The 57,671-nt window shown below is 63.5% G+C and carries 48 protein-coding genes and 1 tRNA gene (1 of these 49 running past the window's edge); 26 read left to right on the top strand and 23 right to left on the bottom strand.

Annotation, left to right across the window (positions count from 1 at the left end; translation table 11 throughout):
* Both Q2941_RS28425 and Q2941_RS28430 read right to left on the bottom strand, forming a co-directional pair.
* On the bottom strand, positions 1-362 hold a 362-nt coding region (locus Q2941_RS28425), incomplete at its 3' end, for a MarR family winged helix-turn-helix transcriptional regulator (RefSeq protein WP_458194417.1).
* Positions 363-432: 70 nt separating this feature from the next.
* Positions 433-1,092, bottom strand: a complete 660-nt coding sequence (locus Q2941_RS28430) for a TetR/AcrR family transcriptional regulator (RefSeq protein ID WP_458194418.1) — start codon at positions 1,090-1,092, stop codon at positions 433-435.
* Between the two features lie 90 nt (positions 1,093-1,182).
* Between Q2941_RS28430 and Q2941_RS28435 the strand changes: the two genes are divergently transcribed.
* The 3 genes from Q2941_RS28435 to Q2941_RS28445 all read left to right on the top strand — a co-directional run bounded on the left by Q2941_RS28435 (position 1,183) and on the right by Q2941_RS28445 (position 5,616).
* Positions 1,183-2,451, top strand: a complete 1,269-nt coding sequence (locus Q2941_RS28435; RefSeq protein ID WP_458194419.1) for an HlyD family secretion protein — start codon at positions 1,183-1,185, stop codon at positions 2,449-2,451.
* Positions 2,393-3,784, top strand: coding sequence for a DHA2 family efflux MFS transporter permease subunit (locus Q2941_RS28440; protein WP_458194420.1), 1,392 nt, complete (start codon positions 2,393-2,395; stop codon positions 3,782-3,784). Before Q2941_RS28435 ends, Q2941_RS28440 begins: the two co-directional genes overlap by 59 nt.
* 107 nt (positions 3,785-3,891) lie before the next feature.
* Positions 3,892-5,616, top strand: a complete 1,725-nt coding sequence (locus Q2941_RS28445; protein ID WP_458194421.1) for an ATP-dependent Clp protease adaptor ClpS — start codon at positions 3,892-3,894, stop codon at positions 5,614-5,616.
* A 125-nt stretch (positions 5,617-5,741) separates the two neighbouring features.
* On the opposite strand, the gene Q2941_RS28450 is transcribed toward Q2941_RS28445, so the two are convergent.
* Positions 5,742-6,191, bottom strand: coding sequence for a host attachment protein (locus Q2941_RS28450; RefSeq protein ID WP_027520757.1), 450 nt, complete (start codon positions 6,189-6,191; stop codon positions 5,742-5,744).
* Positions 6,192-6,444: 253 nt separating this feature from the next.
* On the opposite strand from Q2941_RS28450, the gene Q2941_RS28455 reads away from it, so the two are divergent.
* Positions 6,445-6,972, top strand: a complete 528-nt coding sequence (locus tag Q2941_RS28455; RefSeq protein ID WP_458194422.1) for an Hsp20/alpha crystallin family protein — start codon at positions 6,445-6,447, stop codon at positions 6,970-6,972.
* A gap of 68 nt (positions 6,973-7,040) precedes the next feature.
* On the opposite strand, the gene Q2941_RS28460 is transcribed toward Q2941_RS28455, so the two are convergent.
* The 8 genes from Q2941_RS28460 to Q2941_RS28495 form a co-directional block, all read right to left on the bottom strand.
* Positions 7,041-8,657, bottom strand: a complete 1,617-nt coding sequence (locus Q2941_RS28460) for a tannase/feruloyl esterase family alpha/beta hydrolase (RefSeq protein ID WP_458194450.1) — start codon at positions 8,655-8,657, stop codon at positions 7,041-7,043.
* Between the two features lie 144 nt (positions 8,658-8,801).
* Positions 8,802-10,256 carry a GntP family permease gene (locus tag Q2941_RS28465; protein WP_027520760.1) on the bottom strand — a complete coding sequence of 485 codons (1,455 nt, stop codon included), beginning with the start codon at positions 10,254-10,256 and terminating at the stop codon, positions 8,802-8,804.
* 3 nt (positions 10,257-10,259) lie between these two features.
* Positions 10,260-11,276, bottom strand: a complete 1,017-nt coding sequence (locus tag Q2941_RS28470) for a patatin-like phospholipase family protein (RefSeq protein WP_027520761.1) — start codon at positions 11,274-11,276, stop codon at positions 10,260-10,262.
* A 193-nt stretch (positions 11,277-11,469) separates the two neighbouring features.
* Complete coding sequence (serA, locus tag Q2941_RS28475) at positions 11,470-12,714, bottom strand: phosphoglycerate dehydrogenase (protein ID WP_027520762.1); 1,245 nt, start codon at positions 12,712-12,714, stop codon at positions 11,470-11,472.
* Between the two features lie 126 nt (positions 12,715-12,840).
* Positions 12,841-14,073 (bottom strand): rhodanese-like domain-containing protein, encoded by a 1,233-nt coding sequence (locus tag Q2941_RS28480; RefSeq protein WP_458194423.1) that lies wholly within the window; start codon positions 14,071-14,073, stop codon positions 12,841-12,843.
* 71 nt (positions 14,074-14,144) lie between these two features.
* A complete protein-coding gene (locus Q2941_RS28485) occupies positions 14,145-14,510 on the bottom strand; it encodes a hypothetical protein (protein ID WP_458194424.1) in 366 nt (121 codons plus the stop codon).
* Between the two features lie 28 nt (positions 14,511-14,538).
* The gene (locus tag Q2941_RS28490) at positions 14,539-15,222 is read right to left on the bottom strand and encodes a response regulator transcription factor (protein WP_027520765.1); all 684 of its coding nucleotides are present in this window, start codon (positions 15,220-15,222) and stop codon (positions 14,539-14,541) included.
* The gene (locus Q2941_RS28495; RefSeq protein ID WP_458194425.1) at positions 15,197-17,767 is read right to left on the bottom strand and encodes an ATP-binding protein; all 2,571 of its coding nucleotides are present in this window, start codon (positions 17,765-17,767) and stop codon (positions 15,197-15,199) included. Before Q2941_RS28495 ends, Q2941_RS28490 begins: the two co-directional genes overlap by 26 nt.
* 359 nt (positions 17,768-18,126) lie before the next feature.
* Here Q2941_RS28495 and Q2941_RS28500 point away from each other — a divergent pair, with 359 nt between their 5' ends.
* Both Q2941_RS28500 and Q2941_RS28505 read left to right on the top strand, forming a co-directional pair.
* Positions 18,127-19,056, top strand: a complete 930-nt coding sequence (locus tag Q2941_RS28500) for a hypothetical protein (RefSeq protein WP_458194426.1) — start codon at positions 18,127-18,129, stop codon at positions 19,054-19,056.
* A 134-nt stretch (positions 19,057-19,190) separates the two neighbouring features.
* Entirely contained in the window at positions 19,191-19,922 is a 732-nt protein-coding gene (locus Q2941_RS28505) for an outer membrane protein (protein ID WP_458194427.1), read from the top strand.
* Positions 19,923-20,037: 115 nt separating this feature from the next.
* On the opposite strand, the gene Q2941_RS28510 is transcribed toward Q2941_RS28505, so the two are convergent.
* On the bottom strand, positions 20,038-20,946 hold the full coding sequence (locus Q2941_RS28510; RefSeq protein ID WP_458194428.1) for an alpha/beta fold hydrolase: 909 nt from the start codon (positions 20,944-20,946) through the stop codon (positions 20,038-20,040).
* 164 nt (positions 20,947-21,110) lie between these two features.
* Here Q2941_RS28510 and Q2941_RS28515 point away from each other — a divergent pair, with 164 nt between their 5' ends.
* Positions 21,111-21,977 (top strand): LysR family transcriptional regulator, encoded by an 867-nt coding sequence (locus Q2941_RS28515; protein ID WP_458194429.1) that lies wholly within the window; start codon positions 21,111-21,113, stop codon positions 21,975-21,977.
* 15 nt (positions 21,978-21,992) lie between these two features.
* On the opposite strand, the gene Q2941_RS28520 is transcribed toward Q2941_RS28515, so the two are convergent.
* The gene (locus tag Q2941_RS28520) at positions 21,993-22,877 is read right to left on the bottom strand and encodes a dihydrodipicolinate synthase family protein (protein WP_458194430.1); all 885 of its coding nucleotides are present in this window, start codon (positions 22,875-22,877) and stop codon (positions 21,993-21,995) included.
* A gap of 208 nt (positions 22,878-23,085) precedes the next feature.
* On the opposite strand from Q2941_RS28520, the gene Q2941_RS28525 reads away from it, so the two are divergent.
* From Q2941_RS28525 to Q2941_RS28580, 12 genes are all read left to right on the top strand, one after another.
* On the top strand, positions 23,086-24,498 hold the full coding sequence (locus Q2941_RS28525; protein WP_458194451.1) for an FAD-binding oxidoreductase: 1,413 nt from the start codon (positions 23,086-23,088) through the stop codon (positions 24,496-24,498).
* 6 nt (positions 24,499-24,504) lie between these two features.
* Positions 24,505-25,170, top strand: coding sequence for a GntR family transcriptional regulator (locus Q2941_RS28530; RefSeq protein WP_458194431.1), 666 nt, complete (start codon positions 24,505-24,507; stop codon positions 25,168-25,170).
* Positions 25,171-25,272: 102 nt separating this feature from the next.
* Positions 25,273-26,628: an ABC transporter substrate-binding protein gene (locus tag Q2941_RS28535; protein WP_458194452.1), complete on the top strand. Its 1,356-nt coding sequence runs from the start codon at positions 25,273-25,275 to the stop codon at positions 26,626-26,628.
* 247 nt (positions 26,629-26,875) lie between these two features.
* A complete protein-coding gene (locus Q2941_RS28540; RefSeq protein WP_458194432.1) occupies positions 26,876-28,906 on the top strand; it encodes a YgiQ family radical SAM protein in 2,031 nt (676 codons plus the stop codon).
* Positions 28,907-29,030: 124 nt separating this feature from the next.
* On the top strand, positions 29,031-29,726 hold the full coding sequence (locus Q2941_RS28545; RefSeq protein ID WP_458194433.1) for a DUF2270 domain-containing protein: 696 nt from the start codon (positions 29,031-29,033) through the stop codon (positions 29,724-29,726).
* 212 nt (positions 29,727-29,938) lie between these two features.
* The gene (locus Q2941_RS28550; RefSeq protein WP_027520775.1) at positions 29,939-30,409 is read left to right on the top strand and encodes an aminoacyl-tRNA deacylase; all 471 of its coding nucleotides are present in this window, start codon (positions 29,939-29,941) and stop codon (positions 30,407-30,409) included.
* A gap of 117 nt (positions 30,410-30,526) precedes the next feature.
* Positions 30,527-30,949, top strand: a complete 423-nt coding sequence (locus tag Q2941_RS28555; protein ID WP_027520776.1) for a CBS domain-containing protein — start codon at positions 30,527-30,529, stop codon at positions 30,947-30,949.
* A gap of 69 nt (positions 30,950-31,018) precedes the next feature.
* A complete protein-coding gene (locus Q2941_RS28560; protein ID WP_458194434.1) occupies positions 31,019-35,833 on the top strand; it encodes an NAD-glutamate dehydrogenase in 4,815 nt (1,604 codons plus the stop codon).
* A gap of 24 nt (positions 35,834-35,857) precedes the next feature.
* A complete protein-coding gene (locus tag Q2941_RS28565; RefSeq protein WP_027520778.1) occupies positions 35,858-36,199 on the top strand; it encodes a hypothetical protein in 342 nt (113 codons plus the stop codon).
* A gap of 114 nt (positions 36,200-36,313) precedes the next feature.
* Positions 36,314-37,333 carry an alpha/beta hydrolase gene (locus Q2941_RS28570; RefSeq protein ID WP_458194435.1) on the top strand — a complete coding sequence of 340 codons (1,020 nt, stop codon included), beginning with the start codon at positions 36,314-36,316 and terminating at the stop codon, positions 37,331-37,333.
* A 145-nt stretch (positions 37,334-37,478) separates the two neighbouring features.
* Positions 37,479-38,042: a glycine-rich domain-containing protein gene (locus tag Q2941_RS28575; protein WP_254110069.1), complete on the top strand. Its 564-nt coding sequence runs from the start codon at positions 37,479-37,481 to the stop codon at positions 38,040-38,042.
* Positions 38,039-38,860 carry a TIGR04222 domain-containing membrane protein gene (locus tag Q2941_RS28580; protein WP_458194436.1) on the top strand — a complete coding sequence of 274 codons (822 nt, stop codon included), beginning with the start codon at positions 38,039-38,041 and terminating at the stop codon, positions 38,858-38,860. The genes Q2941_RS28575 and Q2941_RS28580 overlap by 4 nt, the downstream gene beginning before the upstream one ends.
* A gap of 15 nt (positions 38,861-38,875) precedes the next feature.
* Here Q2941_RS28580 and Q2941_RS28585 read toward each other — a convergent pair whose 3' ends face one another.
* On the bottom strand, positions 38,876-40,207 hold the full coding sequence (locus Q2941_RS28585; RefSeq protein WP_458194437.1) for a DUF3047 domain-containing protein: 1,332 nt from the start codon (positions 40,205-40,207) through the stop codon (positions 38,876-38,878).
* Between the two features lie 18 nt (positions 40,208-40,225).
* Between Q2941_RS28585 and Q2941_RS28590 the strand changes: the two genes are divergently transcribed.
* The gene (locus Q2941_RS28590) at positions 40,226-41,266 is read left to right on the top strand and encodes a helix-turn-helix domain-containing protein (protein ID WP_458194438.1); all 1,041 of its coding nucleotides are present in this window, start codon (positions 40,226-40,228) and stop codon (positions 41,264-41,266) included.
* A gap of 144 nt (positions 41,267-41,410) precedes the next feature.
* The gene (locus tag Q2941_RS28595; protein WP_458194439.1) at positions 41,411-42,172 is read left to right on the top strand and encodes a pentapeptide repeat-containing protein; all 762 of its coding nucleotides are present in this window, start codon (positions 41,411-41,413) and stop codon (positions 42,170-42,172) included.
* Between the two features lie 143 nt (positions 42,173-42,315).
* Here the strand turns inward: Q2941_RS28595 and Q2941_RS28600 are convergent, their stop codons facing one another.
* From Q2941_RS28600 to Q2941_RS28625, 6 genes are read right to left on the bottom strand one after another with little or no spacing between them, the layout of a single operon-like run.
* Positions 42,316-43,359, bottom strand: a complete 1,044-nt coding sequence (locus Q2941_RS28600) for an MBL fold metallo-hydrolase (protein WP_458194440.1) — start codon at positions 43,357-43,359, stop codon at positions 42,316-42,318.
* Between the two features lie 46 nt (positions 43,360-43,405).
* Positions 43,406-43,798: a RidA family protein gene (locus tag Q2941_RS28605; protein WP_027520785.1), complete on the bottom strand. Its 393-nt coding sequence runs from the start codon at positions 43,796-43,798 to the stop codon at positions 43,406-43,408.
* 43 nt (positions 43,799-43,841) lie between these two features.
* Complete coding sequence (locus Q2941_RS28610) at positions 43,842-45,155, bottom strand: MFS transporter (RefSeq protein ID WP_254110063.1); 1,314 nt, start codon at positions 45,153-45,155, stop codon at positions 43,842-43,844.
* Between the two features lie 44 nt (positions 45,156-45,199).
* Positions 45,200-45,988, bottom strand: coding sequence for an SDR family oxidoreductase (locus Q2941_RS28615; RefSeq protein WP_027520786.1), 789 nt, complete (start codon positions 45,986-45,988; stop codon positions 45,200-45,202).
* On the bottom strand, positions 45,985-46,977 hold the full coding sequence (locus Q2941_RS28620; RefSeq protein WP_458194441.1) for a D-2-hydroxyacid dehydrogenase family protein: 993 nt from the start codon (positions 46,975-46,977) through the stop codon (positions 45,985-45,987). The genes Q2941_RS28615 and Q2941_RS28620 overlap by 4 nt, the downstream gene beginning before the upstream one ends.
* Positions 46,978-46,992: 15 nt before the next feature.
* Positions 46,993-47,739 (bottom strand): RraA family protein, encoded by a 747-nt coding sequence (locus Q2941_RS28625; RefSeq protein ID WP_458194442.1) that lies wholly within the window; start codon positions 47,737-47,739, stop codon positions 46,993-46,995.
* Positions 47,740-47,855: 116 nt separating this feature from the next.
* Here Q2941_RS28625 and Q2941_RS28630 point away from each other — a divergent pair, with 116 nt between their 5' ends.
* The 3 genes from Q2941_RS28630 (at position 47,856) to mctP (ending at position 50,939) form a co-directional block, all read left to right on the top strand.
* Complete coding sequence (locus Q2941_RS28630; RefSeq protein WP_458194443.1) at positions 47,856-48,791, top strand: LysR family transcriptional regulator; 936 nt, start codon at positions 47,856-47,858, stop codon at positions 48,789-48,791.
* 277 nt (positions 48,792-49,068) lie between these two features.
* Complete coding sequence (locus tag Q2941_RS28635) at positions 49,069-49,320, top strand: DUF3311 domain-containing protein (protein ID WP_458194444.1); 252 nt, start codon at positions 49,069-49,071, stop codon at positions 49,318-49,320.
* 65 nt (positions 49,321-49,385) lie between these two features.
* Positions 49,386-50,939: a monocarboxylate uptake permease MctP gene (mctP, locus tag Q2941_RS28640; protein ID WP_458194445.1), complete on the top strand. Its 1,554-nt coding sequence runs from the start codon at positions 49,386-49,388 to the stop codon at positions 50,937-50,939.
* Between the two features lie 421 nt (positions 50,940-51,360).
* Here the strand turns inward: mctP and Q2941_RS28645 are convergent, their stop codons facing one another.
* Both Q2941_RS28645 and Q2941_RS28650 read right to left on the bottom strand, forming a co-directional pair.
* The gene (locus Q2941_RS28645) at positions 51,361-52,506 is read right to left on the bottom strand and encodes an alpha-hydroxy acid oxidase (protein WP_458194446.1); all 1,146 of its coding nucleotides are present in this window, start codon (positions 52,504-52,506) and stop codon (positions 51,361-51,363) included.
* Between the two features lie 880 nt (positions 52,507-53,386).
* Positions 53,387-53,456: transfer RNA gene (locus Q2941_RS28650), tRNA-Ser, on the bottom strand.
* A gap of 156 nt (positions 53,457-53,612) precedes the next feature.
* Here Q2941_RS28650 and Q2941_RS28655 point away from each other — a divergent pair.
* Positions 53,613-54,914, top strand: a complete 1,302-nt coding sequence (locus Q2941_RS28655) for an integrase arm-type DNA-binding domain-containing protein (RefSeq protein ID WP_458194447.1) — start codon at positions 53,613-53,615, stop codon at positions 54,912-54,914.
* A gap of 285 nt (positions 54,915-55,199) precedes the next feature.
* Here Q2941_RS28655 and Q2941_RS28660 read toward each other — a convergent pair whose 3' ends face one another.
* Positions 55,200-56,498, bottom strand: coding sequence for a DUF1254 domain-containing protein (locus Q2941_RS28660; protein ID WP_458194448.1), 1,299 nt, complete (start codon positions 56,496-56,498; stop codon positions 55,200-55,202).
* Between the two features lie 682 nt (positions 56,499-57,180).
* Here Q2941_RS28660 and Q2941_RS28665 point away from each other — a divergent pair.
* Positions 57,181-57,671, top strand: partial view of an FAD-dependent monooxygenase gene (locus Q2941_RS28665; protein ID WP_458194449.1) — the 5' portion only. The gene runs 697 nt beyond the window's last position; the window shows 491 of its 1,188 coding nt (coding positions 1-491); it begins with the start codon at positions 57,181-57,183; the stop codon falls past the right edge of the window.

The raw sequence follows: 57,671 nt of genomic DNA on the forward strand, positions 1-57,671 counted from the left end.
GAAAATCCGTCTGTCAGCGCGGCGTTGATTTCCGCCGCCGCGGCCTTCGCCCGCACCTCGACCGCACGGCCTTTGGGGGTGAGCCAGACGCGCCAGGCGCGGCCATCCTCGCGATCGGCCCGCCGCTCGACCAGCCTTGCCGCGGCCATCCGGTCGACGAGGCCGGAGATGCCCGCCGGCCCAAGATCGAGCGCGGCCCCCGCCTCACCCATCAAGGCGCCGTCCTGCCGGCCGAGGATGAAGAGGAGTCCTGCCTGGGATGGCGTCACCTCGCTCTCCGGCTGCGCCGCCATGAAGCGCTGCAGCCGGCGCTGCGCGACGTTCAGGAGGTAGATCAGCCGGGGGTGCCTTGCCGAGGTCATGCGCGGCTCGATTTATTTCGCATGCGAAATATATAGTCCGGCAAAACGAGCCTGTAAAGCGGCGTGGGCGTCACGCCGTTGCGGCGCGACATCCGTCCAGGAAAAGAGCCGCGGCGGCGCGGACGCGGCGCTCGATCTCGTTGCGCGATGGCAGCGGCACGCCGCCATAGATCGTGGCGCGCTGCGGGGCCGAGACGGCCATCCCGATCAGCATGCCCGCGGCCTCCTCGACATTATCGAGCGCGAGGCGCTCCGCCTTCACCTGGACGCGCAGCCAGCGCGCCAGCGCGGCCGCCGTGCGCGCAATGCCATTGCGATAGAACGCTACGGCAAGATCCGGAAACGCCGCCGATTCCTGGAGCACGATGCGCTGCAGGGCGACGACCTCGGGATCAAGCGCGAGGTTGGCGCAGGCGAGCAACGCGGTGGATAGGGCCTCCGCAATATCGGTGTGATCGATGCCCTTGAGCTGGACGTCGGAGAGCTGCCGGTCGAGCCGGTCGGCGACCATGGCCTCGAACAGCGCCGCCTTGGCCGGAAACAACCGATAGAGCGTCTTGGTCGAAATGCCGGCGCGGCGCGCCAGCTCCTCGGTGCTGGTCGCCGCGTAGCCGTTCTCGGCAAAAGCGTGCCGCGCGGCGTCGAAGATGATCTGACGCGTCTCGCCGTCGTCGCGCAGTGGCGGCCGTCCACGGGGGCGGTATTCACTGGAAGATTTTTCCTGAGCCATGCTTTTACATGATGCCTGTCATTCTATTGACAGTTTTCAAGCTAGTCCTATTTTGGAAACCGTCAAGTTTCCTAATTCAGGGAGCCGGCCATGACCGTCCACACCAGCCCATCCAAGATCGAAACCACAGGGATTCCGGCCAGCGTTCCGGAGAGCCTGCTGCCCGTGGAAACGCCGTCCGCCCCGCCCAGAAAGCTCAACTTTCGCAAGCTGTTGTTGGCGGGTGTCGCGGCCGCGGCGCTAGCCGGTGCGAGTTGGTATGGCTGGGACTACTGGACGGTCGGCCGCTTCCTCGTCTCCACCGATAACGCCTATGTGAAGGCCGACAACACCACCATCGCACCGAAGGTCAGCGGCTACCTGGTCCAGGTGCAGGTTGCCGATAACGAGCAAGTGAAGGCTGGCCAGGTGCTGGCCCGGATCGACGACCGCGACTTCAAGGTCGCACTCGACCAGGCCCGGGCCGACGTTGCGGCCGCGAGCGCCACCATCACGAGCAAGGAGGCGCAGCTCGAGGTTCAGCAGGCGGTGATCGCGGCGGCCAGGGCGACGATCGACGTCGACACTGCAGCCAAGACCTTCGCGAGCCAGGAGAACAAGCGCTACACGGACCTCGCTGCGTCGGGCTTCGGCAGCGTGCAGAATGCGCAGCAGGCGCAGGCGCGCGATGCCGGTGCGAACGCCGCGATTCAGCGCGACACCGCCAATCTCGCCTCCGCCCTCAAGCAGGTCGACCTGTTGAAAGCCGAGATCGTGCAGGCCATGGCCGCCCTCGCCCGCGCGGAAGCCGTGCAGCACCAGGCCGAGCTCAATCTTGGCTACACGAAAATCGTCTCTCCGATCGACGGCGTGGTCGGCAACCGCACGCTTCGCGTCGGCCAGTTCGTCCAGGCCGGCACGCAGTTGATGTCGATCGTGCCGGCCGACGGCGCCTATGTGGTCGCCAATTTCAAGGAGACCCAGCTCACCAACGTGCATGCCGGCCAGACCGTCGACATCGAGGTCGACATGTTCCCGGGCCATGTCGTGCACGGCCATGTCGATTCCATCGCGCCCGCGAGCGGCCAGGAGTTCGCACTGCTGCCGCCGGACAACGCCACCGGCAACTTCACCAAGGTGGTTCAGCGGATCCCCGTCAGGATCGCGCTCGATGCCGAGAACGCGCCGTCGATCGCGCTGCGTCCGGGCATGTCCGTGATCCCGACGATTGCGACGCGTTCCAGCGCGCCCGCCGCGCTGGCAGTGACTTCACCCAAGGCAAACCAGACCAAGGCAAACCAGACCTCCGGAGGGTCGCGCCATGTCCAACAGCCTCACAATCCTAGCGCCCGCACGCTTGATTCCGGCCGCGACGCCTGATCGCGCCAGCGCCGATCCGAACCGCGCCAGCGCCACGATCTGGATCGCCGTGTTCGCTGCGATGATCGGCGCCTTCATGGCGATCCTGAACATCCAGATCACCAACGCCTCGCTGCTCAATATCGAGGGCGGCATCGGCACCGGAGTCGACAATGGCTCCTGGATCTCGACGTCATACCTGATCGGCGAGATCATCGTGATCCCGCTCACCGACTATTTGTCGCGGGTCTTCTCGTTCCGTAATATCATCCTGAGCTTCGCGACGCTGTTTGCGGCATTCTCCGTCGCCTGCGCCTTCACCCACGACCTGCCCTCGATGATCGCGATGCGCGGCTTGCAGGGCTTCTTCGGCGGCGTGCTGATCCCGATGGCCTTCACGCTCGTGTTCACCAAGCTGCCCAAGGGCCAGCAGCCGATTGGCCTTGCGATGTTCTCGCTGGCGGTGACCTTTGCGCCAGCGATCGGCCCGACGATCGGTGGCTATCTCACCGAGAATTACGGCTGGCAGACCATCTTCTTCGTCAACGTCGTGCCGACCGCGATCATGGTCACCACGCTGTTCTTCGCGCTGGAGCGCCAGCCGCTTCAGCTCGGCTTGCTGCGCGACGGCGACTGGTTCGGCATCGTGACCATGGCGATTGGCCTGGCATCCCTCCAGGCGGTGCTCGAGGAGGGCAACAAGGACGACTGGTTCGGCTCGCCCTTCATCGTGCGGCTTGCCGTTACCGCTGCGATCAGCCTCTCGCTGTTCATCTATATCGAGCTGGTCGTCGAGAAGCCGCTGTTGCGCCTGCGGCTACTGACGCAGTGGAATTTCGGCGTCGGCACGATCGCCGCGGTCTTCCTCGGCTTCGCCCTGTTCGGCTCGGTCTACCTCCTGCCCGCTTATCTCGGTCAGGTGCAGGGCTACAATGCCGAGCAGATCGGCAACGTGCTGGCCTGGACCTGTCTCTTATACACATGCGCCGCCTCCGGCATCTCCAATATGATGCGCAACGTCGGCGGCGCGATCGGCACCGCGGTACTCGCGACCATCATCACCAAGCGCGAGCAGTTTCACTCCAACGTCATCGGCCAGTCGGTGACGCTCGGCCGCGAAGAGGTCCGCGGACGCATCGCGCAGCTCACGAACTATTTCATGGCCCACGGCGTGCCCGACCCGAACGCCGCGCATGAGCAGGCCGTCATCGCCCTTGGCAAGCTGGTCAAGCGCCAGGCGCTGGTGATGGGCTTTTCCGACACTTTTGCCGTGATCGGGGTGGTGCTGGTACTGGCCGCGATCGCCGTGCTGCTGACGCGGCAGGTCAAGGCGGCGGGCGGGCCGGCGCACTAGGCTTCAATCATCCGGTTTTTTTGAGCGGCCGTCACGCTTGACGGCCGCTACTTTTTGTGTTCTTTCTTTGTTCCATTCAAGCACAGGTTGTAGCACGAGTTAATTTCATGATGAGTGATATGCACAGCGATAGCGGGCCGGCCCAGCTCGTGATTCACGATGACGAAGATACGCCGGAAGAATTTGTGATCGAGTTGCTGCGCCGGGTTTTCGGCAAGTCGGAGCGTGAGGCGCTCGCGCTGATGACCCGGATCGAGCAAGAGGACAAAGCCGGTTGCGGCCCTTACCCGCGGTCCGTCGCCGATGCTCTGCTGAAATCCGCGCTCCAGCACATTCAATTTGCAGGTCATGGTCTGCGGATCACGCTCGAACCGGTCAAGACGACTTGCGAGCTTTGCGGCAAGCCCGAGGCGCAGACCGACGTGCGCCTCGGGAGCCGTACGATCTGGCTGTGCAGCGAGTGCATGCGTGCGGCAGGCAACACCGGCAATAGGCCGGAAGAAGAGGAGTTCGGATATGCCTGCGAGGTTCTGGACCGGCATTTTGCCGGCGTTCCGCGCAGCAAGCTCGTGACCACGGTCCGCCAGTTTCCCGGTCACATGCGCGCAGACGTTCAGGCGGCCATCGACCGGCTGTTCGCCTCCGCAATCCGGCTGTTCGGCATCAACGACGAGCAACGCTACGGGACGCTGTCGATTGCAAGGCTTCTGCGTGACGGGCGCCATGCGCAGGCGATTGCGCCGCTCCAGTATTTCGATGTCGACATTGGCGAGAAGAACCCGGTCAAGTGCCTCGGCAACGGGCTGTGGCTGTGCGCGCAGGGCGATCTCCGCTACGCCGTGCTGCTCTGTGCGCATCGCGAGTTCAGCCGCGAGCCTGGCATCCGGATCGAAATCGCCGTACCATCGGGCGCCGCGGGCGCAGCCCTCGTCCAACGATGCTTCGGCGAGCTGGAGCAGGCCGTGCAGGCCGCGCGCACCTATCGTGGCAAGATCCTCTCGCTCGACGCCGACAGCGATTATCGCGGCCGCTCGCGCGGCATCACCGTACATCGCCTGCCGCCGGTCGCACGCGACGAGGTGATCCTGCCGGAGCAGACCTTGCGGCTGCTTGATCGCAATGTCCTGAGATTCGTCGGCACGCGCGATCAGTTGCGCCGGCTCGGCCAGTCGACGCGCAAAGGCGTTTTGCTGTACGGCCCCCCGGGCACCGGCAAGACCCACACCATCCGCTATCTCGGGACGCACCTGCCCGGGCATACGACCCTGATCATCACCGCCGAGCAAATGGGCCTTCTCGGCGCTTATATGAGCCTGGCGCGGCTCCTTCAGCCCTCGATGGTGGTGATCGAGGATGTCGATCTCATCGCCCGCGATCGCGATGACATGGGGCCGTGCGAGGAATCCCTTCTGAACAGATTGCTCAACGAGATGGACGGGCTGAAGGAGGACGCAGACATCCTGTTCGTCCTGACCACCAACCGGCCGGAGGACCTCGAAGGTGCGCTAGCCGGCCGGCCCGGCCGCATCGACCAGGCCATCGAAGTGCCTCTCCCCGACGAGATCGGCCGCCGCAAGCTGGTACGGCTCTACGGCAAGGGGCTGCCGCTCGATGACGCCATCGTCACCGAAGCGGCGCAGCGCAGTGCGGGCACGAGCTGCGCCTTCATCAAGGAATTGATGCGGCGGCTGGCACAGGCGAGCCTGGCCCGCGACGGCGGCAATTCCGTCATCTCCGCCGACATCGATGAGGCGCTGGACGACATGCTGTTCTCCGGCGGTCGCCTCAATGCGCAGCTACTCGGCGGCGCGCAGGCGATGGCGGCGGGATGATGACCGTTCTCGCCGCTGGAGCATGATCCGGAAAAGTGTAAAGCGGTTTTCCGAAAGATCATGCTCAAACAAGAGCCTAAAGCGCGATGACGATTCATCCCAATCTCATCGCGCTTTAGAGTGGTCTAGTACTCCGCCGCGAGATGACGGGCGATGTCGCCGACCGGAAGCCGCGTCAGGTCCTTGGGCAGTTCGCCGACGATGCGTGCCTTGACGTCCGCGTGAAACGCGTCGCGCAGGTCCGCCAGTGCGCGCGGCGGTGCAATGACGACGAGCGCCTTCACGTCGCGCTCGCGGACGAGCTGCTCCATCGCGGCTGCGACCCGCCGCGCGAAACGATGCTCCTCGATATCGTGCCAGTCGGTCGGCTCGACGGCCGCCCTTTGCCCTGTCGGCTTGTTGAGACGGCCGGGACGATCGGTCCCCTGCTCGCGCGTCGGCGGATTCTCATCCGCGAACACGTCCTCGGTTTTCAGGTTCGGCTGCGCGGGATTGCCTTCGTTGCGCAGGAACAGCGCCTTGCAGCCGTCGCCGATGAAGACGAAGGCACCGTGGGGGATCACCAGGCCGCTCATGTCGACGCTCCAGCTTTCGCTTCGACATTCAACCGTTCACCCGCCAGCGGGTTGATTCAAATCAACGCGAGCCTGCGGCGGCAAGATGCGTGTGCTGTGCTTACCAATGTGTAAGCACGGGAACTTGCCCGCGACGTCCGGCGCGGTGTCCAGCGAATTTGAGAGAAATCAACGACTGGTCGCGAGAACAGGTGGACGTTTGATCATCGAATGAACTCTAGTCTCTCAAGGGAAGAGATGAAGGAGAGAAATCATGGCCGACGAAACCAAGCTTCCGGTGACCAAGAAGACCAACGAACCGGTGTTCTCCGGCGGAACGTGGAACCCGTTCGAGACGCTCCGCGGCGAGGTCGACCGCCTATTCGAGGATTTTGGTCGCGACGATTTCTGGCGCCGGCCGTTCCGCTCGCTCACCGGGCTCGAGCGCAGTCTCGCGCAGAAGCTCGTGAGCGCACCGGCCGTCGATGTCGCCGAGACCGACAAGGCTTATGAGATCACGGCCGAGCTGCCCGGCATGGACGAGAAGGACATCGAGGTGAACCTCGCCAATGGCGGTCTCACCATCAAGGGCGAGAAGAAGGTCGAGAAAGAGGAGAAGCAGAAGGACTATTACGTCTCCGAGCGCCGCTATGGTTCCTTCGAGCGCACGTTCGCTCTGCCGGAGGATGTCGAGGCCGACAAGATCGAAGCTTCGTTCAGGAGCGGCGTGCTCAAGGTGACGCTGCCCAAGACCGCGGAGGCGCAGAAGCCTGCCAAGAAGATCGAGGTCAAGGCGGCCTGACGATCGGTTCACGCGAGGCTGGCGGTCCCGGCAGCCTCGCACCAGCTATCCGCGTCCGGCGTGCTCCGTCACTGCGCGCAGAAGAAGCTTGCCGAGTCCGTCACCGGCCCCGCCTTGTAATGCGGCCAGGCTGGCCAGCGGCACAGCGGCAGCGCGCGCACAACAGAAAACGCCGGCGCCTCGACCTTCTGCTCGGTGACCTCGAGATCGCCGGGCGCCTTGTCCTTCTCGACCCAGTCGAGCAGCACGCTCAGCATATCGACATTGGCCGGCGCACCGGAGCCGACATGGTCGACGCCGGGCGCCGTGTAGAGCCTTGCGAACAAGTCCGTCGTCGCCGAGCCCATCAGGCGCTCGACGTTCTCGAAATAGCGGATGCCGGCATAGGGGCTCTGCGCATAGTCGGCCATATGCTCGAGCACGATCAGGCGGCCGCCATGAGCGCGAAAACGGCTGAGATCGGGATTGGTCGAATCCATCAGTTGGGAGATTTCGAGCAGCCGCGCCTTGTGGTCTTCGGGCTTGTAGGTGGTGACGTCGAGCTTGGGATCGCGGGCGAAGACATACTGAATGGTGCCGGCGCCGTAGATCCAGGCGATCCCGTTGTTCGGTGCCGGCGGCTGCGCAGGCGGTGCCGTGCCGAGCCACCACGCTGTCCATCCGCCGGTCGGGCCGACGGACGGCGTGTCCTCGCCCGACACGCCCCAGCCCGGGTAATCATCGAGGCCGTTGGCAAGCGGGAACGGGAATTTGTAAGCACCATGCAGCGTGTCGATCGCCTTGATCTGCGGGTCGGTGAGGCATTGATCGCCATTCCGCTCGCTCGCGCAGCGCAGCTTCTGTGGCTTGAAGGTCGATTTGCAATCGACGGGATCCTGCACCAGCGCATCGTCGGAGCCGTCGGCCTTGTCGCAGGCGGCGCGCACAGCGTCACCCACGAGCTTCACCTGGGCCGGCCTAATCCAGGCGTCGCCCATGGTCACCAGCCCCGACCGGGTGCCGGCATGCTGCAAGCCGACCCAGTTGATGACGGGCACGCGCGAAAAAATGCCGTCGAAATCCTCGGGATAGCGCTGCGCCATGGTCAGCCCTTCGCGGCCGCCCTCGGACGAGCCCATGAAGTACATCTTCTGCGGTCTTTTGCCGTAGGCGCGCTCCATCAGCGCGACGGCGGCATCGCGCACCTTCTTGTAGGCGCGGTGCGCAAAATTCTCGAACGCTTCGTCGTTGAGCGCGAAGGCCTGGGGCGGCTCGCCTGGCTTGGTCCCATGGCCGGAATCGGTGCCGTAGGTGACGAAGCCGCGCGCCAGCGGCGAGGGCTTGTCGAAGGGATAGGCCGGCGGCAGCGCAAGGCCCGTGATCAGGACACCATTGAATCCGTCGCCGCCATATTGCAGCGAGCGCTCGTTCCATTCGACCGGCAAATTGACCTGAAACCTGATCGGCGGCGCTTTTGGATCTGTCGGCTCAATGTGACCGAGCACCTTGCAGAAAGCAGGATTGGCCGGCGTGACACGTCCCGACGACGTCGGTCCGCGTTCAGCGACGGCGAGCGGCGACGGCGCCTGGAGCGTCGCGGAGTCGATCTTGACGGCGCCGGCGTCCGAAGCAAGGCCCTTGCAGACGGTGTCTGCATCCTCGGCCAGCGTCAGCGCTGACGCGCCGTCGACATGAGCCATGGCCATCAGCAGGCTTGCGAAACACACGGTTACGCTGATCCGAGAACGCGTCATCGTTTCCACCCGCGTTTTCTTGTTATCAACGACAAGCGGGCGCATTCAACGCAACGTTCGGCCGTCCGTCAATTGCCAGCGCCGGATTGCCCGCCGTCAGAACGAACCCACGACACTGCCGAGCGCGATGACGATGACCAGCGCCAGCAGGGACGCGACGATGCCGACCATCACGATATCCCGGTAGCTGTCGCGGTGGGTCAGTCCGCAGATCGCAAGCAGGCTGACCACCGCGCCGTTGTGCGGCAGGATATCAAGCGTGCCCGAACCGATCACCGCAACGCGGTGCATCAGCGCGAGGTCGACGCCGGTTCGCGCGGCGATCTCCACATAGGTCTGACCGAGCGCATCGAGCGCGATCGTGAGGCCGCCGGATGCCGAGCCGGTCAGCGCGGCCAAAATGTTGGTCGCGACCGCGAGCGACACCAGCGGTCCCCCCTCGATCGCGAGCACCCAGTCACGCACCATCTCGAAGGCCGGCAGTGCGGCGATGACGGCACCGAATCCGACCAGGCTTGCAACACTCATCGCCGGGAGCACGGAGGCATTGGCGCCGGCATCCATCGTCTGCCGCAGCGACGGCAGCCGGCTCCAGTTGAGCACAATGGTTGTGGCAATTGCAGTGGCGAGCGCGACGACAACAGACCAAACGCCTGCAACCGCGGCAAGCGACGTGCCGCCGAAACGCTGCTCGCTCAGATATGAGACATCGAGCCGCGGCAACACGAGGAGCGACATCACGAGATTGACGGCTACGACGACAACCAGCGGCGCGATGGCGTTCACCACCGGCGAAGGCGCTTCGCTGCGGCGCCCGTGCCGGATTTCCGCCGGGTCGAACTCGCGCGCCGTCGTCGCGCGTTCGCGCAACAGCTCGTCATCCGCCGCAGCTTCGGCTGTACCCTGCGCCTCCTCGCCATAGCCTTCACCCGCCTGACGTGCCTTCGCCTCCGCCCGTTGCAGCCACCACAATCCCGTGCCGAGCATGATGAGGGAAGCGATGATGCCAAGACCCGGCGCGGCAAACGGCGTCGTGCCGAAAAACGGCATCGGGATCGCGTTCTGGATCGACGGCGTGCCCGGCAAAGCCGACATCGTGAAACTCGAGGTGCCCAGCACGATCGTCGCCGGAATCAAACGGCGCGGGATGGCGGCCGCGCGGAACAACGACTGTGCCATCGGAACGATGACGAAGAAGGCGACGAACAGGCTGACGCCGCCATAGGTCACCAGCGCCCCCGCCAGGACGACTGCGAGAATCACGCGCCTTTCGCCGAGTCGCTTCGCCATGAAGGCGGCGACCGCCGTCACCGCGCCGCTGTCGTCCATCAGCTTGCCGAAGACGGCACCGAGCAGGAAGATCGGAAAGAATTGCGCCAAAAAGCCCGCGGCGCTCGCCATGAATATTTGCGTCAGGTTGGCGAGCAGCGGCTCGCCGCCGAACGCTGCGGCAACGAGCGCCGCGAACGGGGCGAGCAGCAGGACGCTCCAGCCGCGGAAGGCCAGTACCACGAGCAGGCCGAGCCCGACGAGAATGCCAAGAAGCCCCACGTCTCAGCACTCCGCCAGGAGAACGTCGAGATCGGCCGTCGAGCGCCGGCCGAGGTCATCGCCGTGACGTTCGAGGAATTCGCTCGCGGCCAGCCGGCCCTCGGCACGGAGCATCGAAACAAACTGCCATTCCGCGTTCAGCTTGGAGGAGGCGCCGAACGTCGTCAAAATATCGCTCTTGATCCGGTGCGTCCTCATCCGCGCCCAGCGCGCGCCCTCGCCGCTTCCTGGATCGGCCGCCTGACGGAGCAGCGCGATCATGCGCAGCTCCTTCATCAGCGGCGAGTTGAACGAAATCTCGTTGAGCCGGTTGAGGATCTCCGCCGCGCTGCGCGGGTCTTCCGGCCGCTCCGTCGGATTGATCTGCACCAGGATGGTATCATAGGCGTCGCTTTCGCGGACCAGCGGCGTGATCGTCGGATTGCCGGCGAAGCCGCCGTCCCAATAGGGCTCGCCGTCGATCTCGATGGCGCGGAACATGGTCGGGAGGCACGCCGAGGCAAGGAGAACGTCGGCCGTGATCTCTGCGTTGCGAAAGATCCGGCCGCGGCCGGTGCGCACCCGCGTCGCGGTGATGAACAGCTTGATCTCGGAGCCGGCGAGGCGCTCGAAATCGATGCTCTCGGCGAGCACCTTGCGCAACGGATTGTAATCGACCGGGAGATCGTAGGGCGAGAACAGCCGCGACATCAGGTCGGTGAAGACGTAGGCCGGCGAGGTGTCGAGCGTCCAGCGACCCATCAGGCGATCGAGCGGCGAGCGCTGCAGCGGGCTGAACGCCGCGGCGCGCGAAACGCGGCGCCAGTACTGGTCCAGCGCCTCACGCGCGCCTTTGGCGCCGCCCGCCGTCCATCCGTCGGCCAGCACCGCGGCGTTCATCGCCCCGGCGGAAGTTCCGGAGATGGCGACGATATCAAGCCATGCCTCTTCGAGCAGACGATCGAGCACGCCCCACGTGAACGCGCCGTGCGAGCCTCCGCCTTGAAGTGCAAGGTCGATCGGTATGCGGTCTCGGGCCATCGTGTCCGCACTCACGAAACTTAAGCTCAACTTCGATGAGACTTATTAGACGAGACTTGTTAGACGAGACTTGCCTTCAGCACCCCGGTAACCACAGGTAGTCTAAAAAGCGGAAGGCGGGCCACGCAACAGCGCAGCCCGCCCGGACACGTCACAGCGTCGTGATGCAAAAAGCCGTCAGCCCATTCGCGCGTCAGTGCTCGAACACCAGGCGCGCGCCGATCGTACCGTCGAGCGCGCGGATCTGCTGGAGCAGCTCGTTCGAATCCTGGCCGCCAAGATCGGCGTCGAGCACGACGTAGCCGAGCTCGCCATGCGTCTCCAGGTATTGGGCGGCGATGTTGACGTCACGCTGCAAGAACACCTCGTTCAACCGGCGCAGCATGCCCGGCACGTTGCGGTGGACATGGCTGAAGCGGGCGCCTGTGGGACGGAGGTGGAGCTGCACCTCCGGGAAATTGACGGCGCCCATGGTCGAGCCGGTGACGTAATAGTCGACGAGCTTCCGCGCCACCTCGCCGCCGATCCGCTCCTGCGCCTCTTCCGTGGAACCGCCGATATGCGGGGTGAGGATCACGTTGCTCAGACCCTGCAGCGGGCTCTTGAAGCGATCGGCGTTCGAGGACGGCTCGACCGGGAAGACGTCGACGGCGGCGCCGGCGATGTGCTCGTCGCGCAAGGCACGCGCCAGTGCATCGAGATCGACGACGGTGCCGCGGCTGTTGTTGATCAGGAACGAACCCGGCTTCATCAGCCGCAGCTCGCGCTCGCCGATCATGCCCGCGGTCTCCGGCGTTTCCGGCACATGCAGGCTGACCACGTCGCTCTGGGCCAGGAGGTCCTCGAGCTTCTCGACCGGCTCGGTATTGCCGTGACGCAGCTTGTCGGTGCGGTCGAAGAAGATCACCCGCATGCCCATGGCTTCCGCGAGGGTGGAGAGCTGCGAGCCGATATTGCCATAGCCGATGATGCCGAGCGTGCGGCCGCGCACCTCGCGGCTGCCGGTCGCCGACTTGTCCCAGCCGCCGTCATGCGCCGCGACCGAGCGCGGAAAGATCTGCCGCAGCAGCATCACGATCTCGCCGATGACGAGCTCGGCAACGCTGCGCGTATTGGAGAACGGCGCATTGAAGACGGGAATGCCGCGCTTGCGGGCCGCGAGCAGATCGACCTGATTGGTGCCGACGCTGAAGCAGCCGACCGCAAGAAGCTGGTCGGCGGAGGCGAGCACGTCCTCGGTGAGCTGGGTGCGGGAGCGGATGCCGAGCAGCGATACACCCTTCACCGCCAGCCGCAGCGCCTCGCCGTCGAGCGCCTTGGTCAACCGCTCTACATTGGTGAAGCGGGCGCTCTTGAACAGGTCCACTGCGCTGTCATTGACGCCCTCGAGCAGCAGCGCTTTCGCGGTTCTCTGAGGGGTCTGGCCTGTGGCTGACATGGGATCTCCGTGAGTATCGCCTTTGCGCGCGGCTTAGTCGCCGGCGGGGCGGAAGACAATATGATTTTCACGTGGACACAAGATGGCGGGCCATCTCGATCTTCCGCCGGGCCTGCCTGCGCACGTTCAGATCACGTAAAATCCGTGCGTCGCGTCGCGGCGGAGCTGCTCGACGAGGCCGTATTCCCAGTCGAGATAGGCCTGCATCGCACTTTCTGCGACGTCGGTGCCCTCGTAGGGACGCCGGTACCGGTGCGCGGGATCTGGCTTGGGCAGCACTTGCGGCGGCCCCATTTCCAGCGCGCCGTCATAACCGCCTTCGAGCACGTAGACCTCCCAGCCCATCTGCGCAAGCCAGGACGCAGTCATGTCGGCGCGCACGCTCCTGTCGTCGGTCAGCAGGATGCGCGCGCCGCGCACCGGCGCCGCCATGTCGATCTCCTGGACGAGCTGGCCGCCCGCGTAGTGGCGGAAGCCGGCGAGGTGACCCGCCGCATATTCCTCGGCGTCGCGCACATCGAAGCGATAAAGCGTTCGCGAGGTTTGGGCAGCGAGTGCCGCCGCCTCGCCCGGGCCGATGTGGCGAACCCCGGCACGATAGGCGACGTCGCGGGCACTGGCCGCAGCGCCCTCAAACGACCCGATCGCACCGCGCCGCCCGGCGCCATGCTCGAGCGTGTGCTTGGCAAGAGTCCAGCCGATCGTGCCGTTGCGCAGCGCGTGCACTTTGTTGGGGACCCCCGCATTGATCAGCGACTGAGTGCCGATGATCGAACGCGTGCGGCCGGCACAATTGACGATGATGGTGGTGTCGGGATCGGGTGCCGCGCAGCCGGCGCGCAGCACGAGCTCGGCGCCGGGTACGCTGACCGAGCCCGGGATATTCATGGTCGCGTATTCGTCGAAGCGGCGAACATCGAGGATCGCAACATTGGCCTTGTCGGCAATCAGGCTTGCGACCTCGTCGGCGCTGAGCGAGGGCGTGTGACGGCGCGCCTCGACAAGCTCGCCAAAGGCCTTGGCATAGGAGTTGACGTCCTCGAACACTTCGTAGCCGGCCGCGCGCCATGCATTGAGGCCGCCGTCGAGCGCGCGGACATTTGTGCAGCCGAGCGCCCGCAGCCGTTCGGCGCTTGTCCCAACCAGACCTTCGCCGTCATCATAGATGACAATCGGCACGTCCTTGCGCGGCAGCCGCGCCTCAGCCTCAACCGCGATCCGATCCGCCGCCATGTTGGCGGCGAACAGGGGATGGCCGGTGGCAAACGCCGCCTCGTGCCTGAGATCGAGCAGCGCGATTTCCTCGCGCAGTAGCAGCGCACGACGGATGTCAGCGGGGGTGACGGTGGAAAGCTTCATGGGACGGAGGCCTTGCGGAATGAGCCTCGCGCTTTTGGACCATTGTCGCGCCCTTGGCTAGCCTCGCGCGCTCATTGCTTCGGGCCGACCGTCCCGGTTGCCTTCAGCCGCGCCGATCTGACCCAGCCTGACACGGCATTTCCGGTTCTGGGGTTGGTGTACATCACCGATGACCAGCCGTCTTTGGTCTGGGCATAGGCGATCAGCTCGTCCTTGGGGATGACGAACACGCCGTTCATGGCGCAGGCGGGGTTCGGAGCCGAATAGAATTGCAACCGTCCCGTTCCTGTCACGACATCGGCCTCCGGCGGCGACAGCATCGGAACCTGCTTCGAGCCCGGTTCCGGCTCCTTGCAACGCGTGTCTGCAAGGGCAGCAAAGGAGCCGAGGAGCGCTGCGCTGAAGACGACACCGACGAGCCATTTGGCCAACGACATACTGAACTCCCTGAGCCGAAACGCCGCCTCAAGCGGCCGGCTGCGCCGGCACCAGCGCATAGCCGACGCCGCGGACGGTCACAATCGGCGCAATCGCGCCTTCATACTGCATCTTGCGACGCAGCCGCACGATCAGATTGTCGACGGTGTGCCCGCTGATGTCCCGGGGATCTCGATTCGAAATGACGTCGAGCAGGAAATCGCGGCTGAGCGGCTGCGTCATCCTGGAGGCAAGTGCGGCCAGGATATTGAACTCGCCCGTGGTGAGCTCGACCATCCTGCCGTCGGGGCGAAACAGCTCGCGCCTGACGGGATCCAGGATCCAGCCGTCGAAGGTGATCACCGATTCCCTGGTGCGGCGCAGGACGCTGCGGATGCGGGCCAACAGCGTGCGCAGATTGACCGGCTTGGAAACGTAGTCGTCGCCGCCCGCCTCCAGTCCGGAGAGAACATCCTCATCGGAATCCCGGCTGGTGACGAAGATCAATCCGCATTGCTCGCCAAGGCGCAATTCGCGCGCGAGCGCAATGCCGTCGGAATCCGGCAGGTTGATGTCGAGCAGGACAATATCGGGCTTGAACGCGGCGAGCTTGGCGCGCAGCTCGGCGGCGGTCGCCACACCGTGCGCCACCATGCCCTGCTCATTGAGGAATGACGTCAGCATGACCCGGCTCTCCGGGGCATCCTCAACCACGAGTACGGTCGTCGACATGAGCCTCTTCGCGTTCAGTGGTGATGGGTTTGGGAAGTCCGAAGGCAGATACCGGGTCCGCCTGCTGGTCCTGCAGGACGACGTCGATCTGCCGACGCAGGGCGGCGACGGCCCGATCGCGAGCCCCGAGGCTCGTGGCCACGGCCTTCGCTGCCGCGAGCGCATCGTCGGCGCGCGCGGCAAGCTCCGGCATGCGCAGGTTTGCCGCGCTTCCCTTGATGCGATGCGCGATGCTCGCAAGCTCCTCCGGCGCGAGATCGCGGCGCCCGATCCTGCGATCGAGCTCGGACAGGCTCTCGGCGAACAGACCGCGCAGCTCGTCGATCCGCGCACGAGCGAACACGTCTTCGAGCTCGAACGATCCCTCCATCTGCTGTGGTGCGAGGAACGCCTGGAGCCTCCATGCGACGTCGTCCGGCGACAGCGGCGTGGCGAGCACCAGGTCGGCTCCCTCCTCAAGCAGACGCTGCGCCTCATCCTCGTCCGCCGGCGCGGCGATGACGAACAGTCCCCTGCCATCGTGTGCAGCATCTTCGCGCCAGGCGCGCAGCGAACCGGGAGGGGGCGCGACCGCGACCAGCCCCGAAAATTCCCGCGCCGACAACATCGTCCTGGCGGACTCGAACGACACGGTCGGAAACGCGCGGAAACCAAGGCGCGCGAGCGGGCCATGCATTGCCTTGCCGGGATCACCTACGACGAGGACATCGCCGCCCCCATTCAAGGCCGCGCCGGTGCCTGACGGTTGCCGTCCGCGTCGTGCCAGCGCCTCGTCCAGCGTCCTGTGCAGGACCGCGGCGTCGATCGGTTTGGCCAGATGACCGTCCATGCCGGCGGCAAGACACGCCTTCACGTCCGTCGCCATGACGTTGGCGGTCAGCGCCACGATCGGGACCTGGCTCAGTGGCTCCGCAAGCGCGCGGATGCGCCGCGTTGCCTCCAGCCCGTCCATGTCGGGCATCTGCATGTCCATCAAAACGGCGTCGAAACGTGCGCTCTGCATGAGCTCGATCGCCTGCTCGCCGGACGATGCCACCGCAACGCGGTGGCCCGCCTTGCCCAGAATTCCGCGCGCGACGATGGCATTGACGAACAGATCCTCGACCAGGAGCAGGTTCAATGGCGCGACGCGCACAGCCGCGGCCCCGACACGACCGCGCTCGCCGGGCAGCTCGACGGCGGGCAGCGGCAGGGAGAAATGAAAGCGGCTGCCGTGCCCCGGCGTGCTCGTCACCCCGATTTCGCCCTTCATGCCTTCGACCAGCCGCTTGCAGATCGCAAGCCCGAGGCCAGTACCGCCGAAGCGGCGGCGGATCGAGGCGTCGGCCTGCTCGAAAGGCTCGAACAGGTGCGCCTGCTGCCCTGCAGTGACGCCGATCCCGGTGTCCGAAACGCAGAACGCAATCACAGCATCGTCCGTCGATCCGGCAGATACCACCTCCACGGTAACGCCGCCGCTGCTCGTGAACTTCAGCGCATTGCCGATCAGATTGAACAGCACCTGCCGCACGCGCGACAGATCCCCGAGCACCAATTCGGGGACGACGGGCGACAGCATCAGTTGCAGTGTCAGCCCCTTTTCATGCGCGCGCGGCGTCATCAGATTGACGATCTCGCGCACGGCCTGCCCGAGGTCGAACGGCGCTCGCTCGTAGACGTCGGCGCGGGTTTCGAGCTTCGAGATGTCCAGGATGTCGTCGAGGATCTTCAACAACCCCTCCGCCGACGATTTGATGACCGACAGCCGCTTGCGTTGCGCCGGCGGCAGTGGATCATCCAGCGCCAATTGCGCCATGCCCAGAATTCCGTTCATGGGGGTGCGGATCTCGTGGCTCATCACCGCGAGGAAGTCGGTTTTCACGCGGGCCGCTGCTTCCGCAGCGTCCTTGGCTTCGGAGAGGTCGAGATTGATCCGCCGCTCGCGCGCGATGCGCAAGTACTCCTCGCGCCGCAGCCGGTTGAACTGGGCGCGGGCGACCGCGCCGACACCATAGCCGACCATCACCACCAGCAGGATGATGGCGAGATCGAGCGGGCTTTCCGGATCCGGCCGCAGCACCGCCCAGAACAACAGGCTGATGATGGGCGCATAGGCGCTGGTCAGCGCGACCAGCCGGAAGCGGCCGGGCAGGCACAGGTTCAGCGCAATCGCGATCAGCGGCAGCAGCAGCCCGCCATGCCGCGTCAGACTCGGATGATTGAAGACCAGCGCGTTGAGCGTGAAGAACGTGAACTGATGGACATAGGTAATCGCGACGATGCGATTGAAGCTGGCTGCACGCAGCAAGGCCAGCAGCGCCGCGATGGCCGCAAGCGCGATCAGCAGCCGGATCTCCAGAAAGAAGACCAGACGCGAGGCCGGCAGCGTCAGAAAATCCAGCGGAACGAAGGCCAGGCTCGCGGCCGTCTCGGCCAGGACGCAGAGCAGCGCCATTGCACGCGCCGGCCGCGCAATGCCCGCACAGAACTCCGCCTCCGTCGCCTCGTTGCGAAATTCGCCGGTCCAACCGACGAGATCAGGAAGGTTAGATTCTACCTCCGGCACTCGGCCGATCCCCACGCACGCCCATCAACTTGCGCCTTTCTTTGCAGGAGTGTCGCGCCTTCGTCCAGCCCTGCGCACGCGACCGGTCAGGCATGGCCTGCGATCAGCAGCCGGCGTTTGCGCCACGGATGTCCCGAACTCGCCAACATCAATGGCGGTTGATGAATGAGCGGGCGCCCAGCATGGCAGCGCATCTCGCAAGCCGCTAAACGCGAAGCGGTGATCTCTTCTGTGCCTTGTCGTCTCTCTCCGACGCCCAAGCAAAGTGCACCAGTCGTTTCGTTTCGAGGTTTGTCGTGTCACGTGCTCCACGTTTTCTCCACTCGGCTCCCATGATCTGCGGAGCAGTCGCAGCAGCCTTGATCTCCAGTACCCAGTTCTCCAGTGCCCAGGCAGGAGACATCACGACCTCGCCGGTCGTCGTTCCGGCGGTCGACGGCGTCAATGCCAAGGCCGAAGCCTATGGCGGCTTACTGGCCGGCAAATCGCTCGGCGGTGCCGCAGGCGCGATCTCGATGCCGCTCGGCAGCAATTACGGCTTGCAGATCGATTCCGCGGCCGGTGCCTTCGACGGCAGCCGTTTCGGCAACGTCGCGGGCCATGCCTTCTGGCGCGACTCCAGCGGCCTGGTCGGCCTCTACACCAGCCACACCTGGTGGGACCGCAATGGCGGCGTCTATCTCGGCCAGGTCGCGGGCGAAGGCGAGATCTATCTCGGCCGCTTCACGCTACAGGGCATCGCCGGTGTCGAATTCGGCAACACCGCGCAGGTGATCTCGACGAGCACGAGCACGGTTGCGCCGGGCCTCCCCGATCCCCTCTTGGGTGGCGCCCCGGGCGTCACGACCACGACGATGATGCTCGACAGCTACGCGGTGAAGACGCGGTTCTTCGACCAGGTCAATTTCAAATATTACCTCAGCGATCAGTGGTCGGGCTATGTCGGGCACCGCTATCTCGGCGGCAGGAACGCGCTCGCGCTCGGTAGCGAGGTGGCGCTGCCGCTCGGGCACGGCGTGCTCGCCTCGGCCTTCATCGAGGGCCGCGCGGGCGAAGCCAACATGCAGGGCATCTGGGGCGGCGTAAAATTCTACTTCGGCGGCAAGGACAAGTCGCTGCTCGCCCGCCATCGCCAGGACGATCCTAACATATGGAGCACCGATACGCTCTATAGTCTCGCAAATTCGCACAGTTCGTCGAGCTCCTCGACGAGCACGCAATTCTGCGCCAGCGGCACGACCATGGTCGACGGCGTCTGCTATCCCGACGGCCCGCGCGGATGGGACTGATCGAGCGCGCGGCGAAATGTTCAATGCGGGTTGATGCTGCTGGGATTTACGGGCGCGACTTCACGCGCAAGGAACTGTGTCGACGGAGCCGCCGCGGGGCGCGGCCAACCACCTTCCATTCATTGAGGCTCTTCATGCGTCGTCTATCCCTTCTTGTTGCCACGTCGCTGGCCGCCGTACCTGCATCAGCGGCCGATTTGATCGCGCGCAAGGCGCCCCTTCAGGAGACTCAGGTTTTCAGCTGGACCGGGTTCTACGCCGGTGCGCATCTTGGCGGCGGATCGGTCTACGAGACGCAGACTTTCCTCGGCACGACGGGCTTCGCCATCGATCCCGTCGGGACGAGCTACACCACCAATCGCTCGAGCGTGCTGGGCGGCATCAATGCGGGTTACATCTACCAGGTCGGCCATGTCGTACTCGGCGTGGCCGGCGATGTCTCCTGGACCCGCGCCAATGGCTCGAGCGTCACCCCCGCAATCAACGTACCTGGCTTCGTGCTGACGAGCAATGGCAGGACGGATTGGTATGCGACGCTGACCGGCCGTCTCGGCGTGACCTTCGATCAGGTGCTGCTTTACGGCAAGGGCGGCGTCGCCTGGTCGCGGCAGGTCTATGACGGACGGGCCGACGGTTTTGCCTCGGTGATCTACAGCCCGTTCTCTGACATCAGGACCGGCTACGTCGTCGGCGCCGGCGCCGAATGGGCGGCCACCAGAAACATCTCGATGTTCGCCGAATACAACTACCTGAATTTCAGCACGAAGACTTACAACGTCACGGACACTACCGGTGCCGTGACAACGACATACTCCGCCAAAACTTCCGCCAATCTGGCGAAGCTCGGCGTCAACTATCATTTCTGACGATCGTTTCTCGCACTCCGCCATCGCGTGCGCGCCTGCGACCCGCTGCAGGCAGTATGAGGTGGCGGGGCTTTTTTTGCTCGCCCGCCGGTTCCAGCGCGGCCGATGCGACGCCTCAGCCGGCAGCGGCCACCTGCTGTTCGATGATGCTTGCAACACGCACAGGGGTTTCCAGCATCGTGTAGTGGCCGGCATCGTCGATGGTCTCGAACGTCACGCGCGGGTAGGCAGCTGCGAACGCGTTATGCGAGGGCTCGCCGCGATAGAAGGCGATGTCGAGCGCGCCGTTCACAACGTGCAGCGGCGCCGTGAGACGTTGCGAATCCTCGGTAATCGATGAGGTCGTGAACATCTTCAGATAGCCGCGCATCGCCTCGACCGTACCGGCCTCGCGCGCGATGGTCAGCTTGCGCTTCAGCCAGCCGGCGCCATAGCGGCTCGAGGTCCTTGCCGTGATGGCCCGCGCAGCCGCCTCGTCCTGGTCGATCACGGCGTTCAGCGCCTTGAGCGCAGCCTCGTCGGCGCGGAAGCCCGTCGGCGGCACCGGCGAGAACAGCGTGACGCTCTGGATCCGCGAGGCGGCCTGGAGCGCAATCTTCTGCGCCACGAGGCCCGACATCGAGTGTCCGACCAGATGGAAACGCGTGAGCGCGAGCTGATCGGCCGTGCGCAGGACGTCCGCGGCGGCTTCATCCAGCGTGTAGCTGCCGGCCAAGGCGCGTGACCAGCCGTAGCCGCGCAGGTCCATGACGATGAGCGTGTGGCGGGTGGGATCGACATGGGGCAGCACCGGCTCCCAGTTGACGTGATCGCCGAGCCATTCATGCAGCACCACGCAGACCGCCGGGCCATTGCCGACGCGGCAATGGCCGAGCCGGTCCACCGTCGCCAGTTGCGGCGCCGGCCAGGGCGAGGATGATGCAATCTGTGCCGATTGCACCGGCTGCCGGTTCTGAGCGACCGCCGACGTGGTGGCCACGGCGGCAGTGAGGCCGAGGCCCTTCAGAAGATTGCGACGCTGCATTTGCTCTCCGTGCCAACCCGGATTCGTCCTGATCCAGAATTCGAAGCACGGACAAATAGCCGGCAGGCGTCGCAATCGAGAAATTGATTTCCGCAATCACCTTATTGATAACTCTCATCTGGACCCGCGCGCTGTCAGCGGGCTCATCTTCGGGAGCTGCCCCCATGCCGACGACCCTCGATATCGACACGCTCCGCTCCCTCATCGCCATCGTCGAGCTGAAGAGCTTTTCGCGCGCAGCCGAACGGGTCGGACGTTCGCAATCCGCGATCAGCCTACAGATCGCCCGCCTCGAAGGCCTGGTCGGCCATCCCCTGCTCGAGCGGGTGCGCGGTCGCGTGATCGGCGTGACCGAGCGGGGCGCCGAGTTCGTCGCGCATGCGCGCGAGATCGTCGCGCTCAACGAACGCGCCGTCGCCGCCATGCGCCGGCCGGCCGCCAGCGAGCGAATCCGGCTTGGCATACCGGCGGATTTTCTGGAGCGCGATTTTTCCTCGACCCTCTCCGAGATCCGCGCGCGCTGTCCCGACGCAAGGCTTTCGCTGCGCACCGACCTGTCGGCGCGGCTGGCCGAGGATGTCGGCCAGGGCCGGCTCGATCTTGCCTTCTTCAAGCGCGCGCCGTCGAACGAAGCGGGTGCCGCGATCACGTTCGAATCCATGTCCTGGTTCGGAGACGCTACCTCGGCGCCTGCCGGGCGTGATGATGCAGTGCCGCTGGTGGCGTTCGCGGAAGGATGCGCCTATCGCGAGGAGGCGCTCCGCAGCCTGCGCCTGACAGGCCGAGACTGGATCATCGCCTGCGAGGCACGCAGCCTGTCAGCGCTGCTGGCCGCCGTTCGCGCCGGCCTCGGCTATGCTGCGCTCCCGGCAAGGCTCGCCGCGCGCAAATCGCTGAAGCACGCCCACAGACGCGCCGAGCTGCCCGACCTCAATCCGGTCGAGCTTGCGCTCGGCATTGCCGAAGGCCGCAACATGGCTTTCGCCCGGACCATCGGCGGCATCATCGCGGAGCGTTGCTCGCTGGCCTGATGCCCTGCGCGGACGTCACGCGATCGCGGGACTCACCAGCGCGTCGATCTTCGCCTTCAGCGCCTTGCCGTCCGAGAGGCCACGAAGCGGCGGACGCACGCGCAGCCAGCCGGGATCGGCGTTCTGTGCTGCGAGAATGGCTTTCAGCGTCGCGGCGAACGAAGGCGTGTTGACGACGATATCGATCGCCGCCTGCATGCGTGCTCCGACGTCCTTGCCATCGACCATGCCCTTGACGAGCTCGGGCACGATGTTGGCCATGCCGCAGATGGTGCCGGCGCCGCCCGCCGCGATGGCGCGGGTGATGTCGGCTTCGTTGCCGACGGTGATGGCGAGCTCGGGCGCCGCGGCACGGAATGCCTGGAATTGCTTGAACTCGCCGCTAGAGTCCTTGAGGCCGGCAACGAGCTTGCCATAGCGCTTGCGCAAGCTGGCCGCGACTTGCGTCGGGATGGCGACGCCGGAGACCTGCGGGATGTGATAGAGATAGGCGCGCAGGCGATCGTCGGTCACGTCATCGAAGATCGCCGCGAACGCGTCCTCGATTCCTTCAGGCGTGACGCTGCGATCGAAATAGGGCGGCAGGTACAGCACCTGGTTCACGCCGAGGCTCAGCACCGAACGCGTCAGGGCGATGCTGTCGCTGATCGCGGCAAAGCCGCCGCCAACGCCGATGCGATCAGCGGCGAGGCCGGCCTTGAGCAAGGCCTCCACGGTCGCGATCCGCTCTGCAACGTTGAACGAGGTGCCTTCGCCGGTGGTGCCGAACACCACGACGCCGTTGACGCCCTTCTTGAAGAGCCGAAGCGCATGGTCCGCCAGCCGGGCGGGATCCACGGCTCCCTCGGCCGTCAGCGGCGTCGGCGTCGCGACCCAGAACCCGCGAATTGCGTCCGTCATGACCTGTCCTCTGTTAGAGAGCTATCGTTCTAAACCATTGATCAGGCTTGCCCTTTTAGAAAAGCGCGAAACCTGCTTGGCGTTCCCATTTACTTCTTGTACCTTACATACAACATCACCGCAATTCTAGGTGACGCGGGGTCGCGCCGTCAAAAATGCATGGGCCGGCGCTGACCCGGTAAAGCACCAGACAAAAAAAGAGGCTCCGATCGACATGACGACGATGCTCGAACGCCCTGAGGACATGCTGCGCGATCTGCGCGACCGGCTTGGCCCGCAAGCCGTGCTGATCGGCAACGAGGTGCCCGCGCGCAATTGCAACGACTGGAGCGCGAGCCTGCCGCAAACGCCGCTCGCGGTGATCCGCCCGGTCGATGCGGCCGGCGTTGCCGCGGCCATTGCGACATGCCGCACGGCAAGCCTGCCGTTCGTGCCGCAGGGCGGCTTGACCGGCCTGTGCCGCGGTGCCTCGCCCGAGCCCGGCTGGGTCGCGATCTCGCTGGAGCGCATGACCGGCATCGAGGAGATCGATCGGGCATCCGCGACCATGACGGTGAAGGCCGGCACGCCGCTGGAGACGATCCAGAAGGCGGCCGATGAGGCCGGCTTCTTCTTTCCGCTCGATCTGGGATCGCGCGGCTCCTGCGCGATCGGCGGCAATCTCTCCACCAATGCCGGCGGCAACCGCGTGATCCGCTACGGCATGACGCGCGAGCTGGTGCTCGGGCTCGAGGTCGTGCTGCCGGACGGCACTGTCATCACCAATCTCAACAAGCTGATCAAGAATAATGCCGGCTACGATCTGAAGCATCTCTTCATCGGTTCGGAAGGCACGCTCGGCATCATCACGCGCGTGGTGCTCCGGCTGTTTCCAAAGCCGCGCTCGACCATGGCCGCGCTGTGCGCGCTGAAGGATTATGCCGCCGTGGTCGCGCTGCTCGATGCCGCACGCTCCGGCCTCGGCCCGCTGCTGTCGGCCTTCGAGGTGATGTGGCCGGATTATTGGGAGGTGATCACGGCGCGCGCGGGCGCCAAGCCGCCGGTCGCGGCAGGCCACGGGCTTTATGTGCTGGTCGAAGCGCAAGGCACCGATGAAAGCCTCGATGCACCGCGTTTCCAGAGCTGGCTCGAGGATCTGATGGAGCGCGGACTTCTGGCGGATGCTGCCGTCGCGCAATCGCTGGCGCAGACGCAGAAATTCTGGGCGGTGCGCGACATCTGTTCCGAGTTCGGCCAGGTGCTGGGGCCGCACCTCTCCTACGACATCGGACTTGCGGTCAAGCGGATGGACGAGTTCGCCACGCGCTGCAAGGCCGCGCTCGCAGACAGCATCAAGGGCTGCGAGAGCGTCTATTACGGCCATATCGGCGACGGCAATCTGCATCTCGTTTCCTGGGTGACGGGCCTGCCGACCGAACGCCAGCCGAAGGCCGAGATGGACGCGATCATCTATGGCCTGGTGCGCGAGATGGGCGGCAGCGTCTCGGCCGAGCACGGCATCGGCACGCTGAAGAAGCAGTGGCTGGGCCACGCCCGCAGCGAAGCCGAGATCGCGCTGATGCGTACGCTGAAGGCCGCGCTCGATCCCGATCATCTCCTCAATCCCGGCAAGGTCATCTGAGGACCGATGAAGTCGCTGAAGCTCGACCCGCCGAAATCGCTGGCACAGCGCGTGATGCTGCGGCTGCGCCAGGGCATCATCGACGGCGAGTTCGCGCTCGGCGCGGCCATTTCCGAGGAGATGGTCGCGCAGTCCTTCGGCGTCAGCCGCACCCCCGTGCGCGAGGCGATGGGCCAGTTGCAGGCGCAGGGCCTCGTGGTGATCCGGCCGCAGGTCGGCAGCTTCGTCTTTACCCCGAGCGCGGGGGACATCACGGCGCTCTGCACGTTCCGGATCGTGATCGAGCCCAAGGCCGCCGAGCTGGCCTGTGTCCACGACCGCGCCGGCGCGATCGCGGCGATGGAGGCCGCAATTGCCGGGATGGAGCAGGCGGTCGCGGCAAAGGACAACGTCGCCTATGGGCGCGGAGACACCGCGATGCATGAAGCGCTGTTCGCCCACTGCGGCAATCGCTACCTCCAGGAATCCTATCAGCTGGTCTCCGGGCGCATCGCGACGCTGCGCACCAATCTGAGCTCGCCGATCGACGTGCGAACGCCCGAGTCCTTCGAGCAGCACCGTACGCTGCTGCGCCTGTTCGAGCGCGGCGACTTCACCGCTTTCGAGAAGCTGATGACCACGCACATCACCAATTCGGGCAAGACCTATGCGAGGGCATTGCAAATCGCTTGAGCCACCCGTGGCGGATGAGTGACGAGATCAATCACAACCAAAGAGAGGAAACGAGAAGTGTTGAGTGGTTACAGGAAGGCGATCAGGACCTGCGCCGTGTCGATGTCGGTGCTTCTGGGCGCGGCATGGACGACGCAAACGACCGCAAGCGCTGAGGAGAAGCTCGTCGTCTGGTGGAACAAGGGCTACTACAAGGCCGAGGAAGACGCGCTGCTCGACGTCATCAAGAAGTTCGAGGCCAAGACCGGCGTGAAGGTCGAGCTGTCGCAATATGCGACGCAGGACATGATCCCGAAGCTGGTGGCGGCGCTCGATTCCGGCAATCCGCCCGACGTGACCTATGCGGACACCTACAATTTCCAGGGCGTCGGCAAGTGGGCCTCCGAAGGCAAGCTCGTGGATCTCGGCTCCATCCTCGATCCGATCAAGGGAGAGTTCGCTCCGCATCCGCTCGAAACGGTCATGCTGTACAACGAGAAGACCAAGGCGAAGGCCTACTACGCCTTCCCGGTCAAGCAGGCGACGCTGCATCTCCACTTTTGGAAGGACATGCTCGAGGAGGCAGGTCTCAAGGAAACGGACATCCCGAAGGACTGGAAGGGCTTCTGGTCGTTCTGGTGCGACACGGCGCAGCCGGCCGTGCGCAAAGCGACCGGCAAGCGCATCTACGGCATCGGCCATCCCATGGGCGTCGACGCCACCGACAGCTTCATTTCGTTCCTGGTTTTCATGGACGCCTATAACGTGGTGCTGGTCGACGACAACGGCAAGCTCCTGGTCGACGATCCCAAGGTAAAGGCGGGTCTCGTCGCCGCGATGAAGGACTATGTCGAGATCGCCGCGAAGGGCTGCACGCCACAATCGGCGACGAGCTGGAAGGATCCCGACAACAACGTCGCCTTCCACAACAAGACGACGATCATGACGCACAATTCGACCATCTCCGTTCCCGGCAAGTGGCTGGACGATGCCAGCAACGAGACGCTGACCGCCGAGCAACGCGAGGAAGCGAAGAAGAATTATTATGACCGCATCCGCACCATCGTCTGGCCGAACAAGCCGGACGGCACGCCGGTCCACACCCGTGCGTCGGTGACGGTCGGCATGATCTTCGAGCAGGCGAAGAACAAGGAGCGCGCCAAGGAGTTCGTGTCGTTCCTGCTGCGCGACGAGAACCTGCAGCCTTACGTCGAGGGCGCGCTCGGCCGCTGGTTCCCGGTCAAGACCGTCGCCCAGAAGTCTCCCTTCTGGGACACCGACGTGCATCGCCGCGCCGAGCGTGATCAGTTTGCCGCCGGCGTCGGCGGTTACGAGATGAGCAAGAACTACAAGTTCACCGTGCTCAACAACGAGAACGTCTGGATCAAGGCGGTGAACGCCATCGTCACCAACAAGGTGCCGGTGGAGCAGGCGGTCGACCAGATGATCGCGCGCATCAAGGAAGTGGCCGGCAATTGAAGCCTCACCTCAAGCGCGGGCGTTGCAGGCGGGTTCGCCCCGCTCATGCGCCCGCGCCAGGCGCCGGTGCCTGCGCCGCGACAGATAGAGCGAAAGCTCGGCGCGAAAACATCGTTCGAGCTGGCGGATGGGAGATCGGGGTCTTGCCCGTTCGAAGTGCGCGACGGCCGCCATTGTGATGACGGCACGCGGAAATTGATGTTCCGCTCGATTGAATTGCGGCGCGCCCGGCTTATGCGTGGGCGCCATGGATACCATCGCCAACGCCGCAAAACGCCTGAGTTCCTGGCCCCGCCACCGGGCCCATCCCGGGAAGGCGGCGCCGTTCCTCCCCATGAGCCGCGCCGAGATGACGGCGCTCGGCTGGGATGCCTGCGACATCGTGCTGGTGACGGGTGACGCCTATGTCGACCATCCGAGCTTCGGCATGGCGATCATCGGCCGGCTGCTGGAGGCCCAGGGCTTTCGGGTCGGCATCATCGCGCAGCCGGACTGGCACTCGGCCGAGCCGTTCAAGGCGCTGGGCAAGCCGAGGGTCTTCTTTGGCGTCACCGGCGGCAACATGGACTCGATGGTCAACCGCTACACGGCAGACCGGCGCCTGCGCCACGACGACGCCTATACGCCCGGCGGCGAAGGCGGAAAGCGGCCGGACCGCTGCACCATCGTCTACGCCCAGCGCTGCCGCGAGGCGTTCAAGGACGTGCCGATCGTGCTCGGCGGCATCGAGGCCTCGCTGCGCCGGATTGCGCATTACGACTACTGGTCCGACAAGGTGCGCCGCTCGGTGCTGGCCGACGCCAAGGCGGATCTTCTGCTCTACGGCAACGCGGAACGTGCCGTGGTCGAGGTGGCGCACCGGCTCGCCGAAGGCACGGCGCCCCGCGATCTCGATTCCATCAGGGGCACCGCGTTGTTCCGCCGCGCGCCGGAGGACTACACCGAACTGCACGCGGACGATCTGGACTCCGCCGACGAGGGTGCGGCGCGCCATCCCGGCGACACCGTGATCCGGCTGCCCGCGCTAGAGCAAGTCGAGCAGGACCGCGAGGCCTATGCGCGCGCGTCACGCGTGCTGCACCGGGAGAGCAATCCTGGCAATGCGCGGCCACTGGTCCAGCGTCATGGCGATCGCGACCTCTGGCTGAACCCGCCGCCGATCCCGCTCTCCACCGAAGAGATGGACGCGGTCTACGACCTTCCCTACGCCCGCGCGCCGCATCCTTCCTATGGCGATGCCAGGATCCCGGCCTGGGAAATGATAAAATTCTCGGTGACGATCATGCGCGGCTGCTTCGGCGGCTGCACCTTCTGTTCGATCACCGAGCACGAGGGCCGCATCATCCAGAACCGCTCGGAAGACTCGATCCTGCGCGAGATCGAGCGCATCCGCGACAAGACGCCGGGTTTCACCGGCGTGATCTCCGACATCGGCGGTCCCACCGCCAACATGTACCGAATGGCGTGCAAGGATCCGAAGGTCGAAGCGGCATGCCGGCGGCCGTCCTGCGTCTTCCCCGAGATCTGCCCGAACCTCAACACCTCGCATGACGACCTGATCCGGCTCTATCGCAAGGTGCGCGAGACCAAGGGCATCAAGAAGGTGATGGTCGCCTCCGGCGTGCGCTACGACCTCGCGGTGGAGAGCCCGGAATATGTCAAGGAGCTCGTCACCCATCACGTCGGCGGCTATTTGAAGATCGCGCCAGAGCATACCGAGCGCGGTCCGCTCGACAAGATGATGAAGCCGGGCATCGGCGCCTATAACCGCTTCAAGCGGATGTTCGATGCAGCGGCAGAACAGGCCGGCAAGAAATATTACCTGATCCCCTATTTCATCGCGGCGCATCCGGGCACGACCGACGAGGACATGATGAACCTCGCGCTCTGGCTCAAGAGGAACCGCTATCGCGCCGACCAGGTGCAGACCTTCCTGCCCTCGCCGATGGCGACCGCAACCGCGATGTACCACACCGGCGTCAATCCGCTGCGCGGCGTGCGCCGCGGCGGCAGCGACAAGGTCGAGGCGATCAAGGGCCTTCGTCAGCGCCGGCTGCACAAGGCGTTCCTGCGCTATCACGACCCCGACAACTGGCCCGTGCTGCGCGAGGCGCTGAAGGAGATGGGCCGCGCCGATTTGATCGGCTCCCGCCCCGACCAGTTAGTCCCAGCGCACCAGCCACCCGGCACCGGCAAGGCCGCCGGCACAAGGCGGCCCGTGCGCCCGGGCGGCCGGACGCAGCGCTTCACGACGAAGGGCGTGCGGGTGATGAAGTGAACCGCTAAGCCGTTGCGGGTTAAGGGCGGTCGGCCCATCGCGGGCTTGTCCAAACGAAGCGGAATTGTGGTAGTATCATCGGGTCGCCGCTGAAAGCACGACCTGAACATTTCACTGGTCTTAGGTGGTTCGCGCCATGCTCAGGCCTGCAGAAGACACACGTGAAATCCGAGAGCTGAACCCGGCTGAATTGGGTGCGATTGCCCATCTCTATCGCGGCGAGATCTATCGCAGCACCATCTGGCGAACACGCCTCGACAACACGACCAACTGGTCGATCGTGACCTTGGGCATCGCCCTGTCGTCGACGTTCTCGTCTAAAGAGGCATCGGCGCTACCGCTCATTCTGATTGGCATGCTGCTCGCGGTCTTTCTCGGACTCGAAGCGCGCCGCTATCGCTATTTCAACGTTTGGCGCGCGCGGGCGCGCTTCCTCGAAACGCATTGGTACGTTCCGATCTTGAGCGGCAAACGCGAAGATGACGACGCCGGTTGGCGGAACATCCTCGCGGAAGACTACCTGCATCCGCGTCATCATATCAGCTTCGTTCGCGCCGCCGGGCGCCGTGTTCGCCGCACATACATCTGGATCATCGTGATCCAGACATCCGCCTATATCGGCAAACTCGCGATTCATCCTGAAATGGCGGCGCACCTCAACGAGTTCATGGAGCGCGCAGCAATCGGCCCGATCCCGGGCTGGGTGGTGATTTGCTGCGGCCTTGTCTACAATCTCTGCTGGGTCGTACTTGCCGTCGCGACGTATTGGCTTGATCGCCGTGCGCATGGCACACGACCCTCCGCAGGCGGAATGGGTTGACCGAAGAGGCGGCGCGGTCCCCGCGGTTCGCAGATAGGTCGGCCATACTGACTAACCCCGCAGCGGTTGGCGTGGAATCGTGTCGTTGCGCAATGACGAATTGCGGCAGCCGACCGCAGCGCCTATGTTGAGAACCCGACAAATCAGGCGGCCGCCTATCGTGCGGCGGGGACTCACGGTGGACGGCTTGCATACCCATCGGAGGGCACGCCATGTCCATTGCTCCGACGCTGCACCGATATCTTGCTGCCGAGAACATCCAATATGCCGAGATCCCGCACGATCTCACCATGTCATCCACGCGCACGGCGCAGGCCTGCCACGTCTCGGGCGATCGTCTCGCCAAGGCCGTCGTGTTGCGGCATGACGGCGGCTACATGCTTGCGGTCGTGCCGGCATCGCACCATCTCAACCTGCCGGACCTGAAGCAGAGGCTCGGCGAGGATCTCGTGATGGCCAACGAGACCGAGATCAATCGGATCTTCGCCGACTGCGCGCACGGAGCCGTCCCGGCCGTCGGCAGGTGCTACGGGCTCGATCTCATCGTCGATGACACCATCCAGGCCCAGCCCGAGGTCTATATCGAAGCCGGCGATCACGCGACGCTGCTCCAGCTGACGCACGCGCAGTTCGCGCGCCTGACGGCCAATGCGCCGCATGGACGCTTCAGCGTGCACGACTGACGCGGCACGACGGCGACATGCTCCACCGGCACGCCCTCGTCGCGGTGAAGCGTGCGGTCGTGCCCGGTTCGTTGTATAGTCACGTAACGGGGGCAGCGTTCGCAACGGAGGTCCTCCATGAAAGTCAAGGACGTGATGCACAAGGGCGTCGATTGGGTCAGCCCCGACACCCCGATCACCGAGATCGCGAAGTTGATGCAAGGGCACGACGTCGGTTGCATTCCGATCGGTGAAGGCGACCATTTGATCGGGATGGTGACGGATCGCGATATCGTCTGCAAAGGCCTTGCGAGCAAGGATTTCAACGCCGCGCGCATGACGGCGCGGGACGTGATGACCGAAGGCATCCATTGTTGCCGCGAGGACGACGATCTGGCGAAAGCCGTGCATCACATGGAGACGCTGAAGATCCGGAGGCTGCCCGTCATCAACAAGAGCAAGCGGATGGTCGGCATGATCAGCCTGGGTGATGTCGGCCAGTCCGCCACCGCCGATCTGTTGACCCAATGCGTGAAGGGTGTCTCGGCCCATCATCATTGAGGCAACGCCGGCTCGACCTTGGTACGTCAATGGCTCCGTGCCCGGACGGCACGGGCAAGGGAGGACATGATGGCGTGGCGCGACGACAAGGCCCGGGCAACCCTCATCCGCGACGCGGCAGGAAGCGTCCAGCCGGGCAAGAGCCCCCGGGCCTTTGCCGAGCTTCTGTTCGGCTACACCAATCTCGAGGACCTCGCCAACCACGATTCCTCCTCGCTGGCTCTCCTCGCAGAGCAAGCCTGGGAGCATGTGCAGCGACGCACGGCAGGCAGTGCCGACATCCGCGTCGTCAATCCGACGATGCCCGACGGGCGCGAGATTTCCGTGCTCGAAATTCTCAACGACAACATGCCTTTCCTGTTCGACTCCACCATGGCGGAGCTCACCGAACAGGGCATCGAGGTCACCCTCGTCGCCCACCCGATCATCGCGGTGGAGCGCGATGACCAGGGCAAGCTGCTGCGCTTCTACGGCGAGGCATTGCCGGAAGGGGCAAGCGGCGCGCGGGAGAGCATGATCCACCTCCACATCACCCGCCTGGACGCCGAGGCCGACCAGCAGAAGCTGATCGTCGGCCTCACCAAGACGCTGAGCGACGTACGCGCCTGCGTCACCGACTGGCGAGCCATGCGGGACCGGGTCGAGCAGGCGATCAAGACGTTCACGTCCAACCCGCCGCCGCTCCCGATCGACGAGGTCGCCGAGGCCAACCAGTTCCTGCAATGGCTGTGCGCCGACAATTTCACCTTTCTGGGCGTGCGCGAATATCGCTTCTCGCCCGACAGCGATGCGTCGGACAACATCACGACCGGCGAAGGCCTCGGCATCCTGCGCGACCCGGATGCGAAGGTCCTGCGCCGCGGCAACGAAATGGTGGTGATGACATCGGAGATTCGCGAATTCATGCGCGAGCCCACCCTGCTCATCGTCATCAAGGCCAATGTCAACAGCCGTGTCCATCGCCGCATCCGGATGGACTATGTCGGCATCAAGCTCTACACGCCCGACGGCCGGCTCGAGGGCGAATTGCGCGTCGTCGGCCTGTTCACCTCGGGCGCCTATACGCGCTCGGTCCGGCAGATCCCCTATGTCCGCCACAAGGTGTCACGGGTGCTCCAGCGCGCGGGCTTCGACCCGAGTGGCCATTCGGGCAAGGCGTTCATGCATATTCTCGAAGAATATCCGCGTGACGAACTGTTCCAGATCGACGTTGACACGCTCTACGATTTCGTCATGGAGATCCTGATCCTCTATGAGCGCCCCCGCGTCCGGGCGCTGGCGCGGGTCGACAAGTTCGATCGCTTCGTCTCGATCCTCGTCTTCATTCCGCGCGACAAATACGACACCGACGTGCGTACGCGCGTCGCCAACTTCCTGGCGCAGGCCTTCCGTGGGACGCTGTCGGCCTCGTACGTGTCCTTCCCCGAAGGCGCATTGGCGCGCGTCCACTACATCATCGGGCGCTATGAAGGTAAGACTCCCGCCGTCGAACGCGCCACGCTGGAAGCCGGCATCAGCGCCATTGCCGCAACCTGGGCCGACAAGCTGAAGGCCGCATTGACTGCGTCGACCGATGGCATGCGGGCGCGCATGCTGGCCAATCGCTATGCCCAGGCCTTTAGCGGCGGCTATACCGAGGTTTTCACGGCGGAACAGGCGGTTGCCGACATCGCGACCGTCGAAAAGCTGACGACAGCCCGCCCGGTGACGATTTCGGTTCACCGCTTCGAGAGCAACGACGATCCCAGACGCTTCGGTCTGAAGGTCTTCTCGGACGCAGCGCCGCTGTCGCTGTCCTATCGCGTGCCGGTGATCGAAAATCACGGCCTGCGCGTGGTCAACGAACGCACCTATCAGATCGTGCCCGGTAACAGGCCTGAGCCGGTCTGGCTGCACGACATGACGATCGAGACCAGCGACGGCAAGCCGATCGAGATCAGCCCGGAATTGAGTCATCGCCTGGAAGCATCGATCATGGCAGTTGTCACCGATCGCGCTGAATCCGACGGATACAATGCCCTGATCCTGCGCACGGCCCTGGGCTGGCGGGAAGTCTCGAGCATCCGGGCGCTGTCCCGCTATTTGCACCAGATCCGCGCTCCGTTCAGCCAGGACTATATGTGGGAGACCTTGCGCAAGAACGCCGCGATCACCGCCAAGCTCGTCGCGCTGTTCCAGGCCCGCCTCGATCCGCGCCTCGCCCTTACCGAGGCCGAGCGTCTGGCGCGCGAGACGGCCCTCCTTGCCGAGATCGAGGAGCAGCTCAAATCCGTCGCCTCGCTCGATGAAGACCGCATCCTGCGCCGTTTCACCAATCTGGTGCAGTCGACCATCCGGACCAATCTGTGGCAGGTCGGCCAGGATGGACATCCGCGCCCGGTAATCTCCTTCAAGTTTGACGCCCGCGGGATCGAGGACCTGCCTGCGCCGCGACCGCTGTACGAGATTTTCGTCCACTCACCCCGTGTCGAAGGCATTCACCTGCGCTTCGGCAAGGTTGCGCGCGGCGGCCTGCGCTGGTCCGACCGGCCGCAGGATTTCCGCACCGAGATCCTGGGCCTCGTGAAGGCGCAACAGGTCAAGAACGCGGTGATCGTACCGGTCGGCGCCAAAGGCGGCTTCGTGCCCAAGCGCCTGCCGTCCCCTTCCAATCGCGACCACTTCATGGCGGAAGGTACCGAGGCCTATCGCATCTTCGTTCGCTCGCTGCTCGAACTCACCGACAATCTCGACGGCGACGACATCGTGCCGCCCGACTCCACGGTGCGGCATGACGGCGACGATCCGTACCTCGTCGTCGCTGCCGACAAGGGCACCGCCACCTTCTCCGACGTCGCCAACGCGATCTCGGCCGAGAAGAACCATTGGCTCGGCGACGCGTTCGCCTCCGGCGGCAGCCAGGGCTACGACCACAAGAAGATGGGGATCACGGCGCGCGGCGCCTGGGAGGCGGTCAAGCGCCACTTCCGCGAGCTCGGCACCGACATACAGACCATGCCGTTCACCGTTGCCGGCGTCGGCGACATGTCCGGCGATGTCTTCGGCAATGGCATGCTGCTCTCGCCGGCGACGAAGCTCGTCGCGGCTTTCGATCACCGGGACATCTTCATCGACCCCTCGCCCGATCCGGCGACCAGTTTGGCCGAGCGCCGGCGCCTGTTCGACCTGCCGCGATCGAGCTGGCAGGACTACGACAAGTCGCTGATCTCGCAAGGCGGCGGCGTGTTCTCGCGCTCGCTCAAGGCCATCCCGCTCGCACCGGAGGTGCGCGCCCTGCTCGATCTCGACAAGCCGCAGGCGACGCCCTTCGAAGTGATGACGGCGATCCTGAAAGCGCGTACGGACCTGCTGTGGTTTGGCGGCATCGGCACCTATATCCGCGCGTCCGCGGAGAGCGACGATCAGGCCGGCGACCGCGCCAACGATCCCATCCGCATCACCGGCACTGAGGTCCGCGCCAGGGTGATCGGCGAAGGCGCCAATCTCGGCGTCACCCAGCGCGGCCGCATCGAAGCGGCGCAGAAGGGCGTCAAGCTCAACACCGACGCCATCGACAATTCGGCCGGCGTGAACACCTCCGACGTCGAGGTCAACATCAAGATCGCGCTGGCCCGCCCCGAGCGCGAGGGGCGACTTACCCCCGCCGACCGCAACAGCCTGCTCGCTGCGATGACAGACGAGGTCGGCGCGCTGGTGCTGCGCAACAACTATCTGCAGACGCTGGCGCTCTCTCTCGCCGAACGCAAGGGCGTGGCCGAGACCGGTTTCCTCACCCGCCTGATGCAATCGCTCGAGCAGCGTGGTCTGCTCAGTCGCGCCGTGGAGTTCCTGCCGGATGACGCCGCGATCACCGATCGCACCAGGCGCGGGCAGTCCCTGACGCGGCCCGAACTTGCCGTGCTACTCGCCTACGCCAAGCTGACGCTCTACGATGACCTGCTCGTCACCAGCGTGCCTGACGATCCCTATCTTGCCCGCGAACTGTCCCAGTATTTCCCGAGCGAGGTCCAGGACAAATTCCCGACAGCGGTCGAATTCCATCGCCTGCGACGGGAGATCATCGCGACCAGTCTCGCCAATGCCGTCATCAACCGCGGCGGCCCAGCGTGTATCGTGCGCCTGATCGACGAGACGGATGCCGACATCCCCACCATCGTCATGGCCTATGTGGCGGTGGATGAATCCTACGGGCTCAAATGGCTGAATGACGGGATCGATAGACTCGACGCCTGCATCGACGGGCAATTGCAGCTGTCGCTCTATGCGGCAATCCAGGACCTTCTGCTGTCCCGCATGGTCTGGTACGTGCGCAATGTCGATTTCAAGGACGGCCTCGAGGCAGTGATCGCGCGCTTCGGCCCGGGTATCCGCGAGGTCACAGCCTCCCTCGACAACTCCTTGCCACCGGACTTGCAGGCCGTGCGCAGCAAACGCCGGCAGGAGCTCACCGAGGCCGGTGTTCCGGCCGGCCTTGCCGGCGAGCTCGCCGATCTCGAAGCGCTGATCGCGGCACCCGATATCGTGACGGTCGCCGAGCGCACCTCCCGCACCATCGGCGATGCCGCTGCGACCTTCTTCGCCGCGGAAGCCAATTTCCGTCTCGACCGCATCATCGCCGCGGCCCGCAGCGTGCCGGCCAACGACTATTTCGAACGCCTCGCCATCGATCGCGCCGTCGACCAGATCGCAGCCGCCGAAAGACGACTGGCTGCGGATATGCTTGCAACCGGCCGGTCCGGCCAGCAAGCCGTCGAGACCTGGCTCGCGACTCACCCCGAGGCAACGCGGATTCGCCGCTCGGTCGAGGACATCGCTGCCAGCGGCCTGACGCTCGCCAAGCTGACGGTGGCGGCGAACCTGCTGGGGGATCTGGTCAAGGGCTGACGCGCGCCCGCAACGGAGGGACCAATGATCCACGCGACTTGCCATACCGCAGACAACGTCGTCTGCCTCGAGTTCGATGCGACACCGTGGTTCAACGAGGCCGACGCTCCGAGCATTATCGATCTGGCCAAACGAGAATGGACGAGCGCAGCAATCGCGGAGTCGCTCGAGCGCAGGCAAGGATATGAACGCCTGCATAACCTCATGGAGTATGCGGCGAAGCGACTTCAAGAGGAGTCCCTGGAGGACCCGACCTGGGAAACCTTCGAGTGCGTCGTCGACGGGCCGGAGGCCCTGGCCTGGCTCGAGAAGAACCGGCCTGAAATTGTGGCGAGAATTCCGAGCCAGGGTCGGCGTGAGCGCTAACGCTTATCGGCCTTGACTGAAAGGGAACCGGGCTCGCCCTCTTCTCGCCGCCATCATCATTCACGGAGCTAGCAGGGCGGGGCAAACGGTGGGCAGTGTTCCCGAAGGTTCCGTGTGATCGTCCAACATCTTCTGCAACATGAAACTCGGCTGTCACGACGCGCGCTCGTGCGCGGGCTCGCGTCCTTCAGCGCCCTCGCGCTCGGCGGATGCTCAGGCTTGGGTGCGACCGGCGCGCGCTACGATGCATCGTCCCTCTCGGTTGACCCCACATTGCTCGTCACCACCACGCGCAAGCCCGTGAACGGCGGTCGCACGAAACCCTGGTTCGGGCCGGAGCGCGCCACCACGATGACGGTGGCACGGGCCAAGCTGGTGGCGCCGGACGACAGCCGTCTTTCCCTCGCCTCCGTCGGAATTGGCGATTGGCGCCTTGACCGGGTCGAGCCGGCGTCGGCCGAAATTGGCGATCTCCTCGCGCAGACCGGCGGAGGAGGCGACGTATTGATCTACGTGCACGGCTTCAAGCAGACATTCGAGACGGCGGCGCTCGATGCCGCCCATCTCTCCGATGGGATCAAGTTCCGCGGCCGGACCATGGTGTTCTCCTGGCCCTCCAAGGCAGGACTGTTCGACTATGCCTATGACCGCGACAGCGCGATGTGGTCCCGCGACGATTTCGAACGCGTGCTCTCGTCCATCGTGTCAGCGCCAGGTAGCGGCCGCGTGCACATCGTTGCGCACAGCATGGGAACCATGCTGACGCTCGAAAGCCTGCGTCAGCTCTATGCGCGATACGGCGACACCGTTACGGGCAGGATCGGCGCTGTGGTGTTCGCCGCGCCTGATATCGACATGGACGTGTTCTCGTCGGCGATCCACCGCATCGGTCCGCTTGCCGGCAAGATCACCGTGATCGCCGCGACGAACGATCGCGCACTGGCGCTGTCGGGGCGACTCGCCGGCGGAATGACACGGGTAGGCGCCGCCGAGAAGGCTGCCATCGAGCGGCTTGGCGTGCGCGTGATCGACGCCTCCGACGCCGGTTGGGGTATCATCAACCACGATCTGTTTCTGTCGAACGCCGACGTGCAACGCGTGATCCGCCGCTCGATCGACGGCACGGCCGCGTAAGAGGGCGCCCGCTCCCGGCCTGCCCGCCTTCGCGTATTGCCCGCTGCTGGACCGCGGGTGTCGTGGTCGGCCGGTTGCTTGACCGTCATCCCGGCCACGCGATCCCATGCTATCATGATGCGTGGACGATCATCGGGAGCCTCGGTTGCAGCGCCAGCAGTTCAAGATCGACATCCAGTCCGACGAGCCGGTCTGGACGCCGGCGCGACAGGAGCTGTGGCGACGCATCGAACAGCATGATTTCGAGCCCGACACGCCGCTGAACTTCACCCGGCGCCTCGCGCGCGACCACGGCTGGAGCATTGACGAGGCCCGCGCGGCCGTCGATGCCTATCGCCGCTTCTGCTTTCTCGCCATCGTCTCGCCGACCCCGGTCACGCCGAGCGAGATCGTCGACGAGGTCTGGCACCAGCATCTGATCTACTCACGCGACTATTGGTCGATCTGGTGCGGCGAAAGATTGCAGGCGCCTCTGCACCATGATCCTACTCCCGGCGGGCCCGAGGCCCAGGCGACCTATCGCCGGCAATACGCCGAGACGCTTGCGCTGCATGAACGCGCGTTCGGGCCGCCGAGCGCGGAGCTGTGGCCGGCGACACATCTGCGCTTCGGACGCCAACGCTATCATGTGACGGACCGCAACCGCTGGCTTATCATGCCCAGACCCATCGCCTGGATTCGCAGCCGATTGATGAGGACCAACCGATGACGTGGAATCCGCTGGACTGGACCGCCGGCCCTTTCCTGACTCTCTATCTGACCAGCGCTGCCATCATCTTCCTGCTGGGTTATCATTTCAGGTCGACGATCGGTCCCGCCGCAAACGTCACGCGCGAATTGAACGCGCTGGAAGTGGCCTATCTCGCCGGCGGTGCACGGCGCCTCGGCGATGTGATCCTGCTCAGCCTGACGTCGGGAAACGGCGCCACCATCGCTTCCAACGGCCGCAATATCACCGTCACCGACCAGACGCCGCTGACGACCATCATGCGCAAGCCGGCATCGCTCGCCGTCCAGCCGGACATGACGCGCCAGCAATTCCAGACCGCGGTCAAGCCGATCGTCCAACAAATTCAGGGGCGCCTGCAACAGCTCGGCTACGCCCCGACCGACGATCAGATGATGTCCTTCCATATGACGGTCCTCCCTTTCGTCGCGCTCCTCCTGGGTCTCGGAGCCATCAAGGCCTCCGTCGGCGCAGAGCGTCACCACCCGGTCGGCATCCTGATCTTCCTGCTCATCGTCACGGTGATCGGGGCCATCATGCTGGCGCAGCGCCCCATACGGACGCGAGCGGGCGATGAGGCCCTCGCAAGCCATCAGGTCTCCAACGCGCGGGCCTCACGCGCGCCGCGCGATCACGAGTTGCTTCTCGCCGTGGCGCTCTCCGGCACCGTCGTCCTGTCGGGCACACCCTACGCCCCGGTCTATGCCGCCTCAAAGACGATGAGCAGTGGTGGTGGCGATGGTGGCGGCGGATGTGGTGGGGGCGGCGGAGGCGGTGGCGGATGCGGCGGGTGCAGTTGAGGGACGCGGCTCGCACTAAACCTTGTGCACAGCGTTGTCGCCGGTGGTGACCGTGATGTCGGCGTAGCGGCAAGCGCCGCGCCGGCGCTGAAAGGGCGCGACTGCCAGCAACCAGATTTTCGAGATGGCTTTCGCCGATCCGCCGATATGGGCGGAGTAGTCTGCTGCGATGTCGCGTTGCTGCCCTTGCCAGGTCCCGAGATCTGCCTTCCCGGAACGGACGATCATATGCGTCTCGATCGCCTTCCAAGCGGGCAACGGGCACCGGAAAACCTTGCCTTCGGGCAAGTGCTCGCTCCAGATGTATGTCAGATCCTGCCCGTCCTCGAACTTCACGCCAATCGAGAGATAATCGTGGGTCGCAGCCTGGTCCTCCGGGGCGACGGATGGCAATCGATCGATCTTCCAGCGCCATGCGAGGCGCGGACGTGAGGCCAACGGAAGCGCCAGCGGCCTCTCGATGATACTGACGTGGCCCGTGGTGTCGCAGATGATCTCGCCGTCCGCGCCTTGGCTGAAGATTTCCTGTCCACCCCCAAAACCGAGCAGGTTCGACCAGCCCGCTGGCAGCTTGCCCCCACGCTCAAGACGCGCCAACTCGGAATTAAGCAGACCGCCCACATCGCCATGTGCCAGGAGGCTCTTGACGCCCACACCGGCATCCCCGCGCCACAGCAGAGCGATACCGGTAATGTTGACGTCCGCCTTCTTGTAGATGTCTTCCGGCGTACCCAGTACCCCGTCCTCGTTGGCCCATTCCGCTGCCGAACGCGCGACCTCGATCCGTCCATCGTGAGAGGCCGTCATGGTCCCCGTATCCAGCATCGGATTGTAGATCGGTCGGATGGCGCGCGTGCGCGCGTGGAAAATCAGGCCGGGACCGAACCAAAGATCGTGTTCGCGCGACAGCCACATTTTGCCGCTCAGGAGGAACGTCACCTGTTGGCCCCGCGCCGCGTCGAGACCAAGATCGGTCCATGGGAGATCAGTGCCGTTGATCTCAAAAGTTTTGTAGGCAACTAGTTCCGGTGAGCTCGCCTTCGCAATGATATCCTTGATCCCGCTCACCAGATCCGCTGGAGCCGGACCGCCCTGCTCTGCCGCTTGCGCCGTCCGCGACGCGGAGCCGGCAAACGGCAGGACCAGGCCGAGCGCCGATGCACGCAACATGACATCACGTCGGGAAATTTTCCCAGCTGGAGACGATAAGCCTAGGCAAGCAAAGCACATACATTCCTCCCTGGCCTCACTCGACGCGGGAGTTTGGCCGTGTTCATCGATGGGGATTCGAATGCTATACTTTCGCTCCGAATTCAGCCTGCCATGATGTGCCGACGTGGCAGCCAATTTGGCGCGTGAGGGCAGATGCACCAGACAGGTTACACACGCGCGAGCACGCTTGGTCCGATTGCCAAGGTCGTGACGGCAGCCGGGGGATCGATCGAGCGGGTCTTTCGCCGTGCCGATCTTCCCCTCGCCCTGCTGGAATCGCCGGACACGCTGTTGCCGCTGCGCGATCATTTCCGGCTGTTGATGGTGACTTCGCGGGAATTGCACGACGAAGTCTTTGCGGCCCGGCTTGGTCGACAGACGTCGATGGCTGGCCTCGGCGTTTTCGGCAGATGGGTCACTCAGGCCCCGACCTTGCTCGAGGCGATGCACCGCGCCGGGACGAGCCTGCCGCACATGCTGCAGACCGCCACGCAGCTGGTCGTCCGCCGACACGGCAGCGAAATTCACTGGTCGTATGAATTGACCGACCCTGCGCGCGACGGGCGCCAGCAGAACGAGATGCTCGCGATCTGGTACATGATCGCTGTCGTCAGGCATTTTGCCAGCGCATGGTGGCTGCCGAGCCGGATCATCTTTGAGGGTCTCCCGCCCCGGCTGCGATGTCCGATCGGCGAGTTGATGTGTACCGACACGGCGATTGGCAACACTGCCAGCGCGATCGTGTTCGACCGGCGGCTGCTGACGGCCGTCAACCCAAATCTCGGACGGGACGATGGGCTGACCGCGACCGAACTCGGACGCATTTTCGACCTGCCGGATCCAGAAGACCTGCCGGGCCGTCTTTCCGTACTGATCGAATTGGAGCTGCTCGATCGGCGTCCTACCCTTTCACGCATCGGAATCCGGTCGGGACTCGCGAGACGAACACTGCAGCGCAGGCTCAGCGAAGTCGGACTGAGCTATAGCGACCTGTTGCGAAACGCGCTGCAGCGACGGGCGGTGAAACTGCTGTGTCAGACGGACCGATCGATCAGCGAAATTGGATCAATGCTCGGCTATGACGACCCCGCCCACTTCAGCCGGGCCTTCGAGCGCTGGAGCGGTGTTCCTCCCACCCGTTGGCGGCGCCTACTTGAAGCGCGATTGCGGCCCCAAAACGTGTCGCCAGGATGATCTCGGGCCAAACAGAATAGTGCAAACGATCGAGTTGGACACTCGGTACCGTCCAGCACACAAAACTCCCCGAGCAAACGGCAGCGCGCGTGCGATGCGTTTCGGTTAAGATACCTCCTCCTGACGCATCCAGAGCCATTTCGCATGAACATCGACGCGCTCGCCCGAGAGATCAGCGCCGGCAAGCCTGTCCGGTCGCTCCAGATGTCCGACGATCACTCGCCCGAGATGGATTGCACCGGCATCTCATTTGCCGACTCGGTGTTCGAGCGGGTTCAGTTCTCCAATGCCGTCTTTGAGGACGCGCGCTTTGCCAATTGCAGGTTCGTGTCGTGTCGCTTCTCGCACGGACAGCTTTCGGGCGCCCGTTTCGAGAGCTGCAGCTTTGCCGATGAGGATGGCAACCGCTGCAGCTTTGCCTTTAGCGATCTGCAACGGGCCGCGTTCAGCGCGTGCGATTTGTCGCTGGCTTCGTTCGATCGAACCGAGCTTTTCGCAATCGAGATGCACGATTGCAATCTGACGGGGGCGAGGTTCACGAAGGTCGACTTCAGTCGTGCCCTGAGCCGCAAGCAGATCGAGACGCGGGCGCACTTTCATGCCTGCAAGATGGACCTGGTCGAGCTCTCCGAGGTGAAATTGCCGGGTTGCAGCCTTTTCGGCAACCGGCTTCGTGAAGCCGATTTGTCCGGCGCCGACCTGACCGATGCCGACCTGACGGACTGTGACCTGTTCCAGGCCATCCTCGATGGTGCAAAGCTCGCCGGTGCCGACCTTACCGGAGCTGAAGTGAGTGGATTGAACCTAACGACGCTTGCCGACTTCGCTGGCCTGAAGATCAGCGACGATCAAATGTTTCGGCTGCTCGACGCCATGGGGATATCGGTACGCACGCGGGGGCGATGACCGGCCTCTGAGGTCGCATGCGCGCCACCGAGTTCGTCATGCCGGCCATGAGCTGATGGATCACGCCTGGGAGGCCGCGAACACGCCGCCGGTCTTTTCGCCGGGCACAGATGGCGTGATGACTCCTGTGGAACGGCGCAGCCTCATCCGCCGACCTTACCCTGCGAGTAATTCAAGGGCACGTATGCGTACGCCTTCTCGCCGTTGCGTCGGACGTGGCCCAGTCCAGGAAAAGATATGTGCGCGCCCCCGACCAAATGGCCATTCTCCGCGGCATCTGCAAAGGCGAGCTCGTGGACGTGCTGGGCCTCTCCCACGTCCACATCGTAACCGATTGTGACGGACGGGTCCTCGAACTGCACCGCCGCGACGTGGACAACGTCGCCCCACAGAACGAGCTTTTCGCTTCTGCTCTCGACCACGTACATGGTGTGACCGGGCGTGTGCCCATACGCTGCTTGCGCACGCACGCCGGCGATGAGGTCGGTATCGCCATCGAATACGACGAGCCTGCCGGCCTGCATGTAGGGGGTGATCGAAACCATGGCGGCCTGAAAGAAGCGCTTCGCCTCCGTTGGGGCGGCGCGCATATTTGCCTCGCTGAGCCAGAAATCGGCGTCACGCCTGTCGACGCGCACGATCGCGTTAGGAAAGGCGCGTTTCCCCCCGGCCATGAGCCCGCCGACATGATCAGCATGCAGATGCGTGAGATAGATCTCGTCGACCTGCTCCGGTTGATAACCCGCGGCGCGAAGATTGCTTAAGAGACGACCGGTCGAGGGTCCCAACAACGAGTCGGCGCCTGCGTCGATCAGCACCAGCTTGCGACCGGTATTCACCAGAAACGAATTATGGGAGGTCTCGACAAGGGCGCCGAGATAGTTGCGTTTCAGTGCTTCCTCGAGCCGAGCAGGGTCGCCCTTCAGCAGCTTCGTAGCAGGGAGCATGTTGGTGCCGTCGGACAACACCACCACCTCGAAGTCACCGAGCGTCAATCGATAGAACGCAGGCGCGTCGCCTTTCGCCATGGGCGCATCTGCAAGCACCGCTGTCGGCGCTCCCGCCCCCAGGCAGCAAAGGCAGCCGGCGGCCAGGAAGGAACGGCGGCTGAGATCGATGGCGCTGCTGATGGTCGGCTCTTGCCGGGCGGAGCGTTTCGAACGATCAAACAAGCGATCAAGCATCATGCGGGACAACCCTGTGGACGTTGGAGTCCTCATTAGAAAGAAACGATTATTGCCGTTCCTCGATCACGGCCATGAAGTCACATAGCACCAAGGCAGGTCCCTCCACCTGCAGGGGCTGGGCATGCCGGGCCGGACGGGACTGAGGGTCAGGAAACATGCGCAACCACTCCGCGTTCAGCGGCTCGCGGTTATTTCGATCCCGTATGAACACATTTACTTTGATGATGTCGTCCGTCGTTCCGCCAGCCGCTTCAATCACGGACTTCACGTTCCCAAACATGTTTGCGCATTGGGCGGCCAGGTCATCCGGGATGACATGAGTGGCCGGGTCGACCGGTTGAATGGCGCCCGAGACGACGATGTTGGCGATACGGCAGGCATTCGGCACCGGAAATTTATGCGCGATCTCGGAAACGGTAACGCTCTTGCGGCCAGGCATGGCGGGACTCCTCATCATCTTCACGTGGCAGTTTCGCGCGTCATCACGGGGTTGCGGGACCTGGCTGGGTCGTGACGACGGCGAGATTTTTTCCGGCGTCGGGCCTGATCTCGTCTTCCACGCCGGACTTAAGGCTGATGCCCTTCGTTTCGGGCAGCAGTAGCGTGGCGACCAGGGCGATGCCGTAGCCGATCAACGCCACGAGCCCGATCGCCTCAGCCAGCGTGATCCACTGGGCCAGGATTCCAATGCAGGAAACCGCAGCCGCGCCGACCGCCTTGCCGAAATTGTAGGCGAAGCTTTGGCCGTTGGCCCGGATCGCTGTCGGAAACAGCTCCGTGAAGAACGGTCCCAGCACGGCATAGTTGCCGATCGTGAAGAAACCGAATGGCACTCCGAGCAGGATCAGCGTCCAGCCGGAGAGCGGCAGGAACATGTAGGCGACGGTCACGACCCAGGAGCAGACCAGGAACAGCTGAAACGTCCGGCGGCGACCAAGCTGATCCGACAGATAGGCACTCACCAGAAAGCCGAAGAAGGCTCCACCAGTCACGAAGAACACGTAGTACCCCGAGGCGCTTGGTGACAAATGGCGAATGGTCTTCATGAAAGTGGGCAGCCAGTTCACGATGGCTCCGCCGACACCGATCACGCCGAAGGCCAGAAGCGACGACAGAATGGTGGTCGGAAGAATGGCGGGCCGGAAGATGGCCGCCAGGCCGGGGAGTTGGTCCCTCTCCGCGAGAGCGGCGCGCGTATTTGTGTACACCTCCGGCTCTGTGAGGCCGCGACGCAGATAGAGAACAAGCAGCCCGGGCAAGACGCCGATCATCAGCAGAACGCGCCAGCCATAATCGTGCGGAAGGAGCGCGAAAACGACACCCGCCAGAATGGCGGCCATGCTCCAGCCGATGCCGAAACCGCTTTGGACGCAACCCACGGCTTTGCCGCGATGTGCCGGGCGGATGATCTCACCCATCAGAACCGCGCCCGCGGCCCATTCACCGCCGAACCCCAGTCCTTGCAGCACGCGCACGACGATGAGTTGATCGAAATCCCGGGTGAACCCGGCGATGAAGGTGAACAGCGAAAACCAGAGGATCGTGAACTGCATCACCCGAACTCGGCCGAACCGATCGGCCAAATATCCGCAGGCCCAACCACCGATCGCTGCGGAAAGAAGAGTTGCCGTTGCGAGGTAGCCTGCCTGCGCCGTGCTCATCCCCCAGGCCGCGATCAGGACAGGGAGCGCGAAACTGAAGAGCTGCGCGTCCATGGCGTCGACCGCCCAGCCCGCGAAACAACTCCAAAACGTACTACGCTCACGGTCAGTCAATTCCCGATACCAACCGAACATCTGATCCGTCCCTGGATTTGTTTTTTGTTGTTTGTTTGCGCTTGTTAGACGACGAGAGGCGTCAGACCTCCGTCCATCGTCACGGAGGCGCCGGTCACGTACGACGCCCGTGCGCTTGCGAGGTACAGCACAGCATCGGCCACCTCCTCCGGGTTGGCATATCGGCCGAGCGGAATGCGCTGCTGATTTTGTCGGAGCAGTTCCTCTGGCGGCTTGCCGGTCAGGCGGGACTCAGCCTCGAGCGACATCTGCACACGATCGGTGAGCGTGGCTCCGGGGTTGACCACGTTGATGCGGACGCCGGCATGTCCCCAGGCCGCCGCCAGTCCGGCAGAGGCGAGCATGAGCGCGGCGTTTGCGGCTCCGCCCGGCAGGTGGATCGGAGACGCGATCTTGCCGCCGGTGCCGACGATGTTGACGATCGCACCGGCCCGGCGAGCGACCATCCGGGGCAAGGCGAAGTCGATCGCGTTCATGTAGGAGAAGAATTTCGCGTCCATGGCAATCCGCCACTTGTCCGTCGTCAGCTCGCTCGGGGGAACGCGCTTGGCGCCTCCGGCCGAGTTAACGAGAACAGCGAGGGGGCCAACCTGCTCCTCAACCGCTACGACCACCTTTTCCGCATCCGATGGATTGGACAGATCGCCCGCGAAGCAGGCGACGCTAATGTCGTGCTCGCCAAGCGCGGCTCGGGCCTTGTCCAGATTGGCCTCGTTGCGCGACGCAATTGCCACGCGGGCCCCTTCTCGTCCGAAGGCCTGGGCGCAGGCAAGACCGATGCCTTTGCTGCCGCCGGTGATCAGGACGACCTTTCCGTCCAGTTCGAGATTCATTGGCACGATTCCTGTTTGAGCGAGGCCGGATTGCGAACGTTGATTGGCGTGCCGCGCGCGAATGCCACGATCTGGTCGAAGGCGTTGCCGTAGCCGAACTCGTAATTGTCACGCTCCACATAGCCGAGATGTGGCGTACACAGGGCATTTGGCAGCCGAAGGAGCGGATCGTCGGGATTCGTGAGCGGCTCGCGCTCGAAGACGTCCACCGCCGCCTTGCCCGGCCGCCCCTGCTTTAGAGCTGTCACCAGAGCGCCGGGCTTAATCAGTTCTGCCCGGCTGGTATTCACGAGCAGCGCGGTTGGCTTCATCCGGGCGAGGTCGTCCGGGCCGATCATTCCCGCGGTGTCCGCGCTCAAGCGCAGATGCAAACTCAAGATATCTGACTGTTCGAACAGCTCCTTCGCGTTCGCTGCCACATGGTAGCCTGCGGCCGCCGCCCGCTCGAGCGATCCCTGCCGCCCCCACACCAGCAGCTTCATTCCGAATGCGACACCGATTTCCGCCACAAGAGCGCCAAGCTTGCCGAAGCCGTAGACGCCGAGCGTCCGGCCATGCAGTCCCAACCCGATCGTCGACTGCCATCGTCCCGAGCGCAAGGAGCAGCTTTCGAAGGGGATGTTGCGCACCGCAGCCAAGATGAGGCCCCAGGTCAACTCGACCGTGCAATGAGAGGGGCGCCCGCCCAAGGCCGAGCAGACGACCACATCGTGCCGTGTGCAGGCGTCGAGATCGATGTGGGGCACGTGCCCGTTCTGGCTGATCAGCTTGAGCTTCGGCAGGCGGCTGAGCAGCGCCGCGTCCACCTTGGTGCGCTCCCGCATCAGCACGAGCGCATCGCTCTCGGCCAGCCGCCCGGCCAAGGCGTCGAGATCCCCGACATGGTCGTTCCAGATCGTCACCTCGTGCCCCCGCAGTTTCTTGAAGCAGTCGAGGCTTCGCACCACGTCCTGATAGTCGTCGATGACGGCAACGCGCAGCCGCTGCATGGGATGGCTCCGCGCTCAAGCGTTGGTCGGGAGATCTGCGACCGAAACGCCGGCATCGATGGCTTCGCATTTCCGACTTTCGAACGATGCCTTCTGGAGTGCGCGCACCAGCACCTCCGGTGCACGGTCGCGCGGGATGAAGCACACGCCGGTCTCATCAGCGACCACGATATCGCCCGGCGAAACGCGAACGCCGGCCACCTGAATGTCTCCGTTGATCTCGACGGTCTCGATGCGCCACTTGCCGGTCACCGGCGTGATCTCGGTGGCCCAGATCGGATAGCCGACACGCCTGGAGTGACCGACGTCGCGGACGCCGCCGTGCACGATGGCACCGGCCTCGCCCTGCCGCTTACCGGTTTGCGCCGAAATACCGCCCATGTTGGAAATGCCGGCGACGCCATCGATCACCACCACGTCGCCGGGAAGCGCGAGGTTGTGCGCCTCGAATTCCGCCATGCGATTGACGTGCTCGCGCGCGGTTTCATAGACGTGCTCGCGCTGAAGAATGTTGCGCACCGTCAGCGCCGGGCCGACGATGGCTGAGCCCGCGATAGTGGGCTTCAGCAACGACGCCCCGATCGCCCCGGTGATGCCCATCTCATCCATGATGTCCGAAATCACGCTGGTGGCATCTCCGATCGACTTGAAGCCTTCAACCAGCCCGCGAGGGGGGCGAGGGGCGCCCGCGAGGCGTATCCGGTCGGGAGCGATTTTCCCCGTGAGTTTCGGCAGGCGGTCCTCGGTGACGGCGGGATTCATGCGATAGGGCTTCCTCAGGTGCTCTTGCGAGACCCATGCTTGGCGGCCTCGGTTTATAAGTTGCGCAAATCATTTCCCCAGTCCAATTTAGATTTTGATGGACCATCATCATCTGGGTGAATAACGTGCGTTTCGACCTAAACCTGGCCGCCGTACTGGAAGCCATCATGTTGGAGCGCAACGTGACGCGTGCCGCGGCCAGCCTCGGCATGAGCCAGCCGGCGGTCAGCAACGCGCTACGACGCGCGCGTGCCCTTGCCGGGGATCGGTTGTTCCTGAAGGCGGCCGCCGGGGTGCAACCCACGGCACGAATGCTGGCAATCTGGCCAGAGCTTCATCGCTCGCTCGGGATGATCCGCTCGTCGATCACGCCGCAGCATTTCGACCCTCGTACAGAGACGACGACCTTCCGATTTGCAGTCACTGACAGCCTGGCCGTGGAAGCGGTCTCCGCCGTAACGTTGAGGTTGAGAGCTGCCGCGCCGCTGGCACGGATCGCGTTTTCCTTTCACACCAATGCAAATTCCCTGGCGGGGATTGAGCGTGGGACGTTGGACTGTGCGGTCGGCATGTTCCCGGCCCTCCCCAGGCACATGCACGTCCAAGGCGTGCGCACGGATCAATATATTTGCGTGATGCGCCGGGAACATGAATTGGCCCACCGGCTGACCCTGAAACGGTTTGTCGCGGCCGATCATGTTTTGGTCACGCCATCCGGCACCGACCTGGGCGTGGTCGATGGATGGCTCAGCTTGCAGGGCCACACACGATCGATTGCGGCGGTGGTCAACCACTTCGCTGATGCTTTACGAATTGTCGCGGAAAGCGACTTGCTGACCTGCGTGCCGCAAAGTTACGTCGACGGCTATGGCCGGTCCCTCATCGCGAAGCACGAGCTCGCAGCCTTCGCGTTACCGTTCGAAACCGAGCGAATTCTTCACAAAATGATCTGGCACGAGCGTCTTCACGCGCATCCTGCGCACCAGTGGTTTCGCGACTTGGTCGCCGACGCCTGTAGTCTCCCTGCTGGCAGTGAAACTCCTACGCCTTAGTTCGGAATGCTGACGGTCACCGATAAGATGGACCGCGATGGACGAGCGGAGCAATCGCGAGGATTGCCGCCTCAACTCGTCGCGGCGCGCTGAAAGCGCGCCATAGCCGAAACGGGACAGGAACTCGGGAACAGGTGATGCGTTACGACGACGGCGCGGATGAGAAGGCCGCGTGGAGGTGACAAGCCCCAACTTTTGCTGCCGGGATAATCGAGTTAGCTCCGCTACCGTCCGCATCATTGACCGGCATTCTCGCACCTCGGTGAAGGAGGCCTCCATGTCAAACGGCGTCGGTTCGAGACACAGCATCCAGGAAGCAGCCGGCGGCCGGCAGGACGAAAAACGCGCCGGATGGAGCTGGTGGTACCTGCTCCTCCTCATTCAATTCGTCGCCGTTCTCTGGCCGCCGTTCTACAACATGGCCGAGCCCGAGCTCATCGGCATCCCATTCTTCTACTGGTACCAGCTTCTCTGGGTCATCATTGGAGCCATCCTGACTGCAATGGTCTATTTCGCGACGGAGGAATAGCCCGCTCGCGGGCGCAATCACGCAAGGGGAAACGATAACGAGGAGGGCCAATCGGGAGGAGTGCCGTGCAGGACGTCAACTGGACTGCCTTGATCATCTTCCTGGTGCTGTTTGCGCTGATCACGTGGCTCGGCTTTGCAGCCGCGCATTGGCGCAAGGGCGACCTCGATCAGTTGCATGAATGGGGGCTTGGCGGACGTCGCTTCGGCACAATCGTCACCTGGTTCTTGATTGGCGGCGACCTCTACACGGCCTACACCTTCATTGCGGTTCCGGCGCTGGCTTTCGGGGCCGGCGCGGTCGCCTTCTTTGCTGTCCCGTATACGATCATCGCTTACCCCATCCTCTTCCTGGTTTTTCCACGGCTTTGGTACGTCTGCCACCGGCACAACTACATCACGGCTGCCGACTTCGTCCGCGGGCGCTTCGGCAATCGCTGGCTCGCACTGGCGATGGCGGTCACCGGCATCGTCGCGACATTGCCCTATATTGCGCTCCAGCTTGTCGGGCTTCAGGTCGTGATCGGAGGGATGGGCGTTTCCGGCGAGGGCTATAGTGGCGACCTGCCGCTGCTGTTCGCGTTCATCATCCTCGCAGCCTTCACCTATTCGAGCGGACTGCGGGCCCCCGCGTCAATCGCCATCGTCAAGGACATCCTGATCTACATCACGGCGTTCGCTACCATCGTCGCCGTTCCCATACAGCTTGGCGGTTTTGAGAAGATCTTCGCAGCCGTACCGGATTCGAAACTCCTGCTGGCTACGCCCGGCGCCAACACGACCGGCGCGTACGGCGCCTACGCGACGCTGGCGCTCGGATCGGCGCTGGCGCTCTTCCTTTACCCCCATTCGATCACGGGTATCCTAAGCGCCAGCAGCGGACGCGCCGTCAGGCGCAACGCGGCACTTCTGCCTGCCTATTCATTCATGCTTGGCCTGCTTGCGCTCGTCGGCTTCTTTGCAATTGCCGCAGGCGTCGGCACGCTTCCCGAATATGCGACCGGCTTCAAACAGTTCGGCAACAATTTCGCGGTGCCGGCCCTGTTCCTCCACAGCTTCCCGTCATGGTTCGTCGGCATCGCCTTTGCCGCCATCGGCATCGGAGCGCTCGTGCCCGCCGCGATTATGTCGATCGCTGCCGCCAATCTCTACACGCGCAACATTCACCGCGAATTCATCAACGGCGCGCCCACCGACAAGCAGGAAGCGCAGATGGCAAAGTGGGTGTCGCTCATCGTCAAGTTCGGCGCGCTGGCCTTCATCGTGTTCGTGCCATCGAAATTTGCGATCTACCTGCAGCTCCTCGGCGGAATCTGGATCATCCAGACGCTGCCTGCCGTGATGCTCGGCGTCTACACGCGATGGTTCAACGATTGGGCGCTACTCATCGGATGGGCCGCGGGAATTGTTGCGGGAACCGCGATGTTCGTCGCCGCGAACCTTACCCCGACCTATGCCCTTGCGGTAGGCGAGTTCGCCTTTCCCGGCTATTCGGCGCTGTACGCCGTGGTCCTCAACCTCATTCTGACACTCGTCCTCACGCCGCTGTTCAATCTCGTCAGCCGCACTTCGGCCGATGAGACTCTCGCGACCGAATATCGGGCGCCGTTGCGAACCTGAGAAAGCATCGCAAGACGGAAAAGCGCAGTGTCACAGTCCGGTTGCGTCCGGCGGAAAACGCCATTGAGAGTACGGTGCCCGTCAGGCTTCCCGGACCTCTCGCCGAATATCACCGGCTCTATCCCAACTTTGTCTTGGCAACTAATTCTTGGCGCAACTAATTCCTGGCGTTCCGCTTCTTGCTCGCTCCCCTGAGCGGGGTCGCAGGCGATGGAGCCGGATTGTCCCAGCCTGCCATTTGCAGACAGGTGAGCAGATCGACATAGCTTTGTATTCCCCCTTGCGAAGCTTCGCCTTCGCAAGTTTCACGCATCGGAGCGGGAACGATCAGCCAGGTCGAGCTCAGCTGTTGCTGATGGAGCGATGGAATACCGAGAGGGATCGGGATTTGTTGTGAGCGTATCCTCCGACTGGTTCGCGTTCACCTGAACCGCAGATTGTCGCGCGAGAGCTGGCTGACCGAGGTGCAGCCCATCAGCTTCATGTCGCGCTCGATTTCGGTCCGCATCATGCCGAGAGCCCGCTCGACGCCGGCCTGGCCGGCGGCAGCCAGAGGATAGAGATAATAACGGCCGAGCCCGACCGCCTTGGCGCCGACTGAGAGGGCCTTCAGGACATGGCTGCCCCGTTGGACCCCGCCATCCATGAGCACGTCGATCCGGTCACCCACGGCATCGACGATTTCGGCCAATTGATCGAATGACGCCCGAGAGCCGTCCAGTTGCCGGCCGCCATGGTTGGAGATGACGATGCCGGTACAACCGATCTCGGCGGCGCGCCTGGCGTCGTCAGCGGATACGATGCCCTTGAGGCAGAATTGGCCGTTCCACGACCGAACCATTTCAGCCACATCGTCCCAATTCATGGATGGGTCGAGCATTTCCGTGAAATAGCGGCCGATCGAGAGTGCGCCGCCGCTCATGTCGATGTGCTCGTCGAGTTGCGGCAGCTTGAAGCGCTCGTGGGTAATGTACTCTACCCCCCACCTCGGCTTGATCGCAAATTGCAGCATGCCGGCAAGCGTCAACCTGAACGGTATTGAAAAGCCGGTGCGCAGATCGCGTTCGCGGTTGCCGCCGGTGATGCTGTCGACGGTCAGCATCATGACCTGGACACCGGCGTCCTTCGCTCGTTGCATCATGGCCCGGTTGAGGCCCCGGTCCCTGTGAAAATAGAACTGATAGACCTGTGGCGTATCGTGAGCCTTGCGTAGCTCCTCGAGGCTCACCGTCCCGAGCGAGGATACTCCGAACATGGTGCCGTATTTTGCTGCTGCGGCCGCGACGGCGCGCTCACCCTGGTGGTGGAAAAGGCGTTGCAAGGCCGTCGGGGAGCAATAGACCGGCAGAGCCAGCTTCTGGCCCATGACTTCGACGGAGAGATCAACCTGCTCCACGCCGCGCAGAACGTTGGGCACGAGGTCGCAGTCCTCGAAGGCTTTCGTGTTGCGCCGGTATGTCACCTCATCGTCTGCGGCACCGTCGATGTAGTTGAATATCGGGCCGGGCAGCCGTCGCTCGGCCAAGCGACGGAAGTCATGAAAGTTGTGGCAGTCGCGCAAGTTCATGGGTGCTCTCATGCTCGATCCGAGCCCGTAAGGCTCTACCGGTCCCGGTTGGCAGCGACCTCACCAGGGAGCTACCTCGTCGGCGAGAATATGCCAAGGTCTTGGGTGCCTGCCACATCTGAAACTGCCGCGTCGGATTTCGATTCCGAGCGCGCCGGTTGCATATGTTTCTCCGTCAAGAAGACATGACGAGCGAACGCTGACGATCATCGCCCGCACCTATGGGCACTTGATTTCGGCGTCAGGATTGGGTGGCCTCCAGCAGAGCAGCACGCATCGTCTCGCGTCGCCGGTCTCGCGGCGGCGTTCAACACGCCGATCGACGATGGCGGCGCCTCGCTTTCGGCCTTGGCGTTGTCGAAGGGATTGCGCGGCCTGCTCATGCTGCTGGTGATGTCGCGAGCGGCGGGCTACGCTCCGCTAACCCGCCCTACGCGCTCGCGCGCCCCTTGAGACATTCGGGCGCATGCATATCATCCGCTGAGCCTGATAGTGAGAGCCGGGCTGTTCGTCGCCACGCACGACATGAAGGCGCCGCCGACATACGCAATGCAAGCGGGCAGATCCCTCATCGCGATAGGGCGACCGTCAATGTTGATGTTTCGGAGATGCGTCCATGAGACCAGTGATCAAGCTCGCGGTCGGCTTCGGGATCATCGCCGCAGCCTGGATACCCTAAAGCTTGACGACCCGCTACGACATTCCATTTGGTGAGGTGATCATCGGCTTCGCCGGCAGTGCCGTCGGCACGGTCATGATTCTCATGGCGTTCGTGCAGGGCCTCAGGGCAGATTAGCGAAGCGCAATCCGCCCTTCCGCAGCCAAGCGGCGGCACCCCCCGCGCGTATCCGCGGCTGCTTTGTCGTGAAAAATCGTAGAATGGCGCGCCCGGAACGATTCGAACGTCCGACCCTCAGATTCGTAGTCTGAATTCGCAGCTTCTCTACCGCGTCCAGGTACGCGTTGTCATACTCTCGCCTTCCCGGGAAGCTACTGATTGATCGAGGATTTTCGCGCTCTGGCGCACCATAGAGTAGCTGCACCTCGATAACTCTCATCGAGGACTTCCCCAGACTAAACCCAGACTAAAAAGAGTGGAGGCGTTTATGGCTGATCAGCGCCAGGCTCTCACGGACAAGAGCATTGCGCTTCATTGTGCGGGGGAGAAGCAATACAAGGTACGCGATAGCGAACTGCCGGGCTTTTTCGTGCTCATCGGCAAGCGCCGGAAGACTTTCATGGCCCAAGGCGAGTTCTGGCGGGATGGCGTTCGTGAATTCACAGCCCAGGTAAAACTCGGCGACTTTGGCGAGATGACCACGCGCCAAGCGCGCGGCAAAGCAAAAGAGGCACTTGGGTCGATAGCGAAGGGCCAGCGCCCTGGCGAGGATCCGAAAATCAAGCCAGGTTCAATAACACTTCGGCAGGCCTGGGAGCGCTATCGGGATGCGCATATGAAACGTAAGGGAAGAAACTCAGGGACTATTGAAGGTTATCGAGATCACATGGAGCGACTGTTCAAGGATTGGCTCGACAATCCGCTCGCTCGACTTGGGCGACAACCGCATCTTGTTGTTGGACGTCACGAGAAAATCTCGAAAGAGAACGGTCCTTACATTGCTAACGGATCAATGCGCAGTCTGCGGGCAGTGTACAACCACGCGCGGAAGAGCAGTACCGACCTGCCGGCCGTAAACCCGGTTTCCGCAATCGACTGGAATAAGGAGCATCGACGCAACACCGGGATGGGACCAAACGATATCAGCGGTTGGTTGAAGGAGCTTTACGCAATGGACAACCCGCTAAGGCGGGAATTTCACCTCTTCACGCTCTTCAGCGGGTCACGACCAACTGCACTGAAGAAGATCCGTTTAGAGCACGTCGATTTACGACGGAGGATAATCCATATCCCGAGGCCAAAAGGAGGTGAGGAGAAGGCATTTGACATTCCACTCTCGCGTCCGATGATCCGTTCCATCATCCGTGCGATTAGGTGCGGTCGGATCATGTATCCCGCGCAAGCGAAATCGTGGTTGTTTCCAGCCGACAGCAAACCGGGGCATCTCGTGGAGCACAAGGAAGAGCGGAATGTCCTTTCCAAATGGGGAAATGATCTGCGGCAGAGCTATCGCACGCTCGCGCAAGCGGCAGCGGTTTCGGAACTCGACATTCATCTGTTGATGAACCACTCGCTTCCCGGTGTGAACGCTGGCTACATCACGCGCGACCGTTTGCTGAGGGATCACCTGCGCCAGCAGCAGCAAAGAATATCAGGGTTGGTCGTTTATGGCCTCGAAGTAAAGCGAGATCCATTTCTAGTTCGATGGCTAGGAAGCACGAAAGGCAGGGAGACTTCCTCTCAGGCTGAACAAGGAGTGCGATCTGGGACGATGGCAATCGCTGCATAGAGTCAAAAGCTGTGGCCTCTCGTAAACCGTTACTGGCCGCGTGATCTTCATCACGAAATCCGCCGCACTGGGGAATGTATTCGTTGAGCGGCTGACCCACTGATGTCCGGTCAACCCCCAACAGCGGCCCAAGAGCGGACATTCTCCGAGGTCGCAGATGGGCCAACAGCCGACATTCACAAAACGACCTGCGCAAGCAGAAAGACCGCCGCTAGGCGGTCCCTCCGAAAACAGGATCAGGCGTTTTGTGAAGGTGGCTCGGGTTAGTCGGCAGCGGCACGTCAGCTACATCGGCTCGATCTCTCCCGGACGCCAAGTCTTATTGAACCACGGCTCAAGCGGACTGTAGAGACGCAGGAGATTGGACCAACCCTTGCCGGGGATGGTCTGCACCCAGTTGTTCTCCTTGCCGACTGGAGCCTTCGGTCCAAAATAGACATCTACTGAACCATCCGCATTGACCAGCAATCCCTTGGTCAGGCTCCCCACGGCTGGAAATTGTTGATCAGTCTGGAGCATAGAGCGTGTCTGGGTATCGTACACCGTAAACGACCAAAATTCCTCGGCGGGAATGTTGGGCGGCATATGCAATCTATACGACTTGCCGCCATCGAGTGGGTTGCCCTTGGCATCCACGAACGCAACGGCGTATTGCGAGCCTTTCCCGACCATTTTCTCTGTCATCGCTGGTGAGACACCAGTAGCATAAAAGAAGAAGAGATCTTTTGCGTCGAGGTTGAGTACACCGTCCTGCTCGAACTTATAACTGCCGCCGATGAATGGTGAGAACCATGCGCTGTTTGGATAGAAATAGGCATCCTTTATCCGAGACTGATAGGTAAGAGTACGGGCTGTGGCATCACCCACCGCAGCTGCCTCGACGAGTATCCTTTTCAGGCGATCGTCGGGTGTGAAGGGTTTGCCTTTCTCAATCCCGATGGCGGCGAACACGCCCAACGTGTAAGGGTCCAATGCATCGCTTGGTTCGTCCTGAATGGTGCGATTGAGGTATTCGAACGCGGAATAATCGCCCGGCCCGATGGTGTTGAATGCCTTGCCGGATATATCGACGAACTTCATCTCTGGCGGGTTGGCGGCTTGACTGAGCGGATACACCCGAAGGTTCTTTTTGACATTATCGACGCCCGGTTTCGGGTTGCCATCCTTTAAGAAAGTTCGAAAAAACAGCAGATTCCCGAAGGTGTGCGAACGCGCAACAAAGTAACCTGTGGGGACCGCGCCCGTGTAGCCCGGCGGCAGCAGCAGGTACTTTCCGCCCCTGCCTCCGTCTGGCCCGGTGAAACCGACATCACTAACCCAGCGGAACCAAGCATCATCTATCGGGTCGAGTACCTGTGAAGGAATTTCTAAGACCAACGGACCATTCTTCGTGTCCAGATAGAGCAGAGTGTAAGGGGTGGTGGTGTTGGCGGTCAGGAACAGCGATTTGGAGTCCAATAGTTGTTCGGCTATGACGGCGGTTTGGTTGGCGGGGCCAAACCCAGTAATGCCGCTGCGAGCACCCGCAATCGAAACGGCGGGCAGTCCAGTAAGATATGCCGCGCTGGAAATCGAGGTTGTCATAGACTTTCTCGACGGTGGCCTTGTCGGGGAAGCCGTCGAAGAACTTGAGCGTTCCGATGCGGGTTTCCACCGAGTTCGGCGTCGTAATGGACTGCGGAATATCGGTGGTCATTTTCATCTTGGGTGCATCTTCGGCGCTCGCCGGTACGCCTACGGATATAACCAACAAAGCGATTACGAGCGTCAACACTTGAACGTTCATGATAGGAACTCCACGAGGGACAGCCGCTAGGTCGGAAAAGTTAATCCAATCCGCTCGGCGTGCTATGCAAGATCGGCAGAAGCGTGCGTCTTGCCGGTCGCTCTGCGGGGTAAGCCTGATGTCTGTTCAGACTGTGTGAAAAGGCCAAGACGCTCGAGCGCGAGAGAACAAGTTGTACGTCCAAGACTGCCCTTGCGCTCAAGCTCGCAAGCGATTTCAACTTAGATGACGAGCTGAAGAATGTAATTCTAGCCGCGCGTCGATCTTTCGCGTTTTCACACAGCCAGGGTCACGAGCGTCGCCCTCTGCAATAGACGGCGAACAGTCGATTTCTGCTATGCCCCGTTAGCGACCAAGGTCGTATGGCGGTGCAATGTGTCGCGAAGGGCCAAAGGCAGACATCCGATTTCGGGATTTCTGATATCATGACAGCTATGTCCTGACGATTGAGCGCCGGTCATGCCTTTTGGGGGATAATACATGGATAAAGACACCGCGCTGGTATGCATCGTTGGTGCTGGTCCTGCCGGGCTGGTGCTCGCCCATATTCTTCACCAGTCGAACATTTCTTTCGTTGTCCTTGAGCGTGAGCAATCGGACGAGCTGCGCAGCCGAACGAAGGCCGGGCTGATTGAGCAACGCGCGGTCGACGCACTCCGCCCCTTTGGTCTTGCCGACACCATCACCGGGCGGGGAGGCCGCAATGGCATCTGCGAATTCCGTATCGATGGCGAAGTTATCGTCTGCAATTATGGAGCTCCCAGCGACGATTGTCAGGGGCACTATATCTACCCGCAGCAAGAGCTTGTCGGTGATTGGGCTGACGCGCTTATCGCGAAAGGTGGTCAAATTCGCTTCGGAGTAAAGGTTGTCGATGTCGCGGAAAACGCGACGAATGCGGAGGTACGAGCGGTTACGGTAGCGAACGGTGAACCTTTCACGGTCCGGGCCGAAGCCGTTGTGGCCTGCGA

It is taken from the genome of Bradyrhizobium sp. UFLA05-153 (assembly GCF_054185185.1).

Bases quoted from the DNA above. Each gene is read 5' to 3' on its own strand.
- Q2941_RS28430 (WP_458194418.1), bottom strand. From the start codon at position 1,092: ATGGCTCAGGAAAAATCTTCCAGTGAATACCGCCCCCGTGGACGGCCG.
- Q2941_RS28435 (WP_458194419.1), top strand. From the start codon at position 1,183: ATGACCGTCCACACCAGCCCATCCAAGATCGAAACCACAGGGATTCCG.
- Q2941_RS28440 (WP_458194420.1), top strand. From the start codon at position 2,393: ATGTCCAACAGCCTCACAATCCTAGCGCCCGCACGCTTGATTCCGGCC.
- Q2941_RS28445 (WP_458194421.1), top strand. From the start codon at position 3,892: ATGATGAGTGATATGCACAGCGATAGCGGGCCGGCCCAGCTCGTGATT.
- Q2941_RS28450 (WP_027520757.1), bottom strand. From the start codon at position 6,191: ATGAGCGGCCTGGTGATCCCCCACGGTGCCTTCGTCTTCATCGGCGAC.
- Q2941_RS28455 (WP_458194422.1), top strand. From the start codon at position 6,445: ATGGCCGACGAAACCAAGCTTCCGGTGACCAAGAAGACCAACGAACCG.
- Q2941_RS28460 (WP_458194450.1), bottom strand. From the start codon at position 8,657: ATGGCCATGGCTCATGTCGACGGCGCGTCAGCGCTGACGCTGGCCGAG.
- Q2941_RS28470 (WP_027520761.1), bottom strand. From the start codon at position 11,276: ATGGCCCGAGACCGCATACCGATCGACCTTGCACTTCAAGGCGGAGGC.
- serA (WP_027520762.1), bottom strand. From the start codon at position 12,714: ATGTCAGCCACAGGCCAGACCCCTCAGAGAACCGCGAAAGCGCTGCTG.
- Q2941_RS28480 (WP_458194423.1), bottom strand. From the start codon at position 14,073: ATGAAGCTTTCCACCGTCACCCCCGCTGACATCCGTCGTGCGCTGCTA.
- Q2941_RS28485 (WP_458194424.1), bottom strand. From the start codon at position 14,510: ATGTCGTTGGCCAAATGGCTCGTCGGTGTCGTCTTCAGCGCAGCGCTC.
- Q2941_RS28490 (WP_027520765.1), bottom strand. From the start codon at position 15,222: ATGTCGACGACCGTACTCGTGGTTGAGGATGCCCCGGAGAGCCGGGTC.
- Q2941_RS28505 (WP_458194427.1), top strand. From the start codon at position 19,191: ATGCGTCGTCTATCCCTTCTTGTTGCCACGTCGCTGGCCGCCGTACCT.
- Q2941_RS28510 (WP_458194428.1), bottom strand. From the start codon at position 20,946: ATGCAGCGTCGCAATCTTCTGAAGGGCCTCGGCCTCACTGCCGCCGTG.
- Q2941_RS28515 (WP_458194429.1), top strand. From the start codon at position 21,111: ATGCCGACGACCCTCGATATCGACACGCTCCGCTCCCTCATCGCCATC.
- Q2941_RS28520 (WP_458194430.1), bottom strand. From the start codon at position 22,877: ATGACGGACGCAATTCGCGGGTTCTGGGTCGCGACGCCGACGCCGCTG.
- Q2941_RS28530 (WP_458194431.1), top strand. From the start codon at position 24,505: ATGAAGTCGCTGAAGCTCGACCCGCCGAAATCGCTGGCACAGCGCGTG.
- Q2941_RS28535 (WP_458194452.1), top strand. From the start codon at position 25,273: ATGTCGGTGCTTCTGGGCGCGGCATGGACGACGCAAACGACCGCAAGC.
- Q2941_RS28540 (WP_458194432.1), top strand. From the start codon at position 26,876: ATGGATACCATCGCCAACGCCGCAAAACGCCTGAGTTCCTGGCCCCGC.
- Q2941_RS28550 (WP_027520775.1), top strand. From the start codon at position 29,939: ATGTCCATTGCTCCGACGCTGCACCGATATCTTGCTGCCGAGAACATC.
- Q2941_RS28555 (WP_027520776.1), top strand. From the start codon at position 30,527: ATGAAAGTCAAGGACGTGATGCACAAGGGCGTCGATTGGGTCAGCCCC.
- Q2941_RS28560 (WP_458194434.1), top strand. From the start codon at position 31,019: ATGGCGTGGCGCGACGACAAGGCCCGGGCAACCCTCATCCGCGACGCG.
- Q2941_RS28565 (WP_027520778.1), top strand. From the start codon at position 35,858: ATGATCCACGCGACTTGCCATACCGCAGACAACGTCGTCTGCCTCGAG.
- Q2941_RS28580 (WP_458194436.1), top strand. From the start codon at position 38,039: ATGACGTGGAATCCGCTGGACTGGACCGCCGGCCCTTTCCTGACTCTC.
- Q2941_RS28590 (WP_458194438.1), top strand. From the start codon at position 40,226: ATGCACCAGACAGGTTACACACGCGCGAGCACGCTTGGTCCGATTGCC.
- Q2941_RS28595 (WP_458194439.1), top strand. From the start codon at position 41,411: ATGAACATCGACGCGCTCGCCCGAGAGATCAGCGCCGGCAAGCCTGTC.
- Q2941_RS28600 (WP_458194440.1), bottom strand. From the start codon at position 43,359: ATGATGCTTGATCGCTTGTTTGATCGTTCGAAACGCTCCGCCCGGCAA.
- Q2941_RS28605 (WP_027520785.1), bottom strand. From the start codon at position 43,798: ATGCCTGGCCGCAAGAGCGTTACCGTTTCCGAGATCGCGCATAAATTT.
- Q2941_RS28610 (WP_254110063.1), bottom strand. From the start codon at position 45,155: ATGTTCGGTTGGTATCGGGAATTGACTGACCGTGAGCGTAGTACGTTT.
- Q2941_RS28615 (WP_027520786.1), bottom strand. From the start codon at position 45,988: ATGAATCTCGAACTGGACGGAAAGGTCGTCCTGATCACCGGCGGCAGC.
- Q2941_RS28620 (WP_458194441.1), bottom strand. From the start codon at position 46,977: ATGCAGCGGCTGCGCGTTGCCGTCATCGACGACTATCAGGACGTGGTG.
- Q2941_RS28625 (WP_458194442.1), bottom strand. From the start codon at position 47,739: ATGAATCCCGCCGTCACCGAGGACCGCCTGCCGAAACTCACGGGGAAA.
- Q2941_RS28635 (WP_458194444.1), top strand. From the start codon at position 49,069: ATGTCAAACGGCGTCGGTTCGAGACACAGCATCCAGGAAGCAGCCGGC.
- Q2941_RS28645 (WP_458194446.1), bottom strand. From the start codon at position 52,506: ATGAACTTGCGCGACTGCCACAACTTTCATGACTTCCGTCGCTTGGCC.
- Q2941_RS28655 (WP_458194447.1), top strand. From the start codon at position 53,613: ATGGCTGATCAGCGCCAGGCTCTCACGGACAAGAGCATTGCGCTTCAT.
- Q2941_RS28660 (WP_458194448.1), bottom strand. From the start codon at position 56,498: ATGACAACCTCGATTTCCAGCGCGGCATATCTTACTGGACTGCCCGCC.